Genomic DNA, 57,671 nt, shown 5'->3' with positions numbered 1-57,671 from the left:
ACATCGTCACCGACCCGGCGTCCTGCATCTTCGACGCGCCGCTCACCAAGGTGATCGGCAACCAGGTCAAGGTCGTCGGCTGGTACGACAACGAGTGGGGCTACTCGAACCGTCTGGTCGACCTGGTCAAGCTGGTGGGTAAGTCCCTGTGAGTGCGAGGAGCGAGCTTGCGAGCCCCGCAGTCACGAACGGAGGGGTAGCTCTGTGACCATCCGCAACCTCGACGACCTGCTCGCCGAGGGGGTGTCGGGTCGGCGCGTGCTGGTGCGCGCCGACCTGAACGTCCCGCTCGACAAGCAGACCGGGGCCATCACGGACGACGGTCGCATCCGCGCGGTGCTGCCGACGCTGGGCGCGCTGGTCTCGGCCGGCGCGAAGGTGGTCGTCTGCTCCCACCTCGGTCGCCCGAAGGGCGCGCCGGACCCGCAGTTCAGCCTCACCCCGGTCGCCGGCCGGCTCGGTGAGCTGCTCGGCGCGCCGGTGCACTTCGCCACCGACACGGTCGGCGAGTCGGCCCAGGCCACCGTGGCGGCGCTCGCCGACGGCGAGGTCGCGTTGCTGGAGAACCTGCGCTTCAACAAGGGCGAGACCAGCAAGGACGACGCCGAGCGCGGTGCCTTCGCCGACCAGCTCGCCGCGCTGGGCGACGCCTACGTGGACGACGCGTTCGGTGCGGTGCACCGCAAGCACGCCAGTGTGTACGACGTACCGGCGCGGTTGCCGCACGTCGCGGGTCGCCTGGTGCTGCGCGAGGTGGAGGTGCTCTCCACGCTCACCGAGTCGCCGGAGCGGCCGTACGTGGTGGTGCTGGGCGGTTCCAAGGTCTCCGACAAGCTCGCCGTGATCGAGGCGCTGCTGCCGACCGTGGACCGGCTGCTCATCGGTGGCGGCATGTGCTTCACGTTCCTCAAGGCGCAGGGCCACGAGGTGGGTACCTCGCTGCTCGAGAAGGACATGGTCGAGACCTGCCGCAACCTGCTGGAGCGCGGCGCGGGCAAGATCATGCTCCCGGTCGACGTGGTGGCCGCGGACGCCTTCGCCCCGGACGCCGCGCACGACGTGGTGCCCGCCGACGGCATCCCCAGCCACCGGGTCGGGCTCGACATCGGTCCGGAGACCGTGGCCGGCTTCGCCGCCGCGCTGCGTACCGGCACCCGGACGATCTTCTGGAACGGCCCGATGGGCGTGTTCGAGATGGCCGCGTTCGCGGGCGGCACCCGGGGGGTCGCCGAGGCGATCGCCGAGTCCGAGGCGTTCAGCGTGGTCGGTGGCGGCGACTCGGCGGCGGCGGTGCGGTCGCTCGGCCTGGACGAGAAGTCCTTCGGCCACATCTCCACCGGCGGCGGCGCCTCCCTGGAGTACCTGGAGGGCAAGACCCTCCCCGGCATCGCGGCCCTGGAGAACTGACTGATGGCAAGTGCTCCCCGCCGGCCGCTGATGGCCGGCAACTGGAAGATGAACCTCAACCACCTCGAGGCGAACCTGCTGGTGCAGAAGCTGGCCGCCAGCCTCACCGAGAAGCAGCTGACCGACGTGGAGACGGTGGTCCTGCCGCCCTTCACCGACCTGCGCACGGTGCAGACCGTGGTGGAGGGCGACAAGCTGCTCATCGGCTACGGCGGTCAGGACCTCTCGGCGCACGCCTCCGGCGCGTACACCGGTGAGATCGCCGGGTCGATGCTGGCGAAGCTGGGCTGCACCTACGTGGTGATCGGGCACTCCGAGCGGCGTGCCTACCACAACGAGGACGATGCGCTGGTCAACGCCAAGGTGCAGGCCGCGCTGACCAACGGGCTCACCCCGATCCTCTGCGTGGGGGAGGGGCTGGACGTCCGCGAGCAGGGCGGGCACGTGGCGCACTGCGCCGACCAGCTCGACGCGGCCCTCAAGGGGCTCACCGCCGAGCAGGTCACCAAGGTCGTGGTCGCGTACGAGCCGGTCTGGGCGATCGGCACCGGCAAGACGGCGACCCCGGACGATGCCCAGGAGGTGTGCGGCGCGGTGCGGTCCCGGCTCGCCAAGACCTTCGACCAGGCCACCGCGGACCAGGTCAGGGTGCTCTACGGCGGTTCGGTGAAATCGTCGAACGTGGCCGCGATCATGGCGCAGCCGGACGTGGACGGTGCCCTGGTGGGCGGCGCCAGCCTGGACGCCGAGGAGTTCGCGAAGATCTGCCGGTTCCCGGAGCACATCACCGGCTGATCGCTCGCTATCCTTGACTCCGCCCGTCCGCCGGTCGGTGCCGCCGTGCCCGACCTGTCCGGGCGAGGATCGTAACGAGAGGACTGACCCCCGCCATGCCGATCTGGTTCGCCTACACGTTGATCGTGTTGCTGGTCATCACGAGCGTTCTGCTCGTCCTGCTGATTCTGCTGCACCGGGGCAAGGGCGGTGGGATGTCCAGCATGTTCGGCGGTGGGGTCAGTTCCAGCCTGGCCGGGTCGTCGGTCGCCGAGAAGAACCTCGACCGCTACACCGTCCTGGTGGGCATCGTCTGGTTCGCCTGCATCGTCGGGCTCGGGCTCTGGCTCCGGCTCGAAGTCGGCACGGGGGTCTGAGCGGCCTCTCCAGTCGTACAATCTGCGCGCGGTCCGTCACTCGACGGGCCGCGCGCAGTCCGTTTCACCCGCTGCACCGCGTCGCCCGCCGTCCACCCCTCGACGGCGGTCCCCTCCGACGACAGGAGCGAGCGCCGTGTCGAACGGCCAATTCATCCGGGGCGCCCGGGTCGGGTCCGCGCCCCCACGCCATCCCGAACGCCATCAGCCGGTCCCGTGCCGCTCGGTGAGCTACTGGTGCCGCAACGGGCACCGCACCGACATCCGGCTGGCGGCCGAGGTGCAGTCCCCGCCCACCTGGGACTGCCCGCGTTGCGGTCTGCCGGCCGGTCCGGACGCCCACGACCCGCCCGGTCGGGTGCGGGCCGAGCCCTACAAGAGCCACCTGGCGTACGTGAAGGAGCGGCGTACCGAGGCGGAGGGGGAGGCGATCCTCGCCGAGGCCCTCGCGGCACTGCGTCGCCGACGCGGCGCCCGCTGAATCCCGCTGCCTGCCGCAGGCACGGGGCTCGCGCTGAAAGTGTTAGGAAGGGTCCCCTGCTATGCACCAGGCGTTAGCAGGGGACCCTTCCTTACATCGCGTCAGCGCAGGCTGCGGAAGCGGGCGGGGAGGTCGGCGGCAGCGGCGCGGTCCAGCAGCCAGAGAGTGCGGCTGGTGCCCTGGACACCGGCCGCCGGCACCTGCACCGGCCCGGCACCGGCCAGCGCCATACCGACCGCCTGGGCCTTGTCGGAACCACCGGCCACCAACCAGACCTCCTCGGCGGTGTTGATGGTCGGCAGGGTCAGGGTGATCCGCACCGGCGGCGGCTTGGGGCTGCCCCGCACCGCGCTGACCGGACGGCTCTCGTAGTGCACCGGGTGCTCGGGGAAGACCGAGGCGACGTGCCCGTCCTCGCCCACACCGAGCATCAGCACGTCGAAGTGGGGCAGGACGGCGGTGCCGGGCCGGGCGGCCCGGGCCAGCTCGGCCGCGTAGCGGGCGGCGGCCTCCTCCGGGTCGGCGCCCGCGTCCGAGGACGGCATCGGGTGGATCCGGTCCGGGTCGACCGGCAGCGCGTCGAGCAGCGCGGCGCGGGCCTGCGTCTCGTTGCGGTCCGGGTCGCCGGCCGGCAGGAACCGTTCGTCGCCCCACCAGAAGTCGACCCGGGACCAGTCCACCGCGTCCTTGGCCGGCAGGGCACCGACCGCCCGGTAGACCGCCGCCGCGATCCGCCCGCCGGTGAGCACCACCGCCGCCTGGCCCCGTTCGGCCTGGGCGTCGAGCAGCTTCACCACCAACCGCGCCGCGACCGCCTGCGCCAGCAGATCCGCGTCGGCGTGTACGGCGACACTCGCCTCAGTCATGCTGTCCTTCCGCGACCGCGCGGCGGTCGGTGTCGTGGGGTTCCCGGGCCGGACGGTCAGGAACCGGTGCTGGTGGAGCTGTGCGCGGTGACGCCCGCCTCGGCGCGCTGCGCGGTGCTCGGGTCCTTCCAGACGTGCACCCGCTGGCTGGCGCGCCGGTCCAGGTTGGTCAGCCCGGCGAAGGCGCCGAGCGCCTCGGCGTACAACTGGTCGGGGCCGAGCCGGCGCAGCTCCTCGGCCAACTCGTCGCCGAGCGGCCGGCGTACCAGCGGCAGCACCCGGTCCTCCTGGCCGGTCCGCCGGAAGACGGCCATGCTGTCGTCCCGGGTCAGCGTCAACTCGTCGCCGTTGGCGCAACGAAGTTGCACCTCGCGCATCCGGGGGAACTCCTTGGTCCGCTCCCAGCGCGGCTTGATGCCCAGTCGGCCGCGCAGCCAGCCGCGCATCAGCGCGGCCGTCGGGTCGGTCGGCGGTGCGACCACCGCGGCCTCGGTGAGCTGCGCCTCGGTGGTGTCGAACGCCCCCGCGACCAGGGTGCGCCACGGGGTGATCCGGGTCCAGGCGAGGTCGGTGTCGCCGGGGGCGTAGTCGCGGGCCCGCAGCCGCAGCGCCTCGATCGGGTCGGGGGCCTGGGCGGAGTCGGTGATCCGCCGATCGGCGACCACGCCGAGGAAGTCGGTGGCGATCTCGTCCGGCGGCTCCCCGTGCCACCAGGTGACCACCGGTACGTCCGGCACCAGCAGCGGCATCACGACCGACTCGGCGTGCAGCGCCAGCCGGCCGTACATCCGCATCACCACGGCCTCGCACGGGCCCAGCCGACCGCCGACGACGATCTCGGCGTCGAGGCGGTTGCGGTCGCGGTCGACGTCGGAGCGGACCACCACCAGCAGCCGGCACGGGTGTGCGGCGGCGGCGATGGTGGCCGCCGCCTCCGCGTCGCGGACCCGCTTCTCGTCCACCACCACGATCAGGGTCAGGGCCATGCCGCTGGCCACGCCACCGGCACTACGTCGTTCGGCGGCGAGCGCCTTCACCACCTCGTTGCCGGTGGTGTCCCACAATCCGATCAACGGAGCCTCCTGGTTCGCTCGCGGTACCCGGTCACGCCCGCCGCCAGGCGCGGCCTTCGCGGGCCAGCATCTCGTCGGCGGCCCGGGGACCCCACTCACCGGACCGGTAGGGCTCGGGCTTGCTGCCCTCCCATGCCTCCACCAGCGGGTCCACCACCGCCCAGCTCTGTTCCACCTCGGCAGCGTCGGGGAACAGCGTGCGGTCGCCGATCAGCACGTCCAGGACCAGGCGTTCGTACGCCTCGGGGCTGGACTCGGTGAACGCCTCGCCGTACTGGAAGTCCATCGCGATGTCGCGGACCTCCATCGTGGTCCCCGGCACCTTGGAACCGAACTTGAGCACCACGCCCTCGTCCGGCTGGACCCGGATGACGAGCTGGTTGTTGCCGAGCATCTCCATGTCGGCCGGGTTGAACGGCAGGTGCGGGGCCCGCTTGAACATCACCGCGACCTCGGTGACCCGTCGGGGCAGCCGCTTGCCGGCGCGGATGTAGAACGGCACCTCGGCCCAGCGGCGGTTCTGGATGCCCAGCCGCACCGCGACGTACGTCTCGGTGGTCGAGGTCTGCGGGACGCCGTCCTCCTCCAGGTACCCCTTGGCCCGCTGGCCGCCGACCCAGCCGGGCAGGTACTGCCCGCGTACGGTGCCGTCGGCGACGTCGTGCGGCAGGGTGATCGCCTTGAGCACCTTCAGCTTCTCGGCCCGGATCTCGTCGGCGTCGAAGCTGGTCGGCTCCTCCATCGCGACCAGGGCGAGCAGTTGCAGCAGGTGGTTCTGGAGCACGTCGCGAGCGGTGCCGACGGAGTCGTAGAACCCGGCCCGCGAGCCGATGCCGACGTCCTCGGCCATGGTGATCTGCACCGAGTCGACGTACTGCGAGTTCCACAGTGGCTCGAAGAGGCTGTTCGCGAACCGCAGGGCGAGGATGTTCTGGACCGTCTCCTTGCCCAGGTAATGGTCGATGCGGAAGACGTCCTGCCGGGTGAACACGTCGTCGACCAGGTCGTTGAGGGCCTTGGCCGAGGGCAGGTCGTGCCCGAACGGCTTCTCCACCACGACCCGCCGCCAGCCGCCGCACTTCTCGTTGTCGGCCATGCCGGTGCGGGCGAGTTGCTTGAGCACCACCGGGAAGGCGGCCGGGGGGATGGAGAAGTAGAACGCCGCGTTGCCGTGGATGCCGTGGCTGTCGCGCAGCCCCTCCAGGCAGGAGGCGAGGTTGTCGAACGCGGTGTCGTCGTCGAACGAGCCGCCGACGAACTTGATGTTGTGCTCCAGCCGCGACCAGACCTCCTCCCGCCACGGGGTGCGGGCGTGTGTCTTGGCCGCCTCGCGGGCCAGCGACGCGAAGTCGCCGTCGCGCCAGTCCCGCCGGGCGAAGCCGACGACCACGAAACCGGGCGGCAGCAACCCCCGGTTGGCGAGGTCGTAGACCGCGGGCAGCAGCTTCTTCTGGGCCAGGTCACCGGTGACTCCGAAGATCACCAGAGCGCAGGGCTCCGGGATCCGCGGCAGCCGCCGGTCCTGCGGGTCGCGCAGCGGGTTCACGCCGCCTCCTCGCTCCGCTCGTCCACGTCGTCCATCGTCATGCCCGCAGCGACCCGACCGCGTCGATCAACCGGGTCAGGCCCGCCGACCGCTCGGTCAGGTGCAGGTGCAGCAGCGGGCGTCCACGACCGGCCAGGGCGCGCCGGTCGCCGGCGGCCTGGGCCGCCTGTCGTTCCCCGAAGGTGTACGGCTTGCCGGGCACCGGCAGATCAACTTTGACCGTACCGGTTATCTGAAGAAAGCTACCCGCCTGCGGACCGCCCTTGTGGTACTGGCCGGTGGAGTGCAGGTAGCGGGGTCTCCAACCGAAGGTGACCGGTCGTCGGGTCAGCGCGGCCAGCAGCGGGCGCAGCCGTGCGGCGGCGGCCTCGGCGTGCGGGTCGAGATAGGCGGTGACCGCCAGGTAGCCGTCGTCGTCGAGGCCGGTCAGCAGGTGGCGCAGGGCGTCGGGCAGGTCGCCCGGGGTGCCGGGCGGGGCGTACACCTCGATCGCGCCGGTGGTGGACGACGGTGTCGGCACCGGCGGCGGGTCGGCCAGGATCGCCTCGGTGTGCCGGGCGGACTCGGCGGCGTCCGGCCGGTCGAACGGGTCGACGCCGAGCACGGTGGCGGCGACGGCGGCGGCGTACTCCCAGGCCAGGAAGTGGGCGCCGAGCGGGCCGTTGACCGCCACGTCGGGCGTGGCGCCACCGGCGGGCACCGCCGGCGCGGCGAGCGCGCCGCCGTAGCTGACGGTGAGGACGTGCGGCCCGGTCAGGCCGGGGTCGTCCGGTGACCCGAGCACCACCGGCAGGATGCCCTGACCCTCCTTGCCGGTGGCACCGGCGAGCAGGTGCTCCACCCAGTCGCCCAGTCCCTCTACGCCGGTGCCGTCGCCGACCAGGGTGACCGTGTCGCGCCCGGTCGTCGCGGCGGCGGCCAGCGCGGCGCCGAGCGCCAGGGCGGGATTGTCCTGCGGGCGTGGCAGCGAGGCCGCGAACGTGTCGGCCTGGTCGAGCAGGTCGGCCACCGGGACGCCGGCCAGCGCGCAGGGCACCAGCCCGTACGCGCTCAGCGCCGAGGAGCGTCCGGTCACCGGCGTGTCGGCCGGCACGGTGATCGCCTCCCACTCGGCGGCGGCGGTCGCCAGCGGCGAACCCGGCTCGGTGACCACCACGAAGTGCCGACCCGTTTCGGCCTCGCTCAGCCCCGCGTCGAGGAACGCCTGCCGGTAGGCGCGTCGCTGGTCGTCGATCTCCGGGGTGGCCTCGGTGGCGCCGGTCAGGACCACGACGGTGCGTGCCAGCCGGTCGCCCAGGGTGGCCCGGACCCGGCCGGGGTCGGTGGTGTCGAGCACGGTCAGCGGATGACCGGTGGTGCGGGCGACGGCCTGCGCCGCGAGCGGGGTGCCGCCCGTGCCGAGCAGCACCACGTGGTCGAGGTCGGCCAGTTCCGCCGCCAGTTCGGCGAGGCGGGGGAGCAGGTCGTCCCCGCCGCCGGGCCGACCGGCCGCCGCCGTGAGGTCCCACAGGGGTGGGTCCTGGGCGGCCAGCCGGGCCGGCACGTCGGCGTCGAGCAGGGCCTGTCGGGTGGAGGTCGGCGTGCCGTCGTCCACGGTCCGCGCGCCGTGCACGGTCAGACCTCCCGCCGACTCGGCGGGTGCGGCCAACAGGTCACCCACGCCGCCACCCCGGTGGGGCGGCGGCGTGGGAGACGCCTGGTCGCAGGGTCACGCATTGCCTCCGGCGCGCACGGCGGCGTCGGCGTTGTCGCTGGCGGCGTCGCTCGGGTGGCTGCTGCCCTGCCCGGCGGCGGCGAGCGACTTGCGGACGCCGTCGAGCAGTTCGCCCCAGCTCGCCTCGAACTTCTCGACGCCCTCGCGCTCCAGCGTGTCGATCACGTCGGCCAGGTCCACCCCGACCGCACCGAGGTCGGCGAAGACCTGCCGAGCGTCGTCGTACGCGCCGGTGACGGTGTCCGGCCGGGTCTCCCCGTGCTCGGCGTACGCGTGGATGACCGACTCCGGCATGGTGTTGACCGTGCCCGGCGCGATCAGCTCCTCGACGTAGATGACGTCCCGGTAGTCCGGGTTCTTCGTCGAGGTGGAGGCCCACAGCGGGCGCTGCGGGTGCGCCCCGGCGGCGGCCAGCGCCTGCCACCGGTCACCGGAGAAGACCTCGGCGTACCGCTCGTAGGCCAGTCGGGCGTTGGCCACGGCCGCCTTGCCGCGCAGGGCCTTGGCCTGCTCCGAGCCGATCTTCTCCAGTCGCTTGTCCACCTCGCTGTCGACCCGGGAGACGAAGAACGAGGCCACCGACGTGATCGTGGACAGGTCGTGCCCGTTCGCCCTGGCCTGCTCCAGGCCGGCGAGGAACGCCTCCATCACCTGCGAGTAGCGATCCAACCCGAAGATCAGCGTGACGTTGACGCTGATTCCCTCGGCGAGCGCGGCGGTGATCGCCGGCAGGCCGGCCTCGGTCGCCGGGATCTTGATGAACAGGTTGGGCCGGTCGACCAGCCACCACAGCGCCTTGGCCTCGGCGACCGTCTTGGTGCTCTCGTGGGCCAGACGCGGGTCCACCTCGATGGAGACCCGGCCGTCGACGCCACCGCTGGCGTCGTACGACGGGCGCATCACGTCGCAGGCCCACCGCACGTCGTACGTGGTGAGCATGCGCACGGCCTCTTCCACCTCGACGCCCCGGGTGGCCAGGTCACGAAGCTGCCAGTCGTACTCGTCGGCGTCGCTCAACGCCTTCGCGAAGATCGTCGGGTTGGTGGTCACCCCGACCACGTGCTTCTCCCGGCGGAGCTGGTCGAGCCCGCCGGAGCTCAGTCGTACCCGGGAAAGGTCGTCGAGCCATACCGCCACCTGCGCGGCGGAGAGCTCACCCAGCCTGTCGGTCGTCATGTACGCGCTCCCCTCAGTTGCCGGTCGTGAAACCGGTGATGTCACCGACCCGGGTCAGCGCCGCGTGCGCGGCGGCGACGATCCGGTCGGGGGTGAAGCCGAACTGTTCGAAGAGCACGGAGTGCGGGGCGCTCGCGCCGTAGTGCTCCAGGCTGACGCTCTCGCCGCAGTCGCCGACGATGGCGCGCCAGGACATCCCGATGCCCGCCTCCACGCTCACCCGGGCCTTTACCCCGCGCGGCAGCACCGACTCGCGGTACGCCTCGTCCTGCTCGTAGAACCACTCCTGGCAGGGCATCGAGACGACCCGGGTGGGGGTGCCGTCGGCCTCCAGCCGCTCCCGCGCGGTCAGGCAGAGCTGCACCTCGGAACCGGTGCCGACGATGATCACCTGCGGCTTGCCGTTGGACGCCTCGGCCAGCACGTAGCCGCCCTTGGCGGTCCCCTCGGCCCCGGCGACCTGCGTCCGGTCCAGCGTGGGCAGCGCCTGCCGGCTCAGCGCCAACGCGGTCGGCCGGTCGGTGTGCTCCAGCGCCTGCCGCCACGCCCACGCCGTCTCGTTGGCGTCGGCTGGCCGGACCACGTCCAGGCCGGGGATGGCCCGCAGCGCGGTCAGGTGCTCCACCGGCTGGTGGGTCGGACCGTCCTCGCCGAGACCGATCGAGTCGTGCGTCCAGACGTAGACCACCGGCAGCTTCATCAGCGCGGCCAGCCGGACGGCGGGGCGCATGTAGTCGCTGAACACCAGGAACGTGCCGCCGTACGGGCGGGTGCCGCCGTGCAGGGTGATGCCGTTGAGGATGGCGCCCATGGCGTGCTCGCGGATGCCGAAGTGCAGCGTCCGGCCGTACTCGTGACCGGGGAACTCCTTGGTCGCGAACTGGCTGGGCACGAAGGAGGGCTCACCCTTCATCGTGGTGTTGTTGCTCTCCGCCAGGTCGGCGGAGCCGCCCCAGAGCTCGGGCAGCACCGGCGCGAGCGCGGCGAGCACCTTCCCGGAGGCGGCCCGGGTGGCGACGCCCTTGGCGTCGGCGGGGAACTCCGGCAGCGCGTCGGCCCAGCCGTCGGGCAGGATCCGCCCGGCCATCCGGTCGTACAGCGCGCGGCGCTCCGGGTTGGCCTCGGACCAGGTGCCGAAGGCGCTGTTCCACTCCTGCTCGGCGGCGTCGCCGCGGCCGAGCGTCTCGCGGGTGTGGGCGAGCACCTCCTCGGTGACCTCGAACGATCCGGCCGGGTCGAAGCCGAGGATCTCCTTGGTGGCGGCCACCTCGTCGGCGCCCAGCGCCGAGCCGTGGATCTTGCCGGTGTTCTGCTTGTTCGGTGCGGGCCAGCCGATGATGGTGCGCAGCCGGACGAACGACGGGCGACCGGTCTCGGCCTTGGCGGCCAGCAGCGCCTGGTACAGCTCGTCGACGTTCTCGTGGTAGTCACCCTGGTCGGCGTCGCCGGTGCGCCAGTCGACCGTCTGCACGTGCCAGCCGTACGCCTCGTAGCGGGCCGCGACGTCCTCGCTCAACGCGATCCGGGTGTCGTCCTCGATCGAGATCTCGTTGTCGTCGTAGATCACGCAGAGGTTGCCCAGCTGCTGGTGCCCGGCGAGCGCGCTGGCCTCGTGGGTGATGCCCTCCTCGATGTCACCGTCCGAGGCGATGCACCAGATGTGGTGGTCGAAGACGGACTCGCCCGCCTCGGCCTCCGGGTCGAACAGGCCACGCTCCCGGCGCGCCGCCATCGCCATGCCGACGGCGTTGCCCAGGCCCTGCCCGAGCGGGCCGGTGGTGGTCTCGACGCCCGGGGTGTGCCCGTGCTCGGGGTGACCCGGAGTGAGCGAGCCCCACTGCCGCAGCGACTTGAGGTCCTCCAGGCTCAGCGGGTAGCCGGCGAGGAAGAGCTGGATGTAGAGCGTCAGGCTGGAGTGACCGGCGGAGAGTACGAAGCGGTCCCGGCCGGGCCAGTTCGGGTCGGCGGGGTTGTGTCGCATCACCCGGTTGAACAGCAGGTACGCCGCGGGGGCGAGGCTCATCGCGGTGCCCGGGTGGCCATTGCCGGATTTCTCCACGGCATCCATGGCCAGGACGCGGACGGTGTCCACGGCACGGCGGTCGAGGTCGGACCAGTCAAGTGCGGGGTGCGCAGGTCGGTTGGCAGCCACGGTGGTTTTGTGCTCCTCGGCGAGATGGGCGGAACCCTCACAGGTGACCCTATCGAGCGCGGCTAAACGTGCGCCCGAGGATCTCAGCATGCTGGTCTGTACGTTTCCGTTCCGCCCGACGGTTCAGTCGCGGGTGTGACGGCCCGCACCGTTACCGGGTCGCCCGGGCAGCCAAAACGACAACGCGTAGTGTGTGGGTCGGTGTGCGGACCCGAGACGGGTCCCCGCCGCCGTGACCTCCCCTGCCGAAGCCGGAAGGTGGCAATCCGTGAGCATGATCACCGAGCGCCCCGTCAGTAACCCTGCCGGGCAGACGCCGGTGCGCGCCACGGAGGAGGTGCCGGTCCGCTCGCGTGACCTGCGGGCGGTGGTGGCGGCGTACGTGACGCTGACCAAGCCGCGGATCGTGGAGCTGCTGCTGGTCACCACGGTGCCGGCGATGATGCTCGCGCACGGCGGGATGCCGTCGCTGTGGCTGGTCGCGGTGGTGCTGGTCGGCGGGTCGCTCGCCGCCGGTGCGGCCAGCGTCCTGAACTGCTACATCGACCGGGACATCGACCAGGTGATGCGGCGCACCAAGCGTCGGCCGCTGCCGGCGCACACGGTGACGCCGCGTAACGCACTGGTCTTCGGTCTGGTGCTGGCGGTGGTCTCGGTCGCGCTGATGGCGGTGTTCACCAACCTGCTCGCCGCAGGGCTGACGCTGGCCGCCATCGTCTACTACGACGTGATCTACACGCTCTGGCTGAAGCGGACCACGGCGGCGAACACCTTCTGGGGTGGCGCGTGCGGGGCGGCTCCGGTGCTGATCGGTTGGGCGGCGGTGACCGGGACGCTGTCGCCGATCGCCTGGGCGCTGTTCGCGGTGGTCTTCTTCTGGCAGATGCCGCACTTCTACCCGCTGGCCATGAAGTACAAGGACGACTACGCCCGGGCGGGCATCCCGATGCTGCCGGTGGTGGCGTCGGTGCGGCGGGTCAACACCGAGATCATCCTGTTCGCCTGGCTCACGGTGCTCACCTCGCTGGCCGTCTGGGCGCTGGGCCTGAGCCCGATCTACGGCGTGCCGACGCTGGTGGTGGGTGCGATCTTCCTGGTCGAGGCGCACAAGCTGGCCGGCCGGGCCAGCCGGGGCGAGCCGGTCAAGCCGATGCGGCTGTTCCACTGGTCGACCACGTACCTGACCATCGTCTTCGCCGCCGCCGCGCTCGACGCCCTGATCTGACGCAAGGAAGGGCCCCCTCTTAACGCCTGGTGCATAGGAAGGGTCCCTTCCTAACAATCGGGCTAGGCGAACGAATGTGATTTGTCTGCTTTGTCGCACTATTGACACCCGTTGCGGGATCGGTCTCATCCGACCGTGCCTGATGGCATTGATGGCGTTAAGCGGTGCAGATTAGGGTGATTCGCCGGGATAAAAGCGGGCAAAGCTCCTGGTCACTGTCTTAAACCAGCAGGTAATCGGTATCACAAAAGCTTCCCTGTTCTCGCCCTTTCGCTTGCATCTCTGCTTAGGCTTCGCGTTATGGCAGATGGTTCCGATACGACGCTGACGGCTGATCAGACCGCCTCCGGCGCGGCCCCGAGCGGGCTGGTCGCGGGTATCAAGTCGTTCGCCGCCGGACACGGCGGGGCGAAGGCGGTCATCGAGTACGTCGGCAAGCGTGGGGCGCGGATCGTCCTGGTGGGTTCGGACGGTGCGTGGGGCGACCAGTTCGCGGAGGACACCGGCGTTGCCCGGGATGCCTGCGCGGCGGCCGGTGTCGCCGTGGAGAATGCCTGGGAGCGGGAGTTGATGGACCAGATGCGGCCCAGCAACGACCTCTGGCGTTCGATGGCCCGCCGCACCATGGCCCGCTAGATAAATCCGCACCACAGATAGATAGAGATAGATTGACTAACCACCACCAGTCGACCCGGGGGAAACCCCGGGTCGCTCTCGTCACCTGCACCGAACTGGCCGATCTGGAGCCGGACGACCGCCTCGTGATCGGCCCACTCGCCGACCGCGGCGTCATCGCCGAGCCGGTCGTCTGGGACGACCCGGCCGTCGACTGGTCCGACTACGGCCTGGCGATGCTCCGTTCGCCCTGGGACTACATATCGCGCCGCGACGAGTTCGTCGCCTGGGCGGCGCGGGTGCCCCGACTGGCCAACCCGGCCGACGTGGTGCGCTGGAACACCGACAAGCGCTACCTCGACGAGCTGTCCGCCGCCGGTGTGCCGACGGTGCCCACCGCCTGGGTGGCTCCCGGCGAGCAGTGGCGACCACCGGCCGACACCGGCGAGTACGTCGTCAAGCCCTCGGTCAGCGCGGGCAGCCAGGACACCGGGCGCTACGACCTGGCCGACCCGGAGCACCGGGACCTCGCCGTGGCCCACGTACGCCGACTGGGTGCCGCCGGCCGGGTCGCGATGATCCAGCCGTACCTGAGCGCGGTGGACTCGGCCGGCGAGACCGCGTTGCTCTACTTCGTCGGTCCGGACGGGCCGACGTTCAGCCACGCCATCCGCAAGGGCCCGATGCTCGCCGGGCCCGATTCCGGGGTGGGCGGCCTGTACAAGGCCGAGGAGATCAGTCCGCGCGCCGCCGGTGCCGACGAGCTCGCGGTGGCGCAGCGGACCCTCGCGGCCGTGCCCGGCGGGCCGGAGCGCCTGCTCTACGCCCGGGTGGACCTGATCCCCGGCCCGGACGGGGCGCCGGTGCTGGTGGAGCTGGAGCTGACCGAGCCGTCGCTGTTCCTGGGGCACGCCGACGGCGCCGCCGATCGCCTCGCGGACGCGATTATCGCCCGGATGGGCTGATCGTCCGAGTTCCGGCCGGTGACGTGCCGGCCGGAACCGCTCGGGCGCCGCCTCAGGCGTGTGCGGGCACCGGCTGCTCGGCCGCGACGGCGCTCTCGTCCGGCGTCGGCTGCTCCGGGCGACGTTCCCGGATCGACCAGAGCACCGCCAGTGTCGACAGCCAGACCAGGCAGGAACCGAGCATGTGCGCGCCGACCAGCAGCACCGGCAGGTTGGTCAGGTACTGCACGAAGCCGATCACACCCTGGGACAGTTCGACCGCGAGCAGCACCCCGGCGGCGCGCACGGCGCGGGCCGGCGCACCGACCGCGCGCAGCGCCAGCCAGAGGCCGACGGTCAGGCCGATCAGCAGGAAGACCAGGTCGGCGTGCACCTGGGAGATGGTCTGCGGATCGAGGCCGTTGCGGACGGCGTTCGCATCGCCCGCGTGTGGGCCGCTGCCGGTGACCGCCACGCCGACCACGATCACCGCGGCGCTGACCACCACGGTCATCCAGGTCAACGTCCGCAGCGCGGAGGGCACCACCGGCACCTTCGGCCCGTCCGGCTCGCGCACCCGACGCCAGAGGGCGTACGCGACGAGCAGCAGCACCATCGAGACCACGAAGTGGATGCCGACGACCGAGGGGTGCAACTGGGTGCGGACGGTGATCCCGCCGATCACCGCCTGCGCCACGATGCCGAGCACCACTCCCAGGGCCAGCGGCACCGTGCCCCGGCGACGCGGCCGGTGCGCCAGCGCGGCCAGCAGCGTGGCGCCCGCGATCAGCACCAGCGCGAAGGTGAGCAGCCGGTTGCCGAACTCGATCACCCCGTGCACACCCATCTCGGCGGTGGTGGTGTACGAGTCGTCGGTGCACCGGGGCCAGGTGGGGCAGCCGAGCCCCGAGGCGGTGAGCCGGACCGCCCCGCCGGTGACGACGATCACCGTGTTCGCGACGATGTTGGCGTACGCGAGTCGGCGCAGCAGGGTGGTGGAGACCGAGAACCGGGCGGGTCGCTTCACGAAGCGAATCCTACGCACCGTAGTTGACGCCGATCGGGTGACTCCGCCCGCTCGGTGGTTCGGATCACCGGACCCCGCGTTTGCAGGCGCCTGACGAATTACGTAACGTGGGCGTTGTGAAAAAGGCGGCAGGGTTCCCCGGGCACCCGCCGGCAGCCGGTTCGGCCGCCGGTGGCCCGGTGCCGCCCACCTCGGAAGCGGCGCCCGCCGCCGACCTGTCGACCCGGGACCGGGTGACCCAGCTGCTGCTGGAGCGTCGCGCCGCCACCGCCGCCCAGCTCGGCGACGCCCTGGGGCTCAGCCCGGCGGCGATCCGCCGACACCTGGACGCGATGCTCGCCGACGGCGACGTGGTGGCCCGTGAGCAGACCGTACGCGGTCACCGCGGGCGGGGCCGCCCGGCCAAGGTGTTCCTGCTGACCGACGCCGCCCGTAGCCGCTGCGGCACCCACCACTACGACAACATGGCCACCGCGGCGCTGCGGTGGATCGCCCGCACCGGCGGCTCCCGCGCGGTGGAGGACTTCGCCGCCGAGCAGGTGGCCGCGCTGGAGGCCCGCTGTCGGGCCGCCCTGAGCGACGCCGGGGACGATCCGATGGCCCGTGCCGAGGCACTCGCCGCGGCGCTGACCGCCGAGGGATACGCTGCCAGTGCGTCCACGATCGCTTCCGGCGGCCAGCTCTGCCAGCATCACTGCCCGGTGGCACACGTGGCCGCCGAGTTCCCTGCGTTGTGCGAGGCCGAGACCACGGTGATCTCTCGCCTGGTCGGCACCCACGTGCAGCGCCTGGCCACCATCGCGCACGGCGACGGGGTGTGCACCACGCACATTCCGGGTTCGTCGCCTGCCCAGTCCGGTAAGACCGTCACCACTGTGAGGACAGATAGATGACCGAGCAGATCGTCCAGCCCCTGACCCAGGAGGAGCAGCTCGCCGCCCTGGGCAACTACGAGTACGGCTGGGCCGACCCGGACGTCGCCGGGGCGGTCGCCCAGCGTGGCCTCAGCGAGGCGGTGGTGCGGGACATCTCGGCCAAGAAGAACGAGCCGGCGTGGATGCTCGACCTGCGGCTCAAGGGCCTGCGGCTGTTCGGGCGCAAGCCGATGCCGGCCTGGGGCGCCGACCTCACCGGGATCGACTTCGACAACATCAAGTACTTCGTGCGTTCCACCGAGAAGCAGGCCGCGAGCTGGGAGGACCTGCCGGAGGACATCAAGAACACCTACGACAAGCTGGGCATCCCGGAGGCGGAGAAGCAGCGCCTCGTCGCCGGTGTGGCCGCCCAGTACGAGTCCGAGGTGGTCTACCACAAGATCCGTGAGGACCTGGAGGAGCAGGGTGTCCTCTTCCTGGACACCGACACCGCCCTCAAGGAGCACGAGGACGTCTTCAAGGAGTACTTCGGCACGGTGATCCCGGTCGGCGACAACAAGTTCGCCGCCCTGAACACCTCCGTCTGGTCCGGCGGCTCGTTCATCTACGTGCCGAAGGGCGTGCACGTGGAGATCCCGCTGCAGGCGTACTTCCGGATCAACACCGAGAACATGGGCCAGTTCGAGCGGACGCTGATCATCGTCGACGAGGGCGCGTACGTGCACTACGTCGAGGGCTGCACCGCGCCGATCTACTCCTCGGACTCGCTGCACAGCGCCGTGGTGGAGATCATCGTCAAGAAGAACGCCCGGTGCCGCTACACGACCATCCAGAACTGGTCGAACAACGTCTACAACCTGGTAACGAAGCGCGCGGTGTGCCACGAGGGCGCGACCATGGAGTGGATCGACGGCAACATCGGCTCCAAGGTGACCATGAAGTACCCGGCGGTCTACATGACCGGCGAGCACGCCAAGGGCGAGGTGCTCTCGGTGGCGATGGCCGGCGAGGGCCAGCACCAGGACGCCGGTGCCAAGATGGTGCACGCCGCACCGCACACCAGCAGCACGATCGTGTCGAAGTCGATCGCCCGGGGCGGCGGCCGGACCTCGTACCGGGGTCTGGTGCAGGTGCTGGAGGGTTCGCACAGCAGCGCCAGCACGGTCAAGTGCGACGCCCTGCTGGTCGACACCATCTCCCGCTCGGACACCTACCCGTACGTCGACATCCGCGAGGACGACGTGTCGATGGGGCACGAGGCGACCGTCTCCAAGGTCAGCGAGGACCAGCTCTTCTATCTGATGAGCCGGGGCCTGAGCGAGGACGAGGCGATGGCGATGATCGTGCGCGGCTTCATCGAGCCGATCGCCAAGGAACTGCCGATGGAGTACGCCCTGGAGCTCAACCGCCTGATCGAGCTGCAGATGGAGGGCGCGGTCGGCTGACCCGCCCACCGGCGGGCCGGCTCGTGTCGGCCCGCCACCCGCACCACAGACCGTCGTCGTGAGAACAGACCAAGGACGAGATGACTACCCAGGCTTCCGCGCCGCCGCCGAGCACCAAGTCGCAGGCGCTGCGCTCGTACGACGTCGCCGACTTCCCGGCCCTGACCGGCCTGGAGGAGGAGTGGCGTTTCACCCCGCTCAAGCGGTTGCGCGGGCTGGTCGGTGACGGCCGCACCGCGACCGGCACGGTCCGGCACGAGTACGCCGAGCTGCCCGAGGGCGTGACGGTGGAGCACGTCGACCGGGACGACGAGCAGGTCGGCAGCGTGCTGACCCCGTTCGACCGGGTCAGCGCGCTGGCGTACGGCGGTGCCGGACAGGCGCTGCTGGTGCGGGTCGCCCGGGAGGCGGTGCCGGCCGAGCCGGTGACCGTGCGGGTGGTCGGCGAGAGCGCCGAGGGCGTGGCCTTCGGGCACACCGTCGTGCAGGTGGAGCGTTTCGCCGAGGCGACCCTGGTGCTGGAGCACGTCGGTTCGGCGACCCTGGCGGACAACGTCGAGGTGACCGTGGCCGACGGCGCGAAGCTGACGCTGATCACCGTCGCCGACTGGGCCGACGACGCGGTGCAGGCGCAGCACCTCAAGGTGAAGCTGGGCCGGGACGCGCGTGTGATGCACGTCCAGGCCACGCTCGGCGGCGACCTGGTACGCCAGTTCACCACCGTCGAGTACACCGACCGGGGCGGCGAGGCCGAGCTGTACGGCGTCTACTTCGCCGACTCGGGCCAGCACCTGGAGCACCGCCAGATGGTCGACCACACCGTGCCGGACTGCCGCAGCTACGTCGGCTACCGGGGCGCGTTGCAGGGCGAGAGCGCCCGGACGGTCTGGGTCGGCGACGTGCTGATCCGCGCCGAGGCGACCGGCACCGACACGTACGAGATCAACCGGAACCTGCTGCTCAGCGACGGCGCCCGGGCCGACTCCGTGCCGAACCTGGAGATCGAGACCGGTGAGATCGCCGGTGCCGGGCACGCCAGCGCCACCGGCCGCTTCGATGACGAGCAGTTGTTCTACCTGATGGCCCGGGGCATCCCGGAGGCCGAGGCCCGCCGCCTGGTGGTGCGCGGCTTCTTCGCCGAGCTGCTCAACAAGATCCCGGTCGAGGAGCTGCGCGAGCGGCTCGGGGAGACGATCGAGGCCCGCCTGACCAAGGCCGGCGCCTGATGATCCGTGTCTGCGCCGTCGAGGACGTGCCGAAGGGCACCGCGATCAGCGCCGACGTCGACGGCACCGCGATCGCGCTCGTGCACGCCGAGGACGAGGTGTTCTACGCCGTGCACGACGAGTGCTCGCACGCCGCCGTGGCCCTCTCCGAGGGGGAGGTGTCCGGCTGCACCCTGGAGTGCTGGCTGCACGGCTCCCGCTTCGACCTGCGTACCGGCGAGCCGAGCGGGCTGCCGGCGACCGAACCCGTACCCGTCTATCCCGTCGAAGTCCGCGACGGCGACATCTACGTCAGCCTGACGCCGAGTAATGGAGTGACCCGATAATGAGCACCTTGGAGATCCGTGACCTGCAGGTGTCGGTCAAGCTGCCCGAGGGTGAGCTCAAGCCGATCCTGGCCGGTGTCGACCTGACCGTGCGCTCCGGTGAGACGCACGCGATCATGGGCCCGAACGGCTCCGGCAAGTCGACCCTGGCGTACTCGATCGCCGGTCACCCGAAGTACGAGATCACCGGCGGCTCGGTCACCCTCGACGGCGTCGACGTGCTGGAACTCTCGGTCGACGAGCGGGCCCGCGCCGGTCTGTTCCTCGCCATGCAGTACCCGGTCGAGGTGCCCGGCGTGTCGGTGGCGAACTTCCTGCGGACCGCCAAGACCGCGCTGGACGGCGAGGCGCCGAAGCTGCGGACCTGGGGCGGCGAGCTGCGGGGCGCCATGGAGCGTCTGCACATGGACCCGGCCTTCGCCCAGCGCAACGTCAACGAGGGCTTCTCCGGTGGTGAGAAGAAGCGGCACGAGATCGTGCAGCTCGAACTGCTCAAGCCGAAGATCGCCATCCTCGACGAGACCGACTCCGGCCTCGACGTGGACGCGCTGCGCGTGGTCAGCGAGGGCGTCAACCGGGTCCGCGACACCGGTGACACCGGCCTGCTGCTGATCACCCACTACACCCGCATCCTGCGCTACATCAAGCCCGACTACGTGCACGTCTTCGTGGCCGGCCGGATCGTCGAGGAAGGCGGCCCGGAGCTGGCCGACAAGCTCGAGGAAGAGGGCTACGAGCGGTACGTCGCCGGGGCCGGGTCGGCGCGGGCCTGAGCCGAGGGAAGGGCCGGTCACGACGATGACCACCATCGCGATCCCGTCCGGGATGCCGCAGTACGACGACGTGCCCGGTTACGACGTGGCGGCGGTCCGCGCCGACTTCCCGATCCTCGATCGGGAGGTCAACGGGCATCCGCTGGTCTACCTGGACAGCGCCAACACCTCGCACAAGCCGCGCCAGGTGCTCGCCGTGCTGGACGAGCACTACCGCCGGCACAACGCCAACGTGTCCCGGTCGGTGCACACCCTGGGCACCGAGGCCACCGAGGCGTACGAGGGGGCCCGGGCGAGGATCGCCGCGTTCGTCAACGCGCCGAGCGCGGACGAGGTGGTGTTCACCAAGAACTCCACCGAGGCGATCAACATCGTCGCGTACGCCTTCTCCAACGCCTCGCTGCGCGCCGACGGCGACCCGCGCTTCCGGCTCGGGCCCGGTGACGAGGTGGTGATCTCCGAGATGGAGCACCACTCGAACATCGTGCCGTGGCAGTTGCTCTGCGAACGGACCGGCGCGACGCTGCGCTGGTTCCCGGTCACCGACAACGGCCGGCTGGACGAGTCGGGGCTGGCGGACCTGGTCAACGAGCGGACGAAGATCGTCTCGCTGGTGCACATGTCCAACATCCTCGGCACGGTCAACGCCACCTCGCGGATCACTGCGCGGGTGCGCGAGGTGGGTGCGCTGCTGCTGCTGGACTGCTCGCAGTCGGTGCCGCACATGCCGATCGACGTGGTCGACCTGGACGCCGACTTCATCGTCTTCACCGGGCACAAGATGTGTGGCCCGACCGGCATCGGGGTGTTGTGGGGGCGGGCCGAGCTGCTGGCGGCGATGCCGCCGGTCTTCGGCGGTGGCTCGATGATCGAGACGGTGTCGATGGACGGCTCGACGTACGCGCCGCCACCGGCCCGCTTCGAGGCGGGCACTCCGCCGATCGCCGAGGCGGTCGCGCTCGGTGCCGCGGTGGACTACCTGACCGGCCTCGGCATGCGGGCGATCCAGTGGCACGAGAAGCAGCTCACCGCGTACGCGTTGGACGCTCTGGCCACCGTGCCCGGTCTGCGGATCTTCGGTCCGGAGGTGCCGGTGGGTCGGGGTGGCACGATCTCGTTCGCCCTGGCCGACGTGCACCCGCACGATGTGGGGCAGGTGCTCGACTCGCTCGGCGTGCAGGTGCGGGTGGGCCACCACTGCGCCCGCCCGGTCTGCCGGCGTTTCGGGGTCCCGGCGACGACGCGGGCCTCGTTCTACCTCTACACCACCACCGAGGAGATCGACGCCCTGGTGGCGGGTCTGGAACAGGTGCGGAAGGTGTTCCGATGAGCCGGGCGACGTCCGGCGACTCGACGGGAGGTCGGCCCGATGCAGCTTGAGTCGCTCTACCAGGAGATCATCCTGGATCACTACAAGCACCCGCACGGCCGTGGCCTGCGGGACGCCGCCGACCCGGCGGCGCAGGTCGGCGAGGCGCACCACGTCAACCCGACCTGCGGCGACGAGGTGACCGTCCGGGTGGCCACCGACGGCACCGTGCTGCACGACGTGTCGTACGACGGCATGGGCTGTTCGATCAGCCAGGCGTCGGCGAGCGTGCTGCACGAGTTGCTGACCGGTCGGGACACGGCGGCGGCGTTCGAGGTGCACGAGGCGTTCGTGGCGCTGGTGTCCAGCCGTGGCCAGGTCACGGCGGACGAGGAGGTGCTCGGCGACGGGGTGGCGTTCGAGGGTGTCGCCCGCTATCCCGCCCGGGTCAAGTGCGCGCTGTTGCCGTGGATGGCGTTCAAGGACGCCGCGGCACGCGCCGGTGTGGGCGCGAGCCCGACGGAGGTGAAGGCATGACCGAGGAAACCAGCACGCCGGAGAACGGGACCGTGGCCACCGAGGCTGCCGCGCCGGTCGCGGCGACCGGCGGCAAGGCCGCCGTCGCCGACATCGAGGAGGCGATGAAGGACGTCGTCGACCCGGAGTTGGGCATCAACGTGGTCGACCTGGGTCTGGTGTACGGCGTGCACGTCGACGACGACAACGTCGCGACCCTGGACATGACGTTGACCTCGGCGGCCTGCCCGCTGACCGACGTGATCGAGGATCAGACCCGCCAGGCGCTGACCACCGGTCCGGGTGGCGGCCTGGTCGGCGACATCCGGATCAACTGGGTCTGGCTGCCCCCGTGGGGGCCGGACAAGATCACCGACGAGGGGCGCGACCAGCTCCGCTCGCTCGGCTTCAACGTCTGAGCTGACGCAACGGCGCCCGGAGCCCGGCCGATGGCCGGAACTCCGGGCGCTGTCGTGTGCGCCGTGGGTGTCCGGGGCGACGGTGCGTCCCGGCCGTTGCGGCGGCGGACGGTGTGACCCGCCCGCCGTCGCGTCAGGTCACAGGGTCAGCGTCCAACTGTCCAGGTAGCCGGTGTCGGCGCTGGCCGAGTCCTGGACCCGCAGCTTCCAGGCGCCGTCGGCGGCCTTGCCGGACAGGTCGCGGGTGTAGGTCTGGAAGATGTTGTCGGCGCTGCTGCCGGTGCGGTTGTGCAGCACGTAGGCGGTGCCGTCCGGGGCGATCAGCGAGACGGTCAGGTCACCGATCCAGGTGTGGAAGATGCGTACCTCGACGGTGCTGGTGGCACTGGCGGCGCGTCCACACCCGTGGATGACGATGGTGCTCTCGACGGTGCTGTTGTCGTTGATCGGGTAGTCGGTGGCGTTGCCCTGGGCGCAGCCGGGCGGGCCGTTGACGGTGAGCGTGAAGGTGGCGCCCTGGGTGGTCTCCGGCCCGGTGCCGAGCACGGTCACCGAATAGAGTCCGGGCACGGTGCCGGCGTCGGCGCTCAGGGTCAGGTTGGCGGTGTCGCCGGAGGTGACGGTGGTCGGGCTGAAGCTCGCGGTCACCCCGGCCGGCAGGCCGCTGACGCTGAGCGCGACGCTGTGCGGCGTACCGACCGTGGTGGTGGTGCTAACCGTGGTCGTGGTCGAGTTGCCCGGGTCGACGGTGCCGCTGCCCGGGGCGAGGGTGAGGGCGAAGTCCTGGGTGGGCGGCACGATGTTGCCGGTGTAGAGCAGCTTGTTCGGTGATCCGACGCCCGGGTTGGTGACCACGTTGTTGGTGGCGTCGGCGACCAGCAGGTCGCGGATCTGCTGCGGGCTGTAGCCGGGGTTGGCGGCCACGGCCAGGGCGGCGGCGCCGGCCACGTGCGGAGCGGCCATCGAGGTGCCGTTGATGGTGTTGGTGGCGGTGTCGCTGCCGATCCAGGCCGAGGTGATCGCGCTGCCCGGGGCGAAGACGTCCAGGCAGGCGCCGAAGTTGGAGTAGCTGGCGCGGGCGTCGGTGCTGGTGGTCGCGCCGACGGTGATCGCCTCCGGGGTGCTGGCCGGCGTGTAGTTGCAGGCGTTGGCGCTGCTGTTGCCGGCGGCGACCGCGTACACCACGCCGTCGGCGATGGACCGGGCGACCGCGTCGTTGGTGGCCTGGTCGCGGCCACCGCCGAGGCTCATGTTCGCCACCGCCGGCTCGCCCGGCTGGTGATCCGCGGTGACCCAGTCGATGCCCGCGATGACCTGCGCGTAGGTGCCACCGCCGCCGTTGTCCAGCACCCGTACGCCGACCAGGGTCACGCCCTTGGCCACGCCGTACGCGGTGCCGCCGACCGTGCCGGCGACGTGCGTGCCGTGACCGTTGCCGTCGTCGGCGCTGCCACCGTCGATGGCGTCGAAGCCGGAGACGGCCCGCCCGCCGAAGTCGGTGTGGGAGAAGCGGATGCCGGTGTCGATGATGTACGCGGTGACGCCGGTGCCGTCGTTGGGGTAGGCGTAGCTGTTGTTCAGCGGCAGCGCCCGCTGGTCGATGCGGTCCAGGCCCCAGGACGGGGTGGGGGACTGGGTGTCGGCGATGCTGACGGTGCGGTTCTGCTGGACGTACTCGACGGAGGGGTGGGCCGCCAGCCGCTTGGCCGCTCGCTCGGTCAGTCGGGCCTCGAAGCCGCGCAGGGCGTCCTGGTAGGTGCGGGCGATGCTGCCGCCGTGCCGCCCGGCGAGGGTCTTGGCGGTGGCCCCGACCTGCGCCCGGCTCACCGCCGAGTCCTTGAGCACGACGATGTACGAGTCGGCCACGGCGGCGGCGTCGCCAGCGTGCACGATCGGACCCTGCGCGGGGGCCGCCTGGGCGGGTGCGGCGACCGCCACCAGGGTGAGTGTCGCCGCGGCGGTGAGGGCGAGGCGCCAGGGACGCCGGGACGGCTGGGAGAGGAGCATCTCCCGCCTCCTTTCGATGCGCAGTCGGCCCGTTTGTGACGGGCCGACCGGTGACCGTGGAGCGGACTGACACAGATCGTAGGACCTCAACGCATCGATGTTGAGAGATATAATTCGCCCCGCGAATCGCGTAGCATGGTGGATTTCAGCATCCACGATCATGAATCATTGAGTCGAAACAAAACGGAAACGTGGGCCACTGGTGGGCGACGGACGCTGTCCGTTGTGGATTCTGGTCCATTTCCTGTGGTCAGGACGAACTTCGGCTGGCGAAGCTGGTGTGTCCGCTACTGATCCACATGATTCGACTGGGAAAGGCTGCCGACCGGCAATTCGTTGCGGGGGATGTTCGCAATTCGGTCCCATTGACGAGACGCGTGGACAGGCGGCCTGCGGCTCGTCCGCCGGGGCTGCGGTGGGAGCCGCGGTAAATGCGTGGCACCGGCCGTGCGTGGGGCGCAGGATGGCGGCGTGCGGACGTACCCGATGATGCCCTGCCCGGTTGCCGTGCCCGTCGCCACGGGCCGACAGCCGGTCGCGCCCGGGTCCCCGCCGCCCCGCGCGCTGTCGTGAGCGGCGCCTTCCTGGCCGGCGTGGTCGCCGGCTACGGCGTCGCCGTGCCGGTCGGTGCCATCGCGGTGCTCATCGTGGGGCTCACCGCGCGCACCTCGTTCCGGGTCGGCGCGTCTGCGGCGCTGGGGGTGGCCACCGCCGACGGTCTCTACGCCGCGGTCGCGGCGTTCGGCGGGGCGGTCGCGGTCGCGGCGTTCGGCGGCGCGGTCGTGGGCGGCTGGCTCACTCCGCTCGCCACGCCACTGCGGCTGGTCGCCGTCGCGGCGCTGCTCGCCCTCGCCGCGCACGGCGCGTGGCGGGCGCTGCGCGCCGTCGGCCGGACCCGGCCCGCGCGGGACGCCGACGGCCGTCCGGCCCCCGGCGTCGTGCGGCGAGGGCTGGACACCCCGCTACGGGCGTACGCCGGGATCCTCGCGCTGACCCTGCTCAACCCGGCCACCGTCGTCTACTTCACCGCGTTGGTGCTCGGTCGTGGTGGCCAGAGCGGGTCCGGGGCCGGCGCGGCGACGCTCTTCACCCTCGGGGTGTTCCTCGCCTCGGCCAGTTGGCAGCTGGTGGTCGCCGCCGGCGGCACGCTACTCGGCCGGACGCTCACCGGCGCGCGGGGACGGTTGGTCACGGCCCTGCTGTCGAGCGCCATCATCGCGGCACTCGCCGTCGCCCTGCTGCTCGACTGAGGCTCCAGAACGGACCGTCGACTGTGTGACGATCTTGTGAAAGTCGCGTTGCGCTGACCGTGGACGGCCCTCTCCCAGAGGATCTTCCTCTGTTCGGCTGATGTTCGTCCTCCGCCGTCCGTTTAGGGTCTGGCCCATCCATCGATCATCCGTGCTGCCCGTCGACCCGGACGGCACGGTGGGTCGCACCCCTCATCACCAGGGAGACGAGTTGAGGAGCTTCCTCACCCCTCGACCGGGCGGACGGTCCGGACACACCCGGTCACACCGACCCCGCCTGGCCGCCACGCTGGCCGTGGCATTGGTGGCGACGATGTCACCGGTCCTGCTCACCTCCACCCCGGCCGCTGCCGCCCCCTCGGCCGACGGCCCGTGGCGCAAGGTGGACGGCACGCCCGCCGCCACCAAGTCGGGCCGTCCGGCGGCCGTCGAGGCGGCGCACCTGTCCGCCTACACACTGGACCGTGCCGGCATGCAGCGCCTGCTGGAGAGGGCACCGGCAGAGCAGCGCCGCGCGGCGAGCCAGCCGCAGCAGGTGGTGTCCCTGCCCGCCCCCGACGGCACCTTCCAGCGGTTCGCGCTGGTGGAGTCGCCGGTGATGGAGCCGGAGTTGGCCGCCGCCCACCCGGAGATCAGCACGTACGCCGGCACGGGCCTGGACGACCCGACCGCGACGATCCGGGCCGACCTCACCCCGCTGGGCTTCCACGCCTCGGTCCGGTCCGCCGACGGGGCGTGGTACATCGACCCCTACTACCACCGCGACCAGAGCCTGTACGCCAGCTACTTCGCCCGCGACCTGACGAACCAGAACGGTGAGTTCGTCGAGCGCGAGGACGTCGAGTCGGCGGCGCACCACCTGCACGACGAGATCGAGGAGGCGCACGGCGAGCCGGTCGCCGGCCCGCTGGTGACGCTGCGCACCTACCGTCTCGCGTTCGTGACCGACCCGTCGTACGCCACCTTCTTCGGGGTGGAGAACGTGACCGCCGCGAAGGTCACCCTGATCAACCGGGTCAACCAGATCTACGAGGACGAGACCGCGATCCGGCTCGTCCTGGTCAACGACACCGAGAAGACGAACCTGAACACCCCGGCGCTGGCCACCGAGCCGAACGGCCCCTGCGGCAGCGCCGGCTGCTACACCCCGGCACAGCTCACCGGGTGCAGCAGCGGCCTGCTCAACCGCAACCGGATCGTGCTCGGCCAACTCGTCGGCGCGGGCAACTACGACGTCGGCCACATCGGTCTCGGACTGAGCGGCGGCGGCATCGCGGGCCTCGGCGTGGTCGGTGGCGACGGCAAGGCGCGCGGCTGCACCGGCCTGCCCAACCCGATCGGCGACTACTTCGCGGTCGACTACGTGGCACACGAGATCGGGCACCAGTTCGCCGGCAACCACACCTTCAACGGCAACCAGTGGAACTGCTCGGGCGGCAACCGCAGCGCGGCCAACTCGTACGAGCCGGGCAGCGGTTCGTCGATCATGGCGTACGCGGGCATCTGCCAGCAGGACAACCTCCAGCCGCACACCGACCCGTACTGGTCGCACCGGACCTACACCGAGATCACGAACTTCGTCACGTCGAACCGGCCGACGATCAACGAGGTGCAGACCGTCTCGTTGCGTGACTTCGACAGCGCCGGCGACTCGTTCACCCTCGGCTACGGGGACGCGACCTCGGCGCCGATCGTGCGTGGGGTCAACTACACCACCGCCGGGATCAAGGCCGCCATCGAGTCGATCGCGGGCTGGCCGGCGGGTGCGACGGTCACCGTGGCCGCCTTCGGGGGCAGCGGCACGCTCAACGACACCGGCTTCCAGGTCACCTTCGGCGGCACCCTGGCCGCCACCAACGTGGCCCCGCTGACCCTGGGCGACCTCACCGGCGTCACCGGTTTCGTCGGCGAGACCGCCAAGGGCGGAGCCGTGGACAACGGCGGCCACCTGGTCGAGCAGACCACCAACCACGCCCCGGTGGTCACCGTGCCGGACGGTCTCACCATCCCGGTCCGTACGCCGTTCGCGCTCACCGGCAGCGCCACCGACGTCGACGGCGACACGCTCACCTACCTGTGGGAGCAGAACGACCGGGGCGGCAGCGCGGGCACCGCACTGATGAACAACACCAAGACCAACGGCCCGCTGTTCCGGGTCTTCGGCGAGCCGGCGTGGGTGTCGCCCGAGGACGCCCTGAAGTACCACTCGCCGGGCCAGAACGCGGTCACCACCAACTCGACCCGGGTCTTCCCGGACCTCGCGCAGGTGCTGGTCGGCAACACCAACGCCCGTACGGGCGCCTGCCCGACCCCGCCGGCCCCGCCGGCCAGCGGCAGCGCCTCCAACGTCCCGCCGGAGCTCCTGGACTGCTACTCGGAGTTCCTGCCCACCCGGGACTGGGTCGGTGTGAACAACGACCGGACGCTGAACTTCAAGCTCACCGCCCGGGACGGTCGGCCGGGTGGCGGCGGCATCGGCAGCGCCGACGTCGCCCTGACGCTGGCCCCGGACGCCGGACCGTTCCTGGTCACCTCGCAGGCCGGCACCGCAGTGCTCGACGGTGGTACGGCCCAGAGCGTCACCTGGGACGTCGCCGGCACCGACGTGGCGCCGGTGAGCGTCGGCCAGGTGAAGATCACGCTCTCCGTCAACGGCGGCGAGACCTTCCCGTACGTGCTGGCCGAGAGCACGCCGAACACCGGCGACGCCACGGTGACCCTGCCGAACGTGGCGACCGACGAGGCGCGGATCAGGATCGAGGCGATCGGGAACGTCTTCTTCGCCGTCAACGACGCCGAGTTCGGCATCCGTTCCGCCCCCGAGGTGTCCACCGACGCCCCGGCCGGCGGCGTCGGCGTGCAGTACAGCGACGCGCTCTCGCCGACGGTGACGGTCCGGGCGACCGACGCCGACGGTGCCGGGTCGGCGCTGACCGCGACCGCCACCGGCCTACCGACCGGGCTGGCGCTCACCGTGGCCGACACCTCCGGGCCGGACACCCGCCCCGGCACCCGGAGCTGGACCGTCACCGGCACCACCTCGGCGGCCCCGGGCACGTACCCGGTTACCGTCACGGTGACCGACGGCACCGGGCTGGTCGGCAGCACCACGTTCACCGTCACCGTCACCCCGGAGAACGCGGCCGTTACCTGGGCCGGGGACACCCTGGTCAGCACCGCGACCGCCGGTGCCGCCGGTCGCGTCCTGCTGCGGGCCGTACTGCGGGACAGCTCCGTGCTGCCGTCGTCGGCCGACACCACCGGCGGTGACCTGCGTACCGCCACGGTGACCTTCACCGCGGGTGGGGGCACGCTCTGCACCGCTCGCGTGGACCTGACCGCCACCGCCACCACCACCGGCACGGCGGCCTGCACGGCGACCCTGCCGGCGGGCGCGCACACGGTGACCGCCACGGTCGGCGGCAACTACACCGGGAACACCACCGCCACGGTGACGGTCGCCCGTTCCGACGGCGGATTCCTCACCGGTGGCGGTCACCTCACCGTCACCCGGTCGGCCGGCACCCACCCGGTGGACCGGGCGTCGAAGGTGTCGGTGAACCTGAACGCGAAGCCGGCCACCGCGAAGAAGGCGGCGTCGGGCCACGCGGAGATCACGTACCGGTCCGGCGGTACCGACTACACGGTCAGGACCACCGCGATCGACGGCCTCGGCATCACCTCGGCCGGTAGGTCGGCGGCGGTGCGATACCAGGCCGCGCTCTACGACGGCCGGGGCAAGCTGGTGGCCGCCGGCCTGACGCTCGCGGTGACGGTGACCGACCGGGGTGCTCCCGGACGTCACGACACCGTCGGGATCACCCTCTGGCAGGGCGGCACCCTGGTCTTCTCGTCCGACTGGACGGGAGCCGGGACCGGCGAGGTGGCGCTGACCGGCGGCAACCTCACCGTGCACTGATCGGCGGGCAGGCCGGAGAGGCATCTCCGCTCCGGCCTGCCGTCCGTCGATGGCTACCACCCCAAGCGGCGGGTGAGCTCCACCACTCGTCGGAATATCCGCAGGTAGGGGCCGTATTGTCGCGAAGGTAATCCCGATTGCCTAGATAGGAAATCCGGCGACAGGAGGACTCATGGCCAGCACCCTCGACCTGCCCACCCCGCTCGTGTCCACCGAGTGGCTCGCCCAGCACCTCGACCACCCGGACCTGCGGATCCTCGACGCGACCGTGCACCTGGCCCCGCCGAGCGAGGCCGGCCAGGACTGGTCCCAGACGTCCGGTCGTCCCGAATACCTGGCCGCGCACATCCCGTCGGCGGCGTTCGCCGACATCATCGACGACCTCTCCGAACCGGACGGCGGCTGGTTCACCAGGCCCTCCCCGGAGCGCTTCGCCGAGGCGGCGGGTCGCCTGGGCCTCGGTCCGGACACGGCGGTCGTGGTCTACGCGGCCAACGTCTTCTGGGCCACCCGGGTGTGGTGGCTGCTGCTCGCCAACGGCTTCGACAACGTGGCCGTCCTGGACGGCGGATTCGGCAAGTGGACCGCCGAGGGCCGCCCGACCCGGTCCGGTGAGGAGAGCTACCCGCCCGCCCAGTTCGTCGGTACGCCCCGTCCCGAACTGTTCGCCGATCTGGACGAGGTCAAGCAGGTGGTGGAGAACGGTAGCGGAGCCTGCCTGATCAACTCGCTGTCGCCGGAGGACCACCACGCCACCGAGACGATCAACTACGCCCGCCCCGGCCGGATCCCCGGCAGCCGCAACGTCTTCGTCGCCGCGCTGCTCGACCCGACCGACGGAACCTTCCGGTCGGTGCCGGAACTGCGGGAGATCTTCCAGGAGGTGCAGGCCCAGCCGGGCCGGAAGGTCACCTACTGCGGCGGAGGCATCGCCGCCACCGGCGACGCCCTGGCACTGCGACTGATCGGGGAGACCGACGTGGCGGTGTACGACGGCTCGCTGCGCGAGTGGACCAGCGATCCGTCGCTGCCCGTCGAGGTCGGCTGACCCGGACTGCCGACCGGCGTCCCGGGCGACCGGCGCGACTGTCCTGCTGATCGGACGGAACTCGAACCTGTGGCCCTGGGCGAGAAGTCCCCGGAGCCGTCCATCCGCAACACGAACGCCCCGCCCTCCTTCGGGAGGCGGGGCGTTTCCGCACGTCCGGGGATGCGGAGCAGGATGGACGGTCAACGGGGCGGCGTAATCGCGCTGTGGCTGGCGGACCGGGTCTGGCTGGTATGGCAGGCGGGCCCTGTCGAGCTGAGAGCGTCGACGGATCGGGCAGGCGGCCACTGGCTGCGGCACACCGTGCCCGGGCAGCGTGCACGGGCCTGGTGGTGTCTGCCGGCTCCCGGTGGTGTCTGCCGGCTCCCGGTGGTGTCTGCCGGTCCCGTGATGCCCGGGTGCCGGATGGCCGCGCGAATGCCCGCTGGTGCCGCAGCCGGTGGCTGCCCGGAGGCCCGGTGGCGCTCGCGGGCCCAGTGATACGTGGGGCCAAGTGATACCCGCGGGCCCGATGGTGCTCGCGGGCCCGGTGGTGCTCGCGGGCCCGGTGGTGCTCGCGGGCCCGGTGGTGCTCGCGGCCCGGTGGTGCTCGCGGGCCCGGTGGTGCTCGCGGCCCGGTGGTGCTCGCGGGCCCGGTGGTGCTCGCGGCCCGGTGGTGCTCGCGGGCCCAGTGATACTCGCGGGCCCAGTGATACTCGCGGGCCCGGTGGTGCCCGCGGATCCAGTGATACTGCGGGCACGGTCGAGCGATAGCGCAGGCGGTTCAGCTCGATAGGGCCCGAGGGGGATGCCCTGGGGGCGAAGGGCCCGCAGCCGCGATGGCCGCAGCCGCGATGGCAGTGGCCAGTGGCCCGGCGACTGGGCAGGCTCGGGAACTACCCGTCTGGATTCCTCTCGCTCCGGCCGGCGGTCGACCCGGCCGCCGCAAGGGCGGACCGGGTCGACCTCGTCCGTGCCGTACGGTCGGGTGATGAGTAGCCAACCCGCTGCCGGGGGAGGCCGCTGGGTGAAGGTCGATCCTGCCCGGTTGCACCGGTGGATCGACGGCTTCGCCGACCGGCACGGCACGCCCGCCACCACCGCGCAGGAGTACGGGCTGCTGCTCTCCGCCCCGGACGGCGCCACCGCCGAACTGCACACCCCGCCGGGCTCGCCGGTCGCCCCGGACCTGGATGCCTTCGTGGCGGAGGCCGTCGCACCGCGCCGGATCGGGCTGCTGCTGGCGCGCAAGGGGGCCGTGGCGGTCGGCGTTGCGGAGGGGGAGCGGCTGCCGGTACACAAGGTCGACACGCGGTACGTCCAGGGGCGTACCGCCGCCGGCGGCTGGTCGCAGCAGCGGTTCGCCCGACGGCGCGACAACCAGGCCAAGGCCGCGCTCGCCGACGCCGTCGACCTGGCGGTCCGGCTGCTGCTGCCCGAAGCCGAACGACTGGACGCGGTGGTCGCCGGTGGGGACCGCCGGGCCGTGGACACCGTGCTGGCCGAACGCCGGCTCGCCCCACTGGCCGCGCTGCGCGCCGACCGGCTACTCGACGTACCCGAGCCTCGGCACGCGGTGCTGTTGGCCGCGATCGCCGCCGCCCGCGCGGTGCACATCCTGATCCGCGAAACGGACCGCGACCCGGCCACCTGAGCTTCACCACGTCGGACACGGACGAGCCCCGGTCGATGCCCTTCCCCGAAGGCGTCGACCGGGGCCCGTCCGCACCGCGTCAGATCGCGCCGCTGAAGGTGTCGCAGGAGGCCGGGGTGCCGGTCTCGTAGCCTCGGCTGAACCAGCGCTTGCGGTCGGCCGAAGAGCCGTGCGTGAACTCCTCCGGGTTGACCGGCCGGTCGGCGCGCCGGGAGATGGCGTCGTCTCCGATGGCCTCGGCGGTGTCGATGGCCTCGGCGATGTCCTGCTCGGTGATGCTGGTGAAGATCTTCTGGCCGCGATCGTCGGCGGTGCCGGTGGCGTTCTTGGCCCAGGCGCCGGCGAAGCAGTCTGCCTGCAACTCCAGGCGGACCGACAGGTCGTTGGCGTTGCCCGGGTCCCGCTGCTGCTGGCGGCGGACCTGCTCGTTGGTGCCGAGCAGGTTCTGGACGTGGTGGCCGTACTCGTGGGCCAGCACGTACGGCTGGGCGAACTCGCCGGTGGCGCCGAGCTGCCGGGCGAGCACCTCGTAGAAGGAGAGGTCGATGTAGACCAGCGAGTCGGCCGGGCAGTAGAACGGGCCGACGCCCGAGTCGGCCTGACCGCAGGCGGTGCTGACGGCCTGGTCGAAGAAGACGGTACGGGTCGGCCGGTACTGCTCGCCGAACGCCTCCGGCAGGGCGGTACGCCAGTACGCCTGGATCGAGTTGACGTAGAGGTTGTTGCGGCAGTCGAGCTGCTCCAACGCGTCCGGCGCCTCGCAGCGTTGTTCCAGCGCGGTGTTGTCGCCCTGCTCGCCGCCGCCGGTCATGGCGTTCAGCCCGAAGCCGCCACCCACCAGCGCCACCAGCACGGCGATGACGAGTCCGACGATGCCGCCGCGGCCACCGCCGATCGGGATGGGGATGCCCAGCCCGCCGCCGCCTCCACCGCCACCTCGCCGGTCCTCCACCTGGCTGGTGTCGATCCGCGCGTTCTCGTTCAGCTCCATGATGACCCCGATCAGTCAGTGGCTCGCGGGCCGGAACCGGTCCGGACGGCGAATCGGTACCCGACGATCTTGGTCGGTAATCCGCGTTCGCCGTTCACCGGGGCCCGGTACAATCGACCCGTGCTGCTCTGCGAAGGCTGAACGCCCCGCGCCGACGGGTCACCATGATCCGCCGGCGCTTTCGTGTGCCCTGAGTCAGCCCTGCGGATCCCCGAGAGCGAGTACCCCGACATGATCAATGCCAGCGGCCTGGAACTGCGCGCCGGCGCCCGGATCCTGCTGTCCGACACCACGCTGCGGGTGCAGCCGGGGGACCGGATCGGCCTGGTCGGCCGCAACGGCGCCGGCAAGACCACCACCCTGAAGGTGCTCGCCGGTGAGGGACAGCCGTACGCCGGACAGATCGACCGGCGCAGCGCCGTCGGCTACCTGCCGCAGGACCCGCGTACCGGCGACCTGGAGGTCACCGGCCGGGACCGGGTGCTCTCCGCCCGTGGCCTGGACGCGCTGATGTCGCAGATGAAGGACCTGGAGAACCAGCTCGCCGACGGCGGCGACGAGCGCCTGGTCCGCCGGTACGGCGCGCTGGAGGACCAGTTCGCCGCGCTCGGCGGGTACGCGGCCGAGGCCGAGGCGGCCCGGATCTGCGCCAACCTGGGGCTGCCCGACCGGGCCCTCGCGCAGACCATCGGCACCCTCTCCGGCGGTCAGCGCCGCCGCATCGAGCTGGCGCGGATCCTGTTCCGCGACGCGGCCGACAACGGCGGCGGAATCCTGCTGCTCGACGAGCCCACCAACCACCTCGACGCCGACTCGATCACCTGGCTGCGCAGCTTCCTCGCCAACCACAAGGGCGGGCTGGTGGTGATCTCGCACGACGGCTCGCTGCTGGAGTCGGTGGTCAACAAGGTCTGGTTCCTCGACGCCACCCGTTCCGTGGTCGACGTCTACAACCTGGGCTGGAAGGCGTACCTGGAGGCGCGGGAGACCGACGAGCGGCGGCGGCGCCGGGAGCGGGCCAACGCCGAGAAGAAGGCCGGCGCCCTGATGGCCCAGGCGGACAAGATGCGGGCGAAGGCCACCAAGACGGTGGCCGCGCAGAACATGGCCCGGCGTGCCGAACGCCTGATGTCCGGGCTGGAGGAGGTCCGGGTCGGCGACAAGGTGGCCAAGGTGCGTTTCCCCGCTCCGGCATCGTGCGGCAAGACCCCGCTGACCGCGTCCGGCCTGTCCAAGTCGTACGGGTCGTTGGAGATCTTCACCGACGTGGACGTGGCGGTGGACCGGGGTTCCCGGGTGGCCATCCTCGGGCTCAACGGGGCCGGCAAGACCACGCTGCTGCGGATGCTCGGCGGGCTGCTGAAGCCGGACACCGGCGAGGTGCGGCCCGGGCACGGGCTGCGGCTGGGCTACTACGCGCAGGAGCACGAGACGCTGGACGTCGAGCGGACCGTGCTGGAGAACATGCGGGCCGCCTCGACCGAGCAGACCGACACCGAGCTGCGCAAGATCCTCGGTGCGTTCCTCTTCTCCGGCGAGGACGTGGACAAGCCCGCCGGGGTGCTCTCCGGTGGCGAGAAGACCCGGCTGGCGCTGTCGACCCTGGTCTGCTCCGGGGCGAACGTGCTGCTGCTGGACGAGCCGACCAACAACCTCGACCCGGTCAGTCGGGAGCAGGTGCTCGACGCGATCGCCAACTACCCGGGCGCGATCGTCCTGGTCACCCACGACCCGGGCGCGGTGCTGGCGCTCAAGCCGGACCGGGCCATCCTGCTGCCCGACGGCGACGAGGACGCCTGGAGCGACGACCTGCTGGAACTGGTCGAGCTGGCCTGACCCGGTGTAAGGAAGGGTCCCCTACTAACGCCTGGTGTATAGGAAGGGACCCCTCCTTACACGCACGCCGGGGTCAGCGGGCGAGATCGAGCAGGTGCCCGACGACGCCGGAGGTGGCCAGGATGACCACGCCGACGGCGACGAAGATCGTCGGCACCAGCCAGTGGCCGGCGCGTTCGACCAGCCGGGTCACCCTCGGGTGGCCGCCGAGCCAGGCGCCGGCCACGCACCACACGGCGACCAGGCCGGCGAAGACCAGCCCGAAGACGGCGGCGTCGGCGACACCGAGGGTGCGCAGCACCGGCACGTAGACGGCCACGTTGTCGGCGCCGTTGGCGATGGTCACGGCGGCCACGCCGACCACACCGGCGACCACCGGAGGCGGCTCGTCGTCGTCGCGTCGTCGCAGTGCGCGGACACCGAGGGCGATCGGCAGCAGCCCGAGCAGGCCGGTCCACTCGTCGGGTACGACCAGGAGCCCGGCCGCGACCACGGCGCTGGCCAGCACGAGGGCGCCGATGCCCAGGTACTGGCCGGTGACGATCTGCCCGATGCGGGGACGGCCGGTGGTGCGGGCGGCGACGAAGAACACCGTCAGGATGACGATGTCGTCGATGTTGGTCGCGGCGAAGACCACCGCGGCGACGGTTGCGGTGCCGAGCAGGTCGAGCATGGCCGGCAGCGTACGGGCCAACAGGCCGGTCGGAGTGCGACGGAGGGCGAGGCGGCTCAGCCCGGTCGGGGCGCCTGCGCCTCGGAGCGCCGGACGGTGACCGCGGTCTATACCTTTGGTGAGGGGGCGGTGGCGGTCCGTGGTGTCGGCGGTACCGTGCGTGCGAGCGGTGGCCGGCCGCCGAGAGCCAGCTCCGGGCCGTTGGCGGGCCCCGCCCCGCGACCGCGTGCCGACGGTCGTCACCTATCGGGAAGCTGACATTGCATAGCGTGTCGGTTGGCGAATAGTTGATATCTGGCGCATGATCGTTCGAGGCGGTCTAATAGGTGGGACCGTATCCGAACCGCACAGTCTGGGACGTGAGGACACAGCATGGCAGCCACTGGCACAGCCACCAGCACTGAGAAGGGTCGCCGGATCGTCGGAGCCGAGCGTCAGACGCTCGCCAAGGACCTCGTCAAGCGGTACACCGGAGGAGAGAGCATCCGTGCTCTCGCGGCCTCGACCGGCCGATCCTACGGGTTCATTCACCGCGTGCTCACCGAGTCCGGGGTGCAGCTGCGGCAGCGCGGCGGGGCCCGGCGCCGCAAGAAGGCGTGACCCGCCCGTCAGCGTCGTACACCACCACCGTGACCCGGGCCGCCCGGTGACCACCGAGGCGACCGGGGTCCGGCTGGAATGTGACGGGCCGATCGCCACGGTCACCCTGTGCCGGCCCGACGTGCTCAACGCGCAGACCCCGTCGATGTGGCGCGCGATGAGCGACTTCTCCCGGGACCTGCCCGGTGACGTACGTGTCGTGGTCGTCCGGGGTGAGGGGCGGGCGTTCTCCGCCGGCCTCGACCTGGCGGTCGTGGGCGCCACCGGGCCGGGCTCGTTCGCCGAGCTGGCCGCACTGCCGGAAGCGGAGTGCGCCGACCAGATCGCCGTCCTGCAGAGCGGCTTCACCTGGCTGCACCGGCCGGACGTCATCTCCGTTGCGGCCGTGCAGGGGCACGCCATCGGCGCCGGATTCCAGCTCGCCCTCGCCTGCGACCTGCGGGTGCTGGCGCAGGACGCGAAGCTGTCCATGGCCGAAGTCACGCTGGGCCTGGTCCCGGACCTGGCCGGCACGAAGCGCCTGGTGGAGTTGGTCGGCTACGCCCGTGCGCTGGAGATCTGCACCACCGGTCGGCGGATGGACGCCGTCGAGGCGGACCGGCTCGGCCTGGCCACCCTGGTGGTGCCGAACGCGGAGCTGGACGACGCGGTACGCGATCTCACCGCCGGGCTGCTCGCGCACCAGCGTGACGCCGTCGTGGAGATCAAGGCACTGCTCGCCGGTGCGTCCGGACGGACGCACGCCGAGCAGCAGCGGGCCGAGCGGGAGGCACAGACCCGGCGGATCCGCGATCTTGCCGGGTACGCAGAATAGTAAGGACCGTTCGGGAAGATCCGGGTTACTCACGAGGTTGTCGTAGCTGTCGGGAGAATTGACCCGACGGCGTACTGAGGCCCTTCCCGGAGGTGTGTGTGTCCAACCCGATGGCCGCCGGCGGCATGGGCGGTTGGAGCATGCTGCGGTCGATGCGCAACGGTGACGAGATCTCCAGTCACCGGTTGCAGCGTGGCGTCGCCCGGCGGATCGTGGCGTTCGCCCGACCGTACCGGCGCGACATCGTCGTGTTCCTGCTGACCGTGATCGTCGCGGCGGTGATCGGGGTGGCCACCCCGTTGCTCGCCGGTCAGGTCATCGACGCGATCACCAGGGGCGGCGACGAGGCCGGCGCGCTGGTCATCCGGCTGGCGTTCTTCATCGCCGGCCTGGCCGTCGCCGACGCGATGCTCTCGCTCGCGCAGCGCTGGTATTCGGCGCGCATCGGCGAGGGCATCATCCTCGACCTGCGGACCCGGGTCTACGACCACGTGCAGCGGATGCCGTTGCAGTTCTTCACCCGCACCCAGACCGGTGCGCTGGTCAGCCGGCTCAACAACGACGTGATGGGGGCCCAGCGGGCCTTCACCTCGACGCTCTCCGGCGTGGTCAGCAACGTGATCCAGCTGCTGCTCACCGCCGCCGTGATGCTCACCCTCTCCTGGCAGATCACCGCGTTGTCGCTGGTGCTGTTGCCGGTGTTCATCATCCCGGCCCGGCGGGTCGGTCGGCGGCTGGCCGAGATCACCCGCGAGTCGTACAACCTCGACGCCAAGATGAACGCGACCATGACCGAGCGGTTCGGGGTCGCGGGCGCGCTGCTGGTGAAGCTCTTCGGTCGCCCCGACGCCGAGGCCGGCCGGTTCGCCGCCCGCGCCGAGCGGGTCCGCGACATCGGCATCACCTCCGCGATGTACTCGCGGACGTTCTTCGTGGCGATGCTGCTGGTCGCCTCGCTGGCCCAGGCGCTCACCTACGGGCTCGGCGGGTGGCTGGCGGTCACCGGCGAGGTCAGCGCCGGCACGGTCGTGACGCTCGCGTTGCTGCTCACCCGGCTCTACGGTCCGCTCACCGCGCTGAGCAACGTCCGGGTCGACGTGATGAGCGCGCTGGTCTCGTTCGACCGGGTCTTCGAGGTGCTCGACCTGGATCCGGCGATCAAGGAGCGGTCCGACGCCGTTGCGGTGCCCCGGGACGCCGGCCGGGTCGAGTTCCGTGACGTGCGCTTCCGCTACCCGAGCGCCGCCGAGATCTCCCTCGCGTCGCTGGAGGAGGTCGCCACGCTGGACCGTACGGTCAACGAGCCGGTGCTCAAGGGCGTCTCCTTCCGGGTCGAGCCGGGGCAGATGGTGGCCCTGGTCGGGCCCTCCGGCGCGGGCAAGTCCACGCTGTCCATGCTGATCTCCCGCATCTACGACGTCACCGATGGCCAGGTGCTGGTCGGCGGCGTCGACGTGCGGGACGCCACGCTCGAATCGCTGCGGGACGAGATCGGCGTGGTGACCCAGGATTCGCACCTGTTCCACGAGACGATCGCCGAGAACCTGCGGTACGCCAAGCCGGACGCCACCGACGACGAACTGTGGGCGGCGCTGGCCGGTGCACAGGTCGCCGACCTGGTCCGGGCGCTGCCCGACGGGCTGGACACCACCGTCGGGGAGCGCGGCTACCGCTTCTCCGGTGGTGAGAAGCAGCGCATCGCGATCGCCCGGCTGCTGCTCAAGGCACCCTCGATCGTGATCCTCGACGAGGCGACCGCGCACCTCGACTCGGAGAGCGAGGCGGCCGTGCAGCGGGCGCTGTCGGTGGCGCTGACCGGGCGTACCGCGCTGGTGATCGCGCACCGGCTCTCCACGGTCCGCGACGCCGACCAGATCCTCGTCCTCGACGAGGGCCGCATCGTCGAGCGCGGGCGGCACGACGAACTGGTCGCCGTCGGTGGTCTCTACGCCGAGCTGTACCGCACCCAGTTCGCGGTGGCCGACTCGCCGACGCCGCACACCGACCAGGCCATGATGGAGCCGGTGATCATCCCGTCGCGGGAGTACCTCGCCGACGAGGCGCTGCCGCCCGCCGCCGCCAACTGACGGGCGTTCACTCCCGGGCCGTCGCCTCGCGCAGTTCGGCGAAGGCGGCACCGAGCGTCTGCGGGGTGTAGTGCGCGTTCAGGCCGCTGGGATTCGGCAGCACCCAGAGGTGGGCACCGGCCAGCGACTCGGGCTGCCGGCCGAAGGTGGCCTTCGGGCGGGCGAAGCCGATCCGGTACGCGGTCACCCCGACCACCGCCACCCAGCGCGGCCGGTACGCGGCGACCTTGCCGGTCAGCTTCCGTGCCCCGTCGACCAGTTCGGCGGCGGACAGTTCGTCGGCGCGGGCACTGGCCCGGGCCACCACGTTGGTGATGCCCAGCCCGAGCCCGGGCAACGCGTCCTGTTCGCTGGGGTGCATCAGGCGCGGGGTGAACCCGCCCCGGTGCAGCGCCGGCCAGAACCGGTTGCCGGGGCGGGCGAAGTGCCAGCCGGTCGCGGCCGACCACAGCCCGGGGTTGATCCCGACGAACAGCACGTCCAACCCGGGCGCGATGACGTCCGGCAGCAGTCGGTCCACGGCCGCCGCCAACTCCTCCCGGGTCGGCCGGTACCCCCGATTCACGCCGTCGGTCCGAGCTGCGGGTCCGGGACCCGGCACCGCCGCGCCACGGGCACTTCGCACCGGGCCGCCCTCTGCTTGCCCGGTCACCGGCCGCGCAGCGTCGCCTTCCGGTCGCCCGGTCGCCGGACTGGCGGGACCGCCTTCCGGTCGCCTGGTCGCCGGACGGTCAGCGCCGCCCTTCGGTTGCCCGGTCACAGGCCGCGCAGCGCGCCGCCGTCAACGGGGATGGTGACCCCGGTCAGGTAGCTCGCGGCCGGGGAGAGCACGAACGCGGCCACCCTCCCGAACTCGTCGGGGTCGCCGATGCGGCGCAGGGGGATGCCGGCCTCGGCTTCGGCGCGGGCCTGTTCGGGGTCGCCGCTGGCGGCGAAGAGTTCCCGGTTCCGGTCGGTCATGATCCGCCCCGGCAGCAACCCGACCACCCGTACGCCACGGGGGCCGTACTCGTCGGCGACGTCCTTGGCGACCCCGGCCAGACCGGGGCGCAGCCCGTTGGAGATGCCCAGCCCGGTGACCGGGCCCCGCGCCGAGGTGGACAGCACGAGTGCGATGGCGCCTCCGTCGGGCAGCGCCCCGGCCACCGTCCGCACCGTCCGTACGCTGCCCAGGAAGATGGTCTCGAAGGCGCGTCGCCACTGCTCGTCGTCGACCGAGGCGGCACTGCCGGGGGTCGGTCCACCCACCGAGACCAGGGCGCCGTCGAGTCGGCCGAAGTGCTGGTGCGCGGCCTGCACCAGCCGTTCGGGCGTGTCCGGGTCGGTGAGGTCGGCGGTGATGCCGACGGCGTGTTCCGGCCCGCCGAGTTCGGCGGTGGCGGCGGCCACCGTGTCGGCGTGCCGGGCCGAGAGCACCACCCGGGCGCCGTCGGCGACCAGGCTCCGCGCCGTGGCGTGACCGAGGCCGCGCGAGGCGCCGGTGAGCACGTACACCCGGTCGGTGAGTCCTAGATCCATGCCACCGATCCTGCCGCAGCCGGTGTGGGTCCGGCACCTCCGGGTCCGTCCGTCCCGCCGAGCCCTGATGTTAGGAGGGGACCCCTGCTCTACCGCAGGCGTTAGAAAGGGTCCCTTCCTTACCTCCGGAGGAGGCGTACGCGGCCGGCGAGTTGGATCGCGACGGCGCCGTCGACGCGTGCGAGTGCGGGGGAGCGTCGGGGGCGTGGCGCCCGAGCGCCGTCGTAGCGCAGGCTGGCTTCCCGCACGGCGAGTTCCTCGGCGCCCAGCGGTGGCAGTTCGGCGCGGTCGCGCAGCGCGCGGGCCAGGTCCCAGCCGTCGCGCAGGCCGCCGCCGGTGGGCCGGTCGGCGGCCCAGGTGAGGAAGGTCGACGGCCAGCGTGGGCCGAGGGCAGCGGTGAGCAGCGGCCAGTGTCGGGCGACCTCGCCGGCCCGCTTGCGTAGCAGCGCCGCACGGGCGGCGGCCAGCGGTGCGGGCGCGAACCCCGGGGGCGGTGGGCCACCGGCCACCAGCGCGGCCACCAGTCGCGCCTGCCGCTCGGCCAGCGTGCCACCCGGCGCGGGTGGGTCGTGGGCGTCGGTGCTCACGTCACCATCGGCAAGCCGCTGGCGGTGGCGATGGCGTCCAACTCGGCGCGCAGGTCGGCGGCGGGCGGGTAGTGCCCGTCGCGTTCCAGCATGACCGCCGGTGGCCGGTGCCGCGCGCACACCTCGGCGAGCAGGTCGAGGACGTCCTGTCCGACCGGGTCGGTGTGGGTGTCGTGATAGAAGCCGCCGTGGTCGGCGCCGCCGGCGACGTGCACGTACGCGACGCGGTCCAACGGCAGCCGATCCAGCAGGGCCAGCGGGTCGGTGCCCCGGTTACGGGCGTTGGCGTGCACGTTGGCGATGTCGAGCAGCAGCAGCGCGTCGGTGCGGTCCAGGATCTCGGTGAGGAACGCGGCCTCGTCGAGTTCGTCGTCCGGCCAGTCGAACAGCGCGGCGATCGGCTCCAGCGCGATCGGCACCGGCAGGTCGGCCCGGGCCCGGGCGACGTTGGCGCAGACCACGTCGACCGCCTCGCGGGTGCGGGGCAGCGGCAGCAGATGCCCGGCCTCCAGGCCACCGGCCCGGACGAAGGCGATGTGCTCGCTGACCAGGGGCGCCGCCACCAGCTCGGCGACCGCCGCCAGGTGACCGACCCGGGCCGGATCGACCGGTTCGGTGCCGCCGAGGGAGAGCCGTACCCCGTGCGGCACCACGGTCACGCCGCGTCGACGCAGCTCGACCAGCCCGTCGGGTGGGTCGGCGGGGGACACGCCCTCGGCGACCACCTCGACGAAGCGCAGGCCGGGCAGGTCGGCGACGAATCCGGCGATCTCCGGTCGCCAGCCGATGCCCACCCCGTGCGGGCCGGTCATCCGCCGCATCCTCCACCGCCGCCGCACCCGCCGCCGCCTCCCCCTCCGCAGCCGCCGCCGCTGCTGCTGTCGCTCGCGCCTGCGGTGCTGCCACCGCCGCAGGCGGCGGTGCCGCCGGTGCCGGTGGCCGCCTGGCGCTGGAGCTCGGCCTGCTGGGCGAAGGTGGGGTCCATGGCCCAGATCGTGGCGCTGCCGTAGAGGGCCACCGCCATCGCGGTGCCGGCGGCGCCGTAGGTGGCGTACGACGGGTTACTGCGGGGTGCGAGGTGGTGGTTGCGCATGCGGAGCAGCCGCAGCGCCGCGTCGGCGGCCTTGGTGCGTCGGGGCACCAGGGCGAACAGCAGGGTGGCCACCACGCTGAGTGCGAGTACGACGGCCACGAGATACCAGACCGGTCGCCCGTTGGCTGCGCCGGCGAAGATGCGCGCGATGCCGACCGCAGACAGCACGGCCATCAGCAGCGGGCCGATCCGCAGGGCCGCCCGCTGCTCCGGGGTGACCAGCAGTCCGTGCCGGTCCAGGCCGTCCCGCAGCTCGGTGAGGGCCCGGCTCACCCACTCGGTCGTGACGACCTGGCGGGCGGGGCAGCGCTGGCTGGCGGCGTGGTGGACGGCGCGGTCGAGCGGGGTCACGCCGGGAGGCAGGGGAGCGTCGGCGGTCAGCCGGTGGTGTTTGTCGACCCCGATCACGCCCTGTCCCCGCAGCGCGCCGATGGCGGTCCAGACCGCCAGGTTCTCGCCGCCGTTGAGGAAGGCGAGCTGCTGCGGGCCGAGTTGGTCGGCGGGGGGCGCGGAGCGGCCGGACAGCACCGCCCGGCGGTGGATCAGGGTGCCGACGACGAGGACGAGCGCCGCCGCCAGATAGAGAAACAGGAAGGTGCGGCTGGGAATACCCCAGGTGTGGAAGTCCGCCGCGGGATCCGTCATGGCCTGCTCCTGTCGCGCGAAGGGAACGCAGACTCATTGTGGAGCGCGGACGCCACCGTGCCGAGGCCGGGACAGCCGGGTTATCGGGCCGTTACCGACTGTTCAGCGGCGACGGACGGCCTCCTCGACCAGATCGAGGACGGGGCCGAGGTCGCCGGCGGGTCGTCCCATGGCCAGGTGCAGGACCAGGCCGTCGTAGGCGAGTTCGAGGAAGCGGGCCAGCACGTCGATGGGTACGTCCTCGCGCAGCACTCCGGCCTCGCGTTGCCGGGACAGGCGGTCCCGGGTGGCCTCGGCGATGGCCGCCGAGCGCTCGGCCCACCGCTTGGCGAAGGCCGGATCGGTCCGCAGCCGTCGGGAGACCTCCAGTTGGCTGCCGAGCCATCCGGTGGTGTCCGGAGAGACCGCGCGGGCGAGCAGGTCCCGCATGACCTGGACCAGACCGTTGCGGGCGACGGTCTCCACCATCGTCGCCGCGTCGTCCTCGGCGACGGCCAGGAAGAGCGAGTCCTTGTCCCGGAAGTGGTGGAAGATGGCCCCTCGGGACAGCCCGGTCGCCTCTTCGAGCCGGCGCACGGTGGCGCCCTCGTAGCCGTGCCGAGCGAAGCAGGCGCGCGCGGCGGTGAGGATCTCGTGTCGACGGGCGTCGAGCTGGTCCTGACTTACTCTGGGCACGTCACGATCGTGTCAGCTCACCCGGGGTAACGCAAACCGTACGTACGGCTTGGAAATCGGGTTCTGGTCGGGGTCGGTGCCGGTACGACATCACCGCGTAACCTCCGGCCCTGTCGGGCGGGCACCGGATTCCCGTAAGGTGCCCGAGTGCCACTGCTCCTGCTGGATCTGGACAACACCCTGCTCGATCGAGCCGGGCCGTTCCGCACCTGGGCAGAGCGCTTCCTCGACGGCATCGGTGCGCCCGCGCACGACATCGAATGGCTGTTGTCGATAGACGCCGACGGGCTCACCGACCGGTGGGACGTCGCCGACGCCATCCGGGACCGCTACCGCCTGCGGATCCCCTCCATCGACCTGGTTGAGGAGCTGCACGAGGGCATCGTCGAGTTCACCCGGCTCGATCCGCTGGTCGCCTGCGCGCTGCGGATCGCCGACGACGCCGGCTGGATGCCGGTGGTGGTCACCAACGGCACGGTCCGCCTACAGGACACCAAGATCCGGCGGACCGGCCTGGACCGGTACGTGGCCGACTGGGTGATCTCCGAGGAGGCCGGGGTCAGCAAGCCCAACCCACGGATCTTCGCGCTGGCCGCACAACGCGCCCGGATGCCGTTGCGCGGCGCCTGGGTGATCGGCGACGGCCCGGAGGCCGACATCGGCGGCGCCACCGCGGTCGGGCTGCCCAGCGTCTGGCTGCACCGGGGTCGGCCCTGGACGGACGCCCGGTTCGCGCCGACGGTCACCGTCGACACGGTGATCGCCGCCATCGCCGCGATCATGGGCGCCACGGGTGGCGCGGCGGGGCGTACCCGCGCCTGAGGTCGAAAACCGGTTGCCCCGGCGGGCCGACGCGACGAGCATGGTCCGCGCATCGTGCTGCCGGGCGTGCGCCCGGTCGAGGAGAGGAGGTCGGTCATGGCCGTTCTCGCAGGTCAATTCCTGCCTCCATCCACCTCGAACAAGGGACGACCAGCGCAGTGCGCGATCACGACTCCTCGGTGCCGGAGCGCCGAGCCCGCGGCAAGCGCCGCTTCGACGACGACGAACCACACTTCCTGAAGCGCGGGCGGCCGTCCGGCCCCGCCCCGACCGACCCGGACGACGAGCCCGACCCGAAGACCGGCGAGGTCTGGTCCTCCTGGGACGACGCGGTGCACGGCCCGCAACCCCATCCGGCATGGCTGGTCACCGAACTGGCCGCGAAAGACACCGAACTCGGGGTGCTCAAGACCGGCAAGGAGGCCGACGTCCACCTGGTCCGCCGGGCCGTGCCGGAGACCGACCGGTCCTGTCTGCTGGCGGCGAAGCGCTACCGCGATCCCCGACACCGGCTCTTCCACCGCGACGCCGGATATCTCGAAGGACGGCGGGTCCGCCGGTCCCGGGAGATGCGCGCGATGACCGGGCGGACCGCGTTCGGCCGGCAGATGGTCGCCGGGCAGTGGGCGGCGGCCGAGTTCGCCGCGCTGGCCCGGCTCTGGGAGATCGGCGAACGGTTCGGCACCGTCGCCGTGCCGTACCCGGTGCAGTTGCGCGGCACCGAGCTGATGCTGGAGTTCCTCGGCGACCCGGACCAGGGGCGGGCCGCGCCCCGGCTGGCCGAGCTGCGTCCCGACCCGGGCGAGCTGCGCAGGCTGTGGGAGCAGCTCGTCGACGCGCTGGTGGTGCTGGCCCGCGCCGGGTACGCGCACGGTGACCTGTCGCCGTACAACCTGCTGGTGCACCAGGGGCGGCTGGTCCTGATCGACCTGCCGCAGGTGGTCGACGTGGTGGCGAACCCGCAGGGGCGGGACTTCCTGGCCCGGGACGTACGGGTCGTCGCCACCTGGTTCACTGCTCGGGGCCTGCCTCAGGAGCCGGACGCTCTGACCGATCTGCTGGCCCGCGAGGCCGGTCTGCGCTGACGGTCCGGCGTCGGCCGTCGGTCGGGCCGGACGACGGGCTCCGGGGGGCGGTTCCGCCGCCGCCCGGAGCCCGACGGGTGCCTACTGGAGGTACCGCTCGACCTCGGGCACCGGGCGTGCGCCCTGGGCGTCGGGGTCGCCGTGTGCCTGCCGCGCGGCGCGTCGACGGCGGAGCAGGTCCCAGCACTGGTCGAGGGACTCCTCCAGCGCACGCAGCCGGGCACGGGCCTCGTCGTCGGTGCCCGCCTCGTGGGCCTGCGCCTCGGCGCGCAGCCGGTGCTCCTCGTCGACCAGATCGGAGATCCGGCTCAGGATGGTCGTGTCGTCCATGCCCCTGAGCCTGGCACAGCGGGCCCGGCCGCGCCCGGGTTCTTCGCGGCGGGACCGCGTCGAGGGGCCTGCCCGCCCGGTCGGCCGATCGTTGCCACGGGTTCCGTACCCCCGATGTGAGCAGGGATGACGAAGATCACCTGAGAGAGCCGGCGGGGTCCGGGAGCGCCGGGCGTCGGCGTGGGGTCGGCACTCGGGGCGAGGCCGCGCGGACCGGTGTTGAGCAGGCGCGATGAGCGGTGGACGGGAGTGCCGGAAGAGTGCGGTGTCCCTCGTGCACCTGACTCGTACGCCACGTCTCCGTTGTGGACGGCGGGAATGTCGACCACGAAGATTTCTCGGTACGTGACTAGTGAGGAGTGCTACGGCAATGTCATGCTCATCGCAATCGTGGCATTTCGAAGAGTAACGCCCCTCACCCCCGGGGCCCGCCCAACTGGGAGCCGACGACGTGAACTGCGCCCGAACCCGGAGACCGGCATCGATCCCGCTGCGATACACGTTACCGAACCTGCTGCGTGATCCGGCCCGCGCCCTCGTCGAGTTCGGCGAACGCTCCGCAGGTGAGGTCGTCCGGCTCAACCTCGGCTCGCTGCGCCCGTACCTGGTCACCCACCCCGAGCACCTGCAACAGGTCCTGCGCGAGCGCTCCGGCAACTACGTGCGCGCCGGCGACGGTCTGCAGTGGCGCCCGCTGAAGCGGCTGTTCGGCGAGGGCATCCTCAGCGACGGCGAACACTGGGCCGACAGCCGGCAGATCCTCCAGCCGCTGTTCACCGCCCGCCGCATCGACGCGATGGTCGACCGTCTCGCCCTCGCCATCGAGGAGGCCGTCGACGAGCTGGCCGAGCCGGCGCGTACCGGTCGACCGGTCAACATGGGCACGGTGCAGGCCCGCATCGTCTGCTCGGCGATCATGCGGGTCTTCTTCGCGGACCGGATCTCGGTGCCCGACGCGATGCGGATCATGCAGGCGCAGGACGACATCGCCCGCTCGGTGATGCCCCGCATCCTGATGCCGTGGGCGCCGCTGGCCGCGCCCATGCCCGGTGACCGGACGTTCCGCCGGGCCGTACAGCTCATCGACGACCTCCTGCTGCCGACCGTGCGGGCCGCCCGCCACGAGACCGCCGACGACGCCGACGACATCATCAGCACGTTGTGGCGGGGCCGCACCGAGGGCGGTGGCCGACTCGACGAGCAGCAGGTCCGCAACGACACGGTGGCGATGGTGGCCACCACCACCGAGACCACGATCAGCGTCCTCACCTGGCTGTGGCCGCACATCGAGCGCAACCCCGAGATCGCCGCCCGGCTCTACGCCGAGATCGACGAGGTGATCGGCGGCCAGCCGGTACGCCAGGAACACCTGCGCGACCTGCGCTACACCCGACAGGTGCTCGACGAGCTGCTCCGGCTCTATCCGATCGGCTGGCTCTTCCCCCGCAACGCGGTCGAGGAGGACGTCATCGGTGGGGTCCGGATCCCGGCCGGCTCCACTGTGGTGGTCAGCCCGCTGATCACCCACCGCATGTCGAAGTTCTGGGAGCGACCCGACGTCTTCGACCCGGACCGGTTCCGGCCCGAGCAGGCCCGACAGCGGCACCGGTACACGCACTTCCCGTTCGGCGGCGGCCCGCACCAGTGCCTGGGCATGCACCTGTTCTATCTGGAGGCGACGCTGATCGTGGCCGGCCTGCTGAGCCGGTTCCGGTTCCGGCTGTGCCGTCCGGCCGTACCCGGCATCAAGGTGGCCGCCGCGTTGCGCCCCCTGGAACCGGTCGAGGTGGTCCTGCGGCCCGCGCAGGGTGTCGCGGCGTGAGCTCCCGGACCGAGGTGTCGCCGGTCGGCTCCGGCGACCAGATGACCGACGCCGCCGAACAGGGCCGGATCTGCGCCCTCGCCGCGAAGGGTCAGCGCGACCTGGCGGCGGTCGCCGCCGCGTACCCCGAGCTGTTCCCGGCCCGGCCCTTCGACGCCACGCTGTTCGGCAACGTGGCGATGGCGATCGCCTTCGGCGCGCCCTGGTGCGACCTCGACCGGCTCCGGGTCACCAACCGGGCGGTGCTGTGGGGCTTCGCCGTGGACTGGCTGGTGGACCACGAGGCCCGCTCGCGCGACGAGATCGACCGGCTGACCGCCCGTTGCCTGGCGGTGGTCGACGGCGGGACGCCCGAGGAGGGCGACCAGCTCGGTGCCTTCCTCGCCGAGCTGCGCGACGAACTCGCCACGGTGCCCGCCTTCGCCGCCCACCGCGAGCGCTGGCGGGAGGAGACCCGCAAGGTGCTCGTCGCGATGGCCCGGGAGTGGGACTGGAAGCAGTCGCCGGACACCCGGCCCGGGTTCGCGGAGTACCTGGACAACGCCGCCAACCTGGCCTGCACCGTGGTCAACGTCGTGCACTGGATCCACAGCGACGATCCGGCCACCCTGGCGCACCTCGACGCGCTGCTGGCCGCGAGCGACCAGGTGCAGCGCATCCTACGCCTGGTCAACGACCTCGGCACGTACGAGCGCGACCTGCGCTGGGGCGACCTCAACGCGCTGCTACTGGTGTCCCGCGCCGAGGTGGAGAAGCGGATCGTCGAGCTGGTCGCCGAGGCCCGGGACCAGCTCGCGACGCTCCGCGTCGACTGCCCGGTGGCGGCCGACTACCTGGCCCGGCAGATCGGCTTCAGCAGCGGCTTCTACCGGTCCACCGACTTCTGGGGCACGCCGTGACGGCCGCAGGCGTCACCGGACCACCGGAGGCGGCGCAGCGCGTCACCGACGCGGCCGCCGACCTGGTCGCGGACCTGGACCGGGAACCGGCCGGGCAGGTGAGTGCCTCGGTCTACGAGACGGGTCGCCTGGTCGCCGACGCCCCGTGGCTCGGTGGCCACGGCCGGCGGTTGGCGTATTTGCTTGGTCAGCAGGGACCGGACGGCGCCTGGGGCCTGCCCGGCGGGTACGGCCTCGTGCCGACGGCGAGCGCGGTCGAGGCCCTGGTCGCGGTGCTCGCCCGGGACGAGCCGGCCCACCGTTCCGGCCCGGCGCGGTCGGACCTGGTGGACGCCGCCGCTCGGGGGCTGACCGCGCTGGCCCGGCGGCTGGGAGCCGGCGCGCCGTTGCCGGACACCCCGGCGGCCGACCTGATCGTGCCGGCGTTGACCGGTCGCATCGACACGCACCTGACCCGGCTACGCGACGGGGGCGCCCCGGCACTGCCCGGCCTGCATCCGTTGCCCCGGGTGGACCGGCGGCGCCTCGACGCGGTCTCCGCGTTGCTCGCCACCGACCGGCCGATGCCGCGCAAGCTGTGGCACGCCTACGAGGTACTGGGGCCGAACGCCGCGACCCGCGAGGAGGTCCGCCCGATCGACGGCGCGGTGGGCGCCTCACCAGCCGCCACGGCCGGGTGGCTCAACCACCGGCGTGCACCGGACCGGGCCGCGCGGGCGTACCTGGACGAGGTGGTGGCCCGCCACGACGGCCCGGTGCCGTGTTGCACCCCGATCAGCGTCTTCGAGCGGTCCTGGACACTCGGCACGCTCATCCGGGCGGGGATACCGGTCCGACCGTCGCCGGCGGTGGTGGCCGGATTGGCCGACGCACTCGGACCGGACGGTGCGGCGACCGGGCCGGGGCTGCCGGCCGACGCCGACACCACCTCGGCCACCCTGTACGCCCTGGCCCGGCTGGGCCGGCCGGTCGACCCGACCAGTCTGTTCCGCTACGACCTCGGCAGTCACTTCTGCACCTGGCGCGGAGAGGACGGCGACTCGATCACCACCAACGCGCACGTGCTGGAGGCGCTGGGCTGGCACGCCCGGCACACCCGCGAGGGCGCGGACCGGTACGGCGCCCGGGTGGCCGCCCTCGGTGGCTGGTTGCGCGAGGTGCAGCAGCCGGACGGCCACTGGACGGACCGTTGGCACGCCTCGCCCTACTACGCCACCTCCTGCGCGGCCCTGGCGCTGGCCGGTCACGCACCGCCGGAGGCCGCCGGGGAGGCCGTCGACCGGGCCATCGGCTGGGTGCTCGCCACCCAGCGCGACGACGGCGGCTGGGGACGCTGGTCGACCACCACCGAGGAGACGGCGTACGCGGTGCAGGTCCTGCTCGGGACGGGCGACCGGCGGCCGGAGGCGGTGCAGGCCGCTGCTCGGGCACTGGCACATCTGCAGGTCGACACCGTCGGCGACCCTCCATTGTGGCATGACAAGGATCTCTACACCCCGGTCCTGGTGGTCCGCGCGGCAGTGCTCGCGGCACGGCGTCTGGCGCTCGAATCCGGCGCGGCACGCCGTGGCGGTGAGGGCGCCGCAGCCCCCCACCAGGGCATGATCACGAGCGCTTGAGTTGCTACGGTGACGCTGTTAGCGTGCGCCGGGGTCGGTGCGTGTGTGGCCCGCCTGACTGACCGATCAACTCGCTCCGGGCCAGGGACGGTGTAATGGGTTCCCGCAGTTCGAATCTGCGTACCAAGGTCGTGGCCCTGTTGGCCTCTCTGGTGGCACTCTGGAGCTTCACCGCCTGGGTGACCGTCCGCGAGGGCGTCAACCTGGTCGGCGTACAGGCGCTCGACGTGCGGGTGTTCGATCCCACCGAGCCACTGCTGTTGCAGTTGCAGCTGGAACGCCGGACCTCGCTGGCGTACCTCGGTCGGCCCGAGGACCGCAGGCGTGGTGAGCTCGTGCAGGTGCGTCAGCGCACCGACGAGCTGGCCGCCGAGTTCGAGGAGTCGGCCGGGCACTGGCAGGTCGGCCTGCTCGGTAGCGACGGCCTGCACCAGCGGATCGGCGAGCTGAACCGTGGGCTCACCGCGTTGTCGGACACGCGGGCGGCCGTGGACGGCCGCAACATCGGCCGCAGCGAGGCCGGCGGGGCGTTCACCGAGGTGATCGAGTCGATCTATCAGGTCTACGACGAGCTGGGCAACCTCGATGACGACCAGGTCGCCGAGGACACCGTCCAACTGATCCAGCTCAACCGGGCCCGGGAACTGCTGTCCCAGGAGGACGCCCTGCTCGCCGGGGTGCTGGCCGCCGGCCGGATCACCTCGAGCGAGCGAGCGGAGTTCACCCGGGTCGTCGGTGCCCGCCAGTTCGTCGCGGACCAGGCGGTCGTCCGGCTGCCGCAGGCGGACCAGACGCGCTACCAGCAGATGTCCGCCGGCCCGAACTTCCGTCGACTGGCCGATCTGGAGAACCAGGTCATGCTGGCCGGAAACAGCACCCGGGTGCCGTTCAGCGCCGAGGCGTGGACCGATGCCACGAGCCCGGCGTTGATCGAGATCGGCGACGTCGTGCTGGCCGGTGGTGACGACGTGGTCGAACGGGCGACCCCCGTCGCCGTCGGCGTCATCATCCGGTTGGTGCTCGCCGCCGGTCTCGGTCTGCTCGCCGTCATCGCCTCGGTGGTCGTCTCGGTCACCACCGCCCGTGCGTTGGTGCAGCAGTTGCAGCGCCTGCGGGACGCCGCGTTCCAGCTCGCCAACGAGCGGCTGCCCAGCGTGGTGGATCGGCTCGGCCGTGGCGAGCAGGTGGACGTGGCCAAGGAGGCGCCGCCGCTGCAGTTCGGTGACGACGAGATCGGTCAGGTGGGCAAGGCGTTCAACGTGGTGCAGGAGACGGCCGTCCGGACCGCGGTGGAGCAGGCGGAACTGCGTCGCGCGGTACGCGACGTGTTCCTCAGCCTGGCCCGGCGTACCCAGGCCCTGGTGCACCGCCAGCTCACCCTGCTCGACTCGATGGAGCGCCGGGAGCAGGACGCGGAGGAACTGGAGGACCTGTTCCGCGTCGACCACCTGGCCACCCGGATGCGGCGCAACGCGGAGAACCTGATCGTGCTCTCCGGCTCCACGCCCGGCCGGGCGTGGCGCCGCAACGTGCCGATGGTGGACGTGGTCCGTGGCGCGGTCGGTGAGGTCGAGGACTACACCCGGGTCCAGGTGCTCCCGATCAGCGGGGTGTCGCTGGCCGGGCGGGCCGTCGGTGACGTCATCCACCTGCTCGCCGAACTGATCGAGAACGGGCTGTCGTTCTCGCCGCCGCACACCACCGTCGAGGTGCGGGGACAACTGGTCGCCAACGGATTCGCCATCGAGATCGAGGACCGTGGCCTCGGCATGACCGAGGAGGACCTGGCCGCCGCCAACCACCGCATCACCGACCGCTCCGAACTCAACCTCGCCGACGCGTCCCGGTTGGGTCTCTACGTGGTGAGCCGGCTGACCGACCGGCACGGGGTGCGGGTACACCTCAAGGAGTCGCCGTACGGCGGGACGACCGCGGTCGTGCTGGTCCCGAGTGACCTGATCACCGTGGACGGCGCACAGCCGGCGGTCCCGCCGCCGGCCACGCGGAGCGAGGCTCCGGCGCTGCCCGCCGGAGCGGTCCCCGCCGCCGACGAGCGGTCACCCGCACCGGTCGCGGTGGCCTCACCCACCGCAGCGCGGGAAGCCACCGCCGGACCGGTCGCGCAGCCCTCGGTGGAGTCCGTCGAGGAGACCACCATCCTGCCGACCAGGTCCCGCCGCCGGCCCGGTCAGTCCGCCCTGGACGGCCCGACCATCCCGATCGAGGTGCCGGTGACCTCCGCGCCGGGCGAGGGCCCGGCCCGGCCGCCGCGCCTGCCGGCCGACACGGTGGGCGCGCCCGGTGCGCCGACGGGCCCGCCCGTTCCGGCGGCGACCCCGCCCGAGCCGGGTACGCCGACGGTGGCCGAGTCCGACCTGGGGCGTACCGAGTCGGGCCTGCCGGTCCGGGTACGACAGGCCAGTCTCGCCCCGGCGCTGCGCAACGAGCCCGAGACGGCCGACGACGGCGAAGACGTGATCCGCGAACCAGAACAGGTTCGGCGCATGATGAGTTCGTACCAGACGGGCACCCGGCGCGGACGCTCCGACGCCGCTAGGTTGCTCGATGGCGGCCGGCGTGCCGAGGACGGTTCCGACGGCGCCGACCAACCGGCGACCTGATCCGCGTCGCTGGCCCGTTGGCCCGGGTCAGCGCTGGTCAGGCCCAGATGAGCACGGCGAAGAGCCGGGGAGAAGAGGACGACGAAGTGGCGCAGAAGACGGCTTCGAGTGCCGACCTGACGTGGTTGCTGGACGACCTCGTCGGCCGGGTCAAGCAGGCCGAACATGCGGTGGCGCTGTCCGCCGACGGTCTGCTGATGGCCTCGTCGCAGGGGCTCAGCCGCGACGACGGCGAGCACCTGGCAGCGATGGCGGCCGGTATCCAGAGCCTGGCCCGCGGTGCGGGCAAGCGGTTCGGTGGCGGGCAGGTCCAGCAGACAATCATCGAGATGCAGTCCTCCTTCCTGTTCGTCACAGCCGCCGGCCGTAACGCCTGTCTCGCGGTGCTGGCCTCCGAGGACGCCGACGTGGGTCTGATCGCGTACGAGATGGCGATGCTGGTCACCAGGGTCGGCAAGTACGTCGCGTCGCCGTCCCGGTCCGCCGAGCAGACCGGCGGGGAGAAGTAGCCCGGATGACGGTGCAGGGAGAGTCCGCGGACCACCAGTGGGTGGACGACCATGCCGGTCCGGTTGTCCGTCCGTACGCGGTGACCGGCGGCCGGGCCCGTCCGGTCACCGGCACGTTCGACCTGATCTCCCTGGTGACGGCGACCCGCTCGGACGTCTCCCCGGAGATCGGTCTCGGCCCGGAGCACCTGGCGATCGTCGGCCTCTGTCAGCGGATCCAGTCCGTGGCCGAGATCGCGGCACACCTGGACCTGCCGGTGGGCACCGTGCGGGTCCTGCTCGGCGATCTGGTAGCACGCAGCCTGGTGCAGATCCGCGAGCCGCACACCACCGTCGGCATACCCGACCACAGCATTTTCGAGGCGGTTATCAATGGACTACGGGCACTCTGAGCGGCCGCCGGGAGCGGTCGCCCTGCCCACAGCGATCAAGATCCTGGTCGCTGGCGGCTTCGGGGTCGGCAAGACCACGCTGGTCGGGGCGGTCAGTGAAACACGCCCACTGCGGACCGAGGAGGTCCTGACCGAGACGGGAGTCGGCATCGACGACCTCTCCGGCGTCGAGGCGAAGCAGACCACCACGGTGGCGATGGACTTCGGCCGGATCACGGTCAGCGAGGACCTGGTGCTGTACCTGTTCGGCACGCCGGGTCAGGACCGGTTCTGGTTCGTCTGGGACGAACTGGCGCTCGGTGCCATCGGCGCGGTGGTGCTGGCGGACACCCGTCGGCTCGCCGACTGTTTCCCCTCCATCGACTACTTCGAGGGGCGGGGTACGCCGTTCCTGGTCGCGGTGAACTGCTTCGAGGGGTCGCGCTCGTACCGTCTCGACGAGGTGCAGGCCGCGTTGAACCTCGATCCCGAGGTGCCGGTGCTGCTCTGCGACGCCCGCAACCGGGAGTCGGTCAAGGAGGTGCTGATCACCGTGGTGGAGCACGCGATGAAGATCCGGGAGGCCCGTGGCCGCGCCGTCGAGTGACGGTGTGTCCAGCGCCCTCGGCCGGACGAACGAAGGGCTCCCTCCCCGACCGGGGAGGGAGCCCTTCGGCAGTTCGTCGCTCAGCCGGCGATCATGCGCCGCAGCACGTACTGCAGGATGCCGCCGTGCCGGTAGTAGTCCGCCTCACCCGGGGTGTCGATCCGCACCACCGCGTCGAACTCCACACCGCTGTCCGTGCTGACCCGCACGGTACGCGGGGTCGAGCCGTCGTTGAGCGCGGTGACACCGGTGACGGTGAACGTCTCGGTGCCGGTCAGCCCCAGCGAGTCGGCGCTTTCGCCGGTCGGGAACTGCAACGGCAGCACACCCATGCCGATCAGGTTCGAGCGGTGGATCCGCTCGTACGACTCGGCGATGACCGCCCTGACGCCCAGCAGCATGGTGCCCTTGGCCGCCCAGTCCCGCGACGAGCCCGAGCCGTACTCCTTGCCGGCCAGGATGACCAGCGGGATGCCGGCCTCCTGGTAGGCCACCGAGGCGTCGTAGATCGAGGTCTGCTCGCCGGTCAGGTGGTTGACGGTGAAGCCGCCCTCGGGGAGCGGAGCTCCCGCAGCCTGCCCAGCGCCGGGGATCCGCAGTTGATTACGCAGCCGGATGTTGGCGAAGGTGCCCCGGATCATCACCTCGTGGTTGCCCCGGCGCGAGCCGTACGAGTTGAACTCGTGGCGCGGCACGCCGTGCCCGGCCAGGTACTCGCCGGCGGGGGAGTCGGCCTTGATGGAGCCGGCCGGGGAGATGTGGTCGGTGGTCACCGAGTCACCCAGCTTGGCCAGCACCCTGGCCGGACCGATGTCGAGAACAGGCGCCGGCAGGGGCCGCATTCCCTCGAAGTACGGGGGCTTGCGCACGTAGGTGGACTCGCCGTCCCAGGCGAAGGTGTCCCCGGTCGGCGTCGGCAGCGACTGCCAGCGCTCGTCACCGGCGAAGACGTCGGCGTACGCGGAGCTGAACCCGCCGGCACCGATCGCCGAGGCGATGACGTCCTGGATCTCGGCGCTGCTCGGCCAGATGTCGCGCAGGTAGACCGGCTGGCCCGCGCTGTCCTCGCCGATCGGCTCGTTGGCCAGGTCGATGTCCATCGTGCCGGCGAGGGCGTACGCCACCACCAGCGGCGGCGACGCCAGGTAGTTCATCTTGACGTCGGGGTTGATCCGGCCCTCGAAGTTGCGGTTGCCGGAGAGCACCGACACCACGGCGAGGTCGGCCTCGTTCACCGCGGCGGAGACCTCCTCCGGCAGCGGACCGGAGTTGCCGATGCAGGTGGTGCAGCCGTAGCCGACCAGGTGGAAACCGAGCTTCTCCAGGTACGGCGTGAGGCCGGCCCGCTCGTAGTAGTCCATGACGACCTTCGAGCCCGGCGCGAGGGTGGTCTTCACCCACGGCTTGCGGTTCAGGCCCTTGTCCACGGCGTTGCGGGCGAGCAGCGCCGCGCCGATCATCACCTGCGGGTTGGAGGTGTTGGTGCAGGAGGTGATGGCGGCGATCACCACCGCGCCGTGGTCCAACTCGTACTCGTTGCCGTCGGCGCCGGTGACCCGGATCGGGTTGCTGGCCCGCCCGCCGGAGCCGACGGCGGCGGTCACCAGGTCACGCGGGGCGTCGGCCGGGTCGTTGACCTCGTTGGCCGGGGCGTCGCTGGCCGGGAAGGACTCGGCGCTGGCCTCGTCGGCCGGGCCCGCCGTGCCGAACGGCTTGTCCTGCTGCGGCACGCCGGGGCGGCGGCCCGGGTCGCCACCGGTCTCGTCGGCCGCGACGTAGTCGGTGAGCGCGCCGCGGAACAGCGTCTTGGCGCTACCCAGCGGCACCCGGTCCTGGGGACGCTTGGGTCCGGCGAGCGAGGGCTCGATGGTGCCCAGGTCCAGTTCCAGGTGCTCGGAGTACTGCGGCTCGGCGGACGGGTCGTGCCAGAGGCCCTGCTCCTTGGCGTACGCCTCGACCAGCGCGACCTGCTGCGGGTCCCGGCCGGTCAGCTCCAGGTAGCGGATGGTCTCCGCGTCGATCGGGAAGATCGCGACGGTGGAGCCGTACTCCGGGGACATGTTGCCGATGGTCGCCCGGTTGGCCAGCGGCACGGCGCTCACGCCGGGGCCGTAGAACTCGACGAACTTGCCGACCACGCCGTGCTTACGCAGCATCTCGGTGATGGTCAGCACCAGGTCGGTGGCGGTGGTGCCGGCCGGCATCTCGCCGGAGAGCTTGAAGCCGACCACGCGGGGGATCAGCATGCTGACCGGCTGGCCCAGCATGGCCGCCTCGGCCTCGATGCCGCCGACGCCCCAGCCGAGCACGCCCAGGCCGTTGACCATGGTGGTGTGCGAGTCGGTGCCGACCACGGTGTCCGGGTACGCCTGGCCGCCGCGCTCCATGATCGTGCGGGCCAGGTACTCGATGTTGACCTGGTGCACGATGCCGGTGCCGGGCGGCACCACCTTGAACTCGTTGAACGCGGACTGCCCCCAGCGCAGGAACTGGTAGCGCTCCTTGTTGCGGTTGTACTCCAGCTCGACGTTGCGCTCGAAGGCGTCCTCACGGCCGAACAGGTCGGCGATCACCGAGTGGTCGATGACCAGCTCGGCGGGGGCGAGCGGGTTCACCTTGGTGGGGTCGCCGCCGAGGTCGCGGACCGCTTCACGCATGGTGGCCAGGTCGACCACGCACGGTACGCCGGTGAAGTCCTGCATCAACACCCGGGCCGGGGTGAACTGGATCTCGACGTTGGGGTCCGCGGTCGGGTCCCACCCGCCGAGCTGGCGGATGTGTTCGGCGGTGATGTTCGCGCCGTCCTCGGTCCGCAGCAGGTTCTCCAGCAGGATCTTCAGGCTGTAGGGGAGCCGTTCGTGGCCCTCCACCTGGCTGATCTTGAAAATCTCGTAGCTCGCGTCTCCGACGCGTAGCTGGGTCTTCGCACCGAAGGTGTCGAGGCTCGCCACGTCGTACTCCTTCACACCAGCGACCGTGAGTAGTCCTGAGCAGTCTGTCGCACCGGCCGGAAGGCCGCCGTGGTTAGGCAACACTTACCGCCGATACGCGCCGTCAACAAAACCGTACGTCCGTCTTGCTATGAGTGCAACCCTGCGTCACGGAGTGGACGTGGCGCGGGCGTCGGCGCGGGTGCGGGTGGCGGGCGTCGGCGTGGGTGCGGTGCGGATGTTAGGAGGGGTCCCTTCCTATGCACGAGGCGTTAGTAGGGGTCCCTTCCTTGCATGCCACATGGCCGGCCCCCTGTGTGGGGGGCCGGCCGTGGTGGTGTCAGGAGGTGGTGGCGTAGCCGCGGGTGGCGATCCAGTTGGCGAGGTCGTCGATGTGGAGGTCGTAGCGGGCTT

51 protein-coding genes (1 of these 51 running past the window's edge) are annotated in these 57,671 nt (G+C 71.7%); 33 read left to right on the top strand and 18 right to left on the bottom strand.

Annotated elements, in window-relative coordinates; genetic code table 11:
- From gap to ACWDVW_RS10210, 5 genes are all read left to right on the top strand, one after another.
- Positions 1-152 carry the 3' portion of a type I glyceraldehyde-3-phosphate dehydrogenase gene (gap, locus tag ACWDVW_RS10230; protein ID WP_350696533.1) on the top strand. Its footprint begins 853 nt before the window's first position, so only the last 152 of its 1,005 coding nucleotides appear in the window; the start codon falls outside the window, past its left edge; the stop codon is at positions 150-152.
- Between the two features lie 52 nt (positions 153-204).
- A complete protein-coding gene (locus tag ACWDVW_RS10225; protein ID WP_396742901.1) occupies positions 205-1,407 on the top strand; it encodes a phosphoglycerate kinase in 1,203 nt (400 codons plus the stop codon).
- Positions 1,408-1,410: 3 nt separating this feature from the next.
- The gene (tpiA, locus tag ACWDVW_RS10220; RefSeq protein ID WP_449946605.1) at positions 1,411-2,202 is read left to right on the top strand and encodes a triose-phosphate isomerase; all 792 of its coding nucleotides are present in this window, start codon (positions 1,411-1,413) and stop codon (positions 2,200-2,202) included.
- Positions 2,203-2,297: 95 nt separating this feature from the next.
- Positions 2,298-2,558, top strand: a complete 261-nt coding sequence (secG, locus tag ACWDVW_RS10215; RefSeq protein ID WP_131052175.1) for a preprotein translocase subunit SecG — start codon at positions 2,298-2,300, stop codon at positions 2,556-2,558.
- 136 nt (positions 2,559-2,694) lie between these two features.
- Positions 2,695-3,039 carry an RNA polymerase-binding protein RbpA gene (locus ACWDVW_RS10210; RefSeq protein ID WP_449946603.1) on the top strand — a complete coding sequence of 115 codons (345 nt, stop codon included), beginning with the start codon at positions 2,695-2,697 and terminating at the stop codon, positions 3,037-3,039.
- 101 nt (positions 3,040-3,140) lie between these two features.
- Here the strand turns inward: ACWDVW_RS10210 and pgl are convergent, their stop codons facing one another.
- From pgl to tkt, 6 genes are read right to left on the bottom strand one after another with little or no spacing between them, the layout of a single operon-like run.
- Complete coding sequence (gene pgl, locus ACWDVW_RS10205) at positions 3,141-3,905, bottom strand: 6-phosphogluconolactonase (RefSeq protein ID WP_449946601.1); 765 nt, start codon at positions 3,903-3,905, stop codon at positions 3,141-3,143.
- 56 nt (positions 3,906-3,961) lie between these two features.
- A complete protein-coding gene (locus ACWDVW_RS10200; RefSeq protein ID WP_449946600.1) occupies positions 3,962-4,978 on the bottom strand; it encodes a glucose-6-phosphate dehydrogenase assembly protein OpcA in 1,017 nt (338 codons plus the stop codon).
- A gap of 31 nt (positions 4,979-5,009) precedes the next feature.
- Complete coding sequence (zwf, locus tag ACWDVW_RS10195) at positions 5,010-6,524, bottom strand: glucose-6-phosphate dehydrogenase (protein WP_350696542.1); 1,515 nt, start codon at positions 6,522-6,524, stop codon at positions 5,010-5,012.
- 37 nt (positions 6,525-6,561) lie between these two features.
- The gene (locus tag ACWDVW_RS10190) at positions 6,562-8,184 is read right to left on the bottom strand and encodes a glucose-6-phosphate isomerase (protein WP_449946598.1); all 1,623 of its coding nucleotides are present in this window, start codon (positions 8,182-8,184) and stop codon (positions 6,562-6,564) included.
- Between the two features lie 48 nt (positions 8,185-8,232).
- Complete coding sequence (gene tal, locus ACWDVW_RS10185) at positions 8,233-9,414, bottom strand: transaldolase (RefSeq protein WP_449946597.1); 1,182 nt, start codon at positions 9,412-9,414, stop codon at positions 8,233-8,235.
- A 13-nt stretch (positions 9,415-9,427) separates the two neighbouring features.
- Entirely contained in the window at positions 9,428-11,566 is a 2,139-nt protein-coding gene (tkt, locus tag ACWDVW_RS10180) for a transketolase (RefSeq protein WP_449946596.1), read from the bottom strand.
- A 268-nt stretch (positions 11,567-11,834) separates the two neighbouring features.
- Here tkt and ACWDVW_RS10175 point away from each other — a divergent pair, with 268 nt between their 5' ends.
- The 3 genes from ACWDVW_RS10175 (at position 11,835) to ACWDVW_RS10165 (ending at position 14,371) form a co-directional block, all read left to right on the top strand.
- Positions 11,835-12,791: a heme o synthase gene (locus tag ACWDVW_RS10175; protein ID WP_449946594.1), complete on the top strand. Its 957-nt coding sequence runs from the start codon at positions 11,835-11,837 to the stop codon at positions 12,789-12,791.
- Between the two features lie 300 nt (positions 12,792-13,091).
- A complete protein-coding gene (locus ACWDVW_RS10170; protein WP_396742924.1) occupies positions 13,092-13,427 on the top strand; it encodes a hypothetical protein in 336 nt (111 codons plus the stop codon).
- A gap of 32 nt (positions 13,428-13,459) precedes the next feature.
- Positions 13,460-14,371: an ATP-grasp domain-containing protein gene (locus tag ACWDVW_RS10165; protein ID WP_449946593.1), complete on the top strand. Its 912-nt coding sequence runs from the start codon at positions 13,460-13,462 to the stop codon at positions 14,369-14,371.
- Between the two features lie 52 nt (positions 14,372-14,423).
- On the opposite strand, the gene ACWDVW_RS10160 is transcribed toward ACWDVW_RS10165, so the two are convergent.
- Positions 14,424-15,395, bottom strand: coding sequence for a COX15/CtaA family protein (locus ACWDVW_RS10160; RefSeq protein ID WP_449946591.1), 972 nt, complete (start codon positions 15,393-15,395; stop codon positions 14,424-14,426).
- Positions 15,396-15,493: 98 nt separating this feature from the next.
- On the opposite strand from ACWDVW_RS10160, the gene ACWDVW_RS10155 reads away from it, so the two are divergent.
- From ACWDVW_RS10155 to ACWDVW_RS10120, 8 genes are all read left to right on the top strand, one after another.
- Positions 15,494-16,270: a helix-turn-helix transcriptional regulator gene (locus tag ACWDVW_RS10155; RefSeq protein WP_449946589.1), complete on the top strand. Its 777-nt coding sequence runs from the start codon at positions 15,494-15,496 to the stop codon at positions 16,268-16,270.
- Complete coding sequence (sufB, locus tag ACWDVW_RS10150) at positions 16,267-17,697, top strand: Fe-S cluster assembly protein SufB (protein WP_117227176.1); 1,431 nt, start codon at positions 16,267-16,269, stop codon at positions 17,695-17,697. The genes ACWDVW_RS10155 and sufB overlap by 4 nt, the downstream gene beginning before the upstream one ends.
- 80 nt (positions 17,698-17,777) lie before the next feature.
- Complete coding sequence (sufD, locus tag ACWDVW_RS10145) at positions 17,778-18,923, top strand: Fe-S cluster assembly protein SufD (protein ID WP_449946588.1); 1,146 nt, start codon at positions 17,778-17,780, stop codon at positions 18,921-18,923.
- Positions 18,923-19,249, top strand: a complete 327-nt coding sequence (locus ACWDVW_RS10140; RefSeq protein WP_449946587.1) for a non-heme iron oxygenase ferredoxin subunit — start codon at positions 18,923-18,925, stop codon at positions 19,247-19,249. The genes sufD and ACWDVW_RS10140 overlap by 1 nt, the downstream gene beginning before the upstream one ends.
- Positions 19,249-20,022: a Fe-S cluster assembly ATPase SufC gene (gene sufC / locus ACWDVW_RS10135; protein WP_131054272.1), complete on the top strand. Its 774-nt coding sequence runs from the start codon at positions 19,249-19,251 to the stop codon at positions 20,020-20,022. The genes ACWDVW_RS10140 and sufC overlap by 1 nt, the downstream gene beginning before the upstream one ends.
- Positions 20,023-20,047: 25 nt before the next feature.
- Positions 20,048-21,352 (top strand): cysteine desulfurase, encoded by a 1,305-nt coding sequence (locus ACWDVW_RS10130; RefSeq protein WP_449946585.1) that lies wholly within the window; start codon positions 20,048-20,050, stop codon positions 21,350-21,352.
- A gap of 39 nt (positions 21,353-21,391) precedes the next feature.
- On the top strand, positions 21,392-21,868 hold the full coding sequence (gene sufU, locus ACWDVW_RS10125) for a Fe-S cluster assembly sulfur transfer protein SufU (RefSeq protein WP_449946584.1): 477 nt from the start codon (positions 21,392-21,394) through the stop codon (positions 21,866-21,868).
- Entirely contained in the window at positions 21,865-22,266 is a 402-nt protein-coding gene (locus tag ACWDVW_RS10120) for a metal-sulfur cluster assembly factor (RefSeq protein ID WP_449946582.1), read from the top strand. The genes sufU and ACWDVW_RS10120 overlap by 4 nt, the downstream gene beginning before the upstream one ends.
- Before the next feature lie 138 nt (positions 22,267-22,404).
- On the opposite strand, the gene ACWDVW_RS10115 is transcribed toward ACWDVW_RS10120, so the two are convergent.
- On the bottom strand, positions 22,405-24,273 hold the full coding sequence (locus ACWDVW_RS10115; RefSeq protein ID WP_449946580.1) for a S8 family peptidase: 1,869 nt from the start codon (positions 24,271-24,273) through the stop codon (positions 22,405-22,407).
- 569 nt (positions 24,274-24,842) lie between these two features.
- Between ACWDVW_RS10115 and ACWDVW_RS10110 the strand changes: the two genes are divergently transcribed.
- The 4 genes from ACWDVW_RS10110 (at position 24,843) to ACWDVW_RS10095 (ending at position 32,123) form a co-directional block, all read left to right on the top strand.
- Positions 24,843-25,523: a LysE family transporter gene (locus tag ACWDVW_RS10110; protein WP_449946578.1), complete on the top strand. Its 681-nt coding sequence runs from the start codon at positions 24,843-24,845 to the stop codon at positions 25,521-25,523.
- Between the two features lie 211 nt (positions 25,524-25,734).
- A complete protein-coding gene (locus ACWDVW_RS10105; RefSeq protein WP_449946576.1) occupies positions 25,735-29,442 on the top strand; it encodes a M12 family metallo-peptidase in 3,708 nt (1,235 codons plus the stop codon).
- A gap of 172 nt (positions 29,443-29,614) precedes the next feature.
- Positions 29,615-30,490 (top strand): sulfurtransferase, encoded by an 876-nt coding sequence (locus ACWDVW_RS10100; RefSeq protein WP_449946574.1) that lies wholly within the window; start codon positions 29,615-29,617, stop codon positions 30,488-30,490.
- A gap of 970 nt (positions 30,491-31,460) precedes the next feature.
- Positions 31,461-32,123 (top strand): acVLRF1 family peptidyl-tRNA hydrolase, encoded by a 663-nt coding sequence (locus ACWDVW_RS10095; protein WP_449946573.1) that lies wholly within the window; start codon positions 31,461-31,463, stop codon positions 32,121-32,123.
- Positions 32,124-32,202: 79 nt separating this feature from the next.
- On the opposite strand, the gene ypfJ is transcribed toward ACWDVW_RS10095, so the two are convergent.
- On the bottom strand, positions 32,203-33,114 hold the full coding sequence (gene ypfJ, locus ACWDVW_RS10090; protein ID WP_449946571.1) for a KPN_02809 family neutral zinc metallopeptidase: 912 nt from the start codon (positions 33,112-33,114) through the stop codon (positions 32,203-32,205).
- A gap of 231 nt (positions 33,115-33,345) precedes the next feature.
- Here ypfJ and ACWDVW_RS10085 point away from each other — a divergent pair, with 231 nt between their 5' ends.
- Positions 33,346-34,950, top strand: coding sequence for an ABC-F family ATP-binding cassette domain-containing protein (locus tag ACWDVW_RS10085; protein ID WP_449946801.1), 1,605 nt, complete (start codon positions 33,346-33,348; stop codon positions 34,948-34,950).
- Between the two features lie 73 nt (positions 34,951-35,023).
- Here the strand turns inward: ACWDVW_RS10085 and ACWDVW_RS10080 are convergent, their stop codons facing one another.
- Positions 35,024-35,623 carry a cadmium resistance transporter gene (locus ACWDVW_RS10080; RefSeq protein ID WP_449946569.1) on the bottom strand — a complete coding sequence of 200 codons (600 nt, stop codon included), beginning with the start codon at positions 35,621-35,623 and terminating at the stop codon, positions 35,024-35,026.
- Between the two features lie 372 nt (positions 35,624-35,995).
- Between ACWDVW_RS10080 and ACWDVW_RS10075 the strand changes: the two genes are divergently transcribed.
- From ACWDVW_RS10075 to ACWDVW_RS10065, 3 genes are all read left to right on the top strand, one after another.
- Complete coding sequence (locus ACWDVW_RS10075; RefSeq protein WP_007072022.1) at positions 35,996-36,223, top strand: helix-turn-helix domain-containing protein; 228 nt, start codon at positions 35,996-35,998, stop codon at positions 36,221-36,223.
- 46 nt (positions 36,224-36,269) lie between these two features.
- Complete coding sequence (locus tag ACWDVW_RS10070) at positions 36,270-37,037, top strand: enoyl-CoA hydratase/isomerase family protein (RefSeq protein WP_449946566.1); 768 nt, start codon at positions 36,270-36,272, stop codon at positions 37,035-37,037.
- Between the two features lie 110 nt (positions 37,038-37,147).
- Positions 37,148-39,124 carry an ABC transporter ATP-binding protein gene (locus tag ACWDVW_RS10065; RefSeq protein WP_449946799.1) on the top strand — a complete coding sequence of 659 codons (1,977 nt, stop codon included), beginning with the start codon at positions 37,148-37,150 and terminating at the stop codon, positions 39,122-39,124.
- A 7-nt stretch (positions 39,125-39,131) separates the two neighbouring features.
- On the opposite strand, the gene mug is transcribed toward ACWDVW_RS10065, so the two are convergent.
- The 6 genes from mug to ACWDVW_RS10035 all read right to left on the bottom strand — a co-directional run bounded on the left by mug (position 39,132) and on the right by ACWDVW_RS10035 (position 43,642).
- On the bottom strand, positions 39,132-39,689 hold the full coding sequence (gene mug, locus ACWDVW_RS10060) for a G/U mismatch-specific DNA glycosylase (protein WP_449946565.1): 558 nt from the start codon (positions 39,687-39,689) through the stop codon (positions 39,132-39,134).
- A gap of 191 nt (positions 39,690-39,880) precedes the next feature.
- On the bottom strand, positions 39,881-40,642 hold the full coding sequence (locus ACWDVW_RS10055; protein WP_449946563.1) for an SDR family oxidoreductase: 762 nt from the start codon (positions 40,640-40,642) through the stop codon (positions 39,881-39,883).
- Between the two features lie 119 nt (positions 40,643-40,761).
- Positions 40,762-41,229, bottom strand: coding sequence for a hypothetical protein (locus ACWDVW_RS10050; protein ID WP_449946561.1), 468 nt, complete (start codon positions 41,227-41,229; stop codon positions 40,762-40,764).
- The gene (locus ACWDVW_RS10045; protein ID WP_449946559.1) at positions 41,226-42,041 is read right to left on the bottom strand and encodes a DUF692 domain-containing protein; all 816 of its coding nucleotides are present in this window, start codon (positions 42,039-42,041) and stop codon (positions 41,226-41,228) included. Before ACWDVW_RS10045 ends, ACWDVW_RS10050 begins: the two co-directional genes overlap by 4 nt.
- Positions 42,038-42,967: a TIGR04222 domain-containing membrane protein gene (locus tag ACWDVW_RS10040; RefSeq protein WP_449946557.1), complete on the bottom strand. Its 930-nt coding sequence runs from the start codon at positions 42,965-42,967 to the stop codon at positions 42,038-42,040. Before ACWDVW_RS10040 ends, ACWDVW_RS10045 begins: the two co-directional genes overlap by 4 nt.
- A gap of 102 nt (positions 42,968-43,069) precedes the next feature.
- Positions 43,070-43,642: a TetR/AcrR family transcriptional regulator gene (locus ACWDVW_RS10035; protein ID WP_350696601.1), complete on the bottom strand. Its 573-nt coding sequence runs from the start codon at positions 43,640-43,642 to the stop codon at positions 43,070-43,072.
- A gap of 147 nt (positions 43,643-43,789) precedes the next feature.
- Between ACWDVW_RS10035 and ACWDVW_RS10030 the strand changes: the two genes are divergently transcribed.
- Positions 43,790-44,464, top strand: coding sequence for an HAD family hydrolase (locus ACWDVW_RS10030; RefSeq protein ID WP_350696602.1), 675 nt, complete (start codon positions 43,790-43,792; stop codon positions 44,462-44,464).
- 158 nt (positions 44,465-44,622) lie between these two features.
- A complete protein-coding gene (locus tag ACWDVW_RS10025; protein WP_449946555.1) occupies positions 44,623-45,549 on the top strand; it encodes an RIO1 family regulatory kinase/ATPase domain-containing protein in 927 nt (308 codons plus the stop codon).
- 81 nt (positions 45,550-45,630) lie between these two features.
- On the opposite strand, the gene ACWDVW_RS10020 is transcribed toward ACWDVW_RS10025, so the two are convergent.
- Positions 45,631-45,879 carry a DUF2630 family protein gene (locus tag ACWDVW_RS10020; RefSeq protein ID WP_449946553.1) on the bottom strand — a complete coding sequence of 83 codons (249 nt, stop codon included), beginning with the start codon at positions 45,877-45,879 and terminating at the stop codon, positions 45,631-45,633.
- A 484-nt stretch (positions 45,880-46,363) separates the two neighbouring features.
- Here ACWDVW_RS10020 and ACWDVW_RS10015 point away from each other — a divergent pair, with 484 nt between their 5' ends.
- The 7 genes from ACWDVW_RS10015 to ACWDVW_RS09985 all read left to right on the top strand — a co-directional run bounded on the left by ACWDVW_RS10015 (position 46,364) and on the right by ACWDVW_RS09985 (position 54,327).
- Positions 46,364-47,701 (top strand): cytochrome P450, encoded by a 1,338-nt coding sequence (locus ACWDVW_RS10015; RefSeq protein WP_449946797.1) that lies wholly within the window; start codon positions 46,364-46,366, stop codon positions 47,699-47,701.
- A 41-nt stretch (positions 47,702-47,742) separates the two neighbouring features.
- Complete coding sequence (locus ACWDVW_RS10010) at positions 47,743-48,600, top strand: terpene synthase family protein (protein WP_449946796.1); 858 nt, start codon at positions 47,743-47,745, stop codon at positions 48,598-48,600.
- Positions 48,597-50,219: a prenyltransferase gene (locus tag ACWDVW_RS10005; RefSeq protein ID WP_449946551.1), complete on the top strand. Its 1,623-nt coding sequence runs from the start codon at positions 48,597-48,599 to the stop codon at positions 50,217-50,219. The genes ACWDVW_RS10010 and ACWDVW_RS10005 overlap by 4 nt, the downstream gene beginning before the upstream one ends.
- Before the next feature lie 95 nt (positions 50,220-50,314).
- Positions 50,315-52,840 carry a nitrate- and nitrite sensing domain-containing protein gene (locus tag ACWDVW_RS10000; RefSeq protein ID WP_449946549.1) on the top strand — a complete coding sequence of 842 codons (2,526 nt, stop codon included), beginning with the start codon at positions 50,315-50,317 and terminating at the stop codon, positions 52,838-52,840.
- A 47-nt stretch (positions 52,841-52,887) separates the two neighbouring features.
- Positions 52,888-53,349, top strand: a complete 462-nt coding sequence (locus tag ACWDVW_RS09995; RefSeq protein ID WP_350696613.1) for a roadblock/LC7 domain-containing protein — start codon at positions 52,888-52,890, stop codon at positions 53,347-53,349.
- Positions 53,350-53,354: 5 nt separating this feature from the next.
- Positions 53,355-53,741, top strand: coding sequence for a DUF742 domain-containing protein (locus ACWDVW_RS09990; RefSeq protein ID WP_350696614.1), 387 nt, complete (start codon positions 53,355-53,357; stop codon positions 53,739-53,741).
- Positions 53,722-54,327 (top strand): GTP-binding protein, encoded by a 606-nt coding sequence (locus ACWDVW_RS09985; RefSeq protein ID WP_396743019.1) that lies wholly within the window; start codon positions 53,722-53,724, stop codon positions 54,325-54,327. Before ACWDVW_RS09990 ends, ACWDVW_RS09985 begins: the two co-directional genes overlap by 20 nt.
- An 80-nt stretch (positions 54,328-54,407) precedes the next feature.
- On the opposite strand, the gene ACWDVW_RS09980 is transcribed toward ACWDVW_RS09985, so the two are convergent.
- Positions 54,408-57,293 carry an aconitate hydratase gene (locus tag ACWDVW_RS09980; protein WP_449946547.1) on the bottom strand — a complete coding sequence of 962 codons (2,886 nt, stop codon included), beginning with the start codon at positions 57,291-57,293 and terminating at the stop codon, positions 54,408-54,410.
- Positions 57,294-57,671 lie beyond the last annotated feature (378 nt).

It is taken from the genome of Micromonospora sp. NPDC003241 (genome assembly GCF_053589795.1).
Note: the sequence above shows the minus strand (reverse complement) of the source record. Positions and strands in the feature narration are given on the sequence as shown.

Bases quoted from the DNA above. Each gene is read 5' to 3' on its own strand.
- sufC (WP_131054272.1), top strand. From the start codon at position 19,249: ATGAGCACCTTGGAGATCCGTGACCTGCAGGTGTCGGTCAAGCTGCCC.
- ACWDVW_RS10055 (WP_449946563.1), bottom strand. From the start codon at position 40,642: ATGGATCTAGGACTCACCGACCGGGTGTACGTGCTCACCGGCGCCTCG.
- ACWDVW_RS10080 (WP_449946569.1), bottom strand. From the start codon at position 35,623: ATGCTCGACCTGCTCGGCACCGCAACCGTCGCCGCGGTGGTCTTCGCC.
- ACWDVW_RS09995 (WP_350696613.1), top strand. From the start codon at position 52,888: ATGAGCACGGCGAAGAGCCGGGGAGAAGAGGACGACGAAGTGGCGCAG.
- ACWDVW_RS10140 (WP_449946587.1), top strand. From the start codon at position 18,923: ATGATCCGTGTCTGCGCCGTCGAGGACGTGCCGAAGGGCACCGCGATC.
- ACWDVW_RS10130 (WP_449946585.1), top strand. From the start codon at position 20,048: ATGACCACCATCGCGATCCCGTCCGGGATGCCGCAGTACGACGACGTG.
- ACWDVW_RS09985 (WP_396743019.1), top strand. From the start codon at position 53,722: ATGGACTACGGGCACTCTGAGCGGCCGCCGGGAGCGGTCGCCCTGCCC.
- ACWDVW_RS10115 (WP_449946580.1), bottom strand. From the start codon at position 24,273: ATGCTCCTCTCCCAGCCGTCCCGGCGTCCCTGGCGCCTCGCCCTCACC.
- sufD (WP_449946588.1), top strand. From the start codon at position 17,778: ATGACTACCCAGGCTTCCGCGCCGCCGCCGAGCACCAAGTCGCAGGCG.
- tpiA (WP_449946605.1), top strand. From the start codon at position 1,411: ATGGCAAGTGCTCCCCGCCGGCCGCTGATGGCCGGCAACTGGAAGATG.
- ACWDVW_RS10000 (WP_449946549.1), top strand. From the start codon at position 50,315: ATGGGTTCCCGCAGTTCGAATCTGCGTACCAAGGTCGTGGCCCTGTTG.
- tal (WP_449946597.1), bottom strand. From the start codon at position 9,414: ATGACGACCGACAGGCTGGGTGAGCTCTCCGCCGCGCAGGTGGCGGTA.
- sufB (WP_117227176.1), top strand. From the start codon at position 16,267: ATGACCGAGCAGATCGTCCAGCCCCTGACCCAGGAGGAGCAGCTCGCC.
- ACWDVW_RS09990 (WP_350696614.1), top strand. From the start codon at position 53,355: ATGACGGTGCAGGGAGAGTCCGCGGACCACCAGTGGGTGGACGACCAT.
- secG (WP_131052175.1), top strand. From the start codon at position 2,298: ATGCCGATCTGGTTCGCCTACACGTTGATCGTGTTGCTGGTCATCACG.
- ACWDVW_RS10085 (WP_449946801.1), top strand. From the start codon at position 33,346: ATGATCAATGCCAGCGGCCTGGAACTGCGCGCCGGCGCCCGGATCCTG.
- ACWDVW_RS10065 (WP_449946799.1), top strand. From the start codon at position 37,148: ATGGCCGCCGGCGGCATGGGCGGTTGGAGCATGCTGCGGTCGATGCGC.
- ACWDVW_RS10010 (WP_449946796.1), top strand. From the start codon at position 47,743: ATGACCGACGCCGCCGAACAGGGCCGGATCTGCGCCCTCGCCGCGAAG.
- ACWDVW_RS10170 (WP_396742924.1), top strand. From the start codon at position 13,092: ATGGCAGATGGTTCCGATACGACGCTGACGGCTGATCAGACCGCCTCC.
- ACWDVW_RS10120 (WP_449946582.1), top strand. From the start codon at position 21,865: ATGACCGAGGAAACCAGCACGCCGGAGAACGGGACCGTGGCCACCGAG.
- pgl (WP_449946601.1), bottom strand. From the start codon at position 3,905: ATGACTGAGGCGAGTGTCGCCGTACACGCCGACGCGGATCTGCTGGCG.
- ACWDVW_RS10075 (WP_007072022.1), top strand. From the start codon at position 35,996: ATGGCAGCCACTGGCACAGCCACCAGCACTGAGAAGGGTCGCCGGATC.
- ypfJ (WP_449946571.1), bottom strand. From the start codon at position 33,114: ATGGAGCTGAACGAGAACGCGCGGATCGACACCAGCCAGGTGGAGGAC.
- ACWDVW_RS10020 (WP_449946553.1), bottom strand. From the start codon at position 45,879: ATGGACGACACGACCATCCTGAGCCGGATCTCCGATCTGGTCGACGAG.
- ACWDVW_RS10095 (WP_449946573.1), top strand. From the start codon at position 31,461: ATGAGTAGCCAACCCGCTGCCGGGGGAGGCCGCTGGGTGAAGGTCGAT.
- ACWDVW_RS10045 (WP_449946559.1), bottom strand. From the start codon at position 42,041: ATGACCGGCCCGCACGGGGTGGGCATCGGCTGGCGACCGGAGATCGCC.
- sufU (WP_449946584.1), top strand. From the start codon at position 21,392: ATGCAGCTTGAGTCGCTCTACCAGGAGATCATCCTGGATCACTACAAG.
- ACWDVW_RS10100 (WP_449946574.1), top strand. From the start codon at position 29,615: ATGGCCAGCACCCTCGACCTGCCCACCCCGCTCGTGTCCACCGAGTGG.
- ACWDVW_RS10040 (WP_449946557.1), bottom strand. From the start codon at position 42,967: ATGACGGATCCCGCGGCGGACTTCCACACCTGGGGTATTCCCAGCCGC.